Genomic DNA, 56,071 nt, shown 5'->3' on the forward strand with positions numbered 1-56,071 from the left:
GGCATCGATGTTTTCCTTCTGGACTTGGGCATGGGTGGCTTGCAACGCGAGCACGCGCTGCAAGTCCTCGAGCGCGGCGATGGCGCGTCGTGTGTTCTCGGTTTGGCGGTCGAGCTTTTCGTCCGAGAGCGCCTTCTGTGCTTTCGACACTTCAGCGTGCGCCTCGAGCACCTGTGCGCGCTCAATGCCCACGAACGCTACGGCCGACATCAGCAACAGCGCCCACAGCCACGACGGCACCACGTCAAGGATCTTCATTTCGCGATCACTCCACCGGCCTGCTGATATGCCCGGCGCAGCCGCTCGAGCGAATGCTCGGGCTGTCCGTACCCCGCGCCCGGCAAGCTCGCCCACAGGTTGCGCACCTTCGCCACCGCCTCATCGAAGCGGCCGGCGTCGATGACCCCACGCGGTGAACGCAGGAATGCGGTCCCATTCCATGAGCTGCGCTTCTCGCGTCAAGCCATAGAAGCCGAACGCGAACATATCGCCCGGGTGGCGCTTGAGGATGTGGTACGCCACAGGTGCGCCCCAGCGGTCGAACTCGATGCCCTTGCGGATGTCGTCGCGATGTTCGAGGCCCACGGGCGTGGCGAGACGGTCTGCCTCGACCATCATCAAGCGCGTATTCCAGCGCGTGCCAGGACGCGGCAGCCACAGCGGCAAGCCCAAAGCGTCGCCGTTGAGCATCGCGCCGCCGAGAGCTTGCAGCGTGAGGCCGAGGAGGTTCTGAGTGCGCGCAGCGTCGCACTCGGTGGTCTCGGCCCACGAGCGGAACTTAGCCTCTACGACGTTGCCCCACTCGCGGCCCTGCTCGCGCGTCCAGCCGAGCAAGCGATAGTCAGGTGTCGCACTGAGGCGGAGCACCGATCCGACGATGTTGTCGCGCATCGTCTGCATGCCGCCGGCCATGAGGCCGTTGTTGCGGCCGAGGTCGCGCGAGCGCGCAGTCAGCGTGTCGAGGTCCGGCAGCAGATCCGCATCGGCGCTGCCGGCGATGGGATTCCAACCATGCAGGGCCATGTCGTTGATCGACGCGGCTTCATGCGCGTTCATTCCGGCGCCTGCGGGGCCGCTGGCGCCAAGCGCGGAAATGCGCGGGCCAGCGGGCATGAGACGACGATTTCGGCGGCTCATCTTCAAACGATGTAGATGGGACCGCGCACCGCCCCACCGGAGGCACCAGCGCCTCGCGCCTCGAGTTCTTCGCTCAGCGCAGCGAGTTCCTTGCGTATCTCGGCGACGTTTTGCTGGTACTGAACGGAGCGCCCGTTATGGGTCGCAGATGTGGGCGAAGCGAGTCGGTCCTGCAGCGACGCCATCAGGCGCGTGCGCATCGCTTGGAGTTCTGAAATTGTGAGGTGGCGGTAAATGCCCATGCAGCGATGAAAACAGTTCATCGCGGACATTTCCGCTGGACCAAGTCACAAACTTTAGGCCTACCCTCCTCCTAGCCTTGAATAAACTGGGCCGGGAACGCGCGACAAGCCTTCACGGGACAGACAAGCGGAATTTGCGGCCTCCCAGAAACCGCCCTCTAGGGGCCAAGTCGCAGCGACTTAAAGCGAAGGCGACGGCATAGTTCGCGCAGAACGAACTTGTTTTGCGGGGAGACCCACTTTTCTCATCACATATCCCAAGACAGGGTCCACGTCGATTTGCTTGTAGAGGTTTAAGTATTCGGCACCGTAAGTACCGTTGCTGTCCTCTGTTGCGACGATAACAACGCTATCCGAAGATTTACGTCCGTCCGCAAAACCGATTTCCCAAGGGCACCAACGCGAACGCTCAGAATTTGGTGTAGCTAAATAGATCAACCAGTCGCGTTCTTGGATTTCTTTTTGTATTCTCTCAACCGTGGCCCGAGTGGGGCGCTCGATCATCACGCCTAATTCCCAATCAATAAACACATCCCAACCCGCTTGAGCCAATTCGATCTGCAGGCCTTTGGCAAGCTCTTTATCCAAATGACTATGGCATAGGAAGGCCGTACTCTTACGCTTGGCAATAGCTGCACTATAATTTTCCACAACTACTGCGCCTCTTCGTGCGGCCCTTTGCAACGAGTCAATTCTGATCGCCATGTTTTTTCTCTTTCTTTTTGCGCTTGCGCATCCGTTCTTCCGATTACGATTTACCCGCAGCTTTTGCAGCCTTCTCAATCCACGCCCCCATATTTTCGCGACCGGAGTCAGAGTTCCAACGGTAATGGGGGTAACCATCAACGGTAAGGCCACAATAATTGGTAGTGTTTCCCAAAAAATCGCCAATCTTACTAATGTCTATCGTTAGCAAGCCATTTCCGCGCGCAATGCTGGATTCGATCTCGTATTTTACCCAGCGACTTTTATCGGTATTAGCTCCGACGAGCACAACTGTCACGCTTGTTCCGCTCATTTGATCGTCAATCCACCTTTTGATTGCAGCATCTCCTTGACGCGCCACGCTTTCAAAATCAGCTTTATCGATAAAACCCGATTTGACATCCGCAGAAATTACATTGCTATTTCGAACGTTCATCGCCCGAACAACATCGTCATACTTGAAACTAAAGAATACTTTTCTAGCCATTTTTACTCCAAATATAAAAATTCACCATCACTTAAAAAATACTGCAGCGGTTTGTATACCAGACTCTATTTATTTAACTGTGAAATGATCCGTACAACCTTGGCAACGATTTCAGTCCTTGGCGTTTTTGCTTCACCCAGCTCTTTAATAAGAGGGGGAAGCCAAGGCAAATCGCCGTAATACTTTTTTGGTGCGGCCTGGATGGTATTCCAGATCGAACGTGCAGCGTACTCTGTAAGCCCAATTGGAATTGGAACGAGTCCATGCTCAACGGCAATTTCAAACTCCCTAATTACTCCGTTAGCTTCCACGATTTCGCGATCTTTGTCTAATTTATTTCCAAAAACGAATATCGCAACTCCTGCCAAGCCAATCATGCGATGCCGATATTGCTCCCAAAGGATCGGGAGATCGGCAGGGTTGGCGGTGAACTGGGGAAATGGGCGCATCACTAACTGATCTTCGGAATGCTTCCCAGGATTTGAGTAAATCGCTTCAAGCGCACCATTAATCACAGCACTCCCGATGCCCCAGCCAAATCCGTTTACAACTCTGAGATTCGATCGAATCAACTCCAAAGCTAGCGAGTGAACGAATCGCTGAGCATCATTTCGATCCCATGGCTCAAAGGCATCTGCGCTGCCGGAGATAAAAACAGTTTTCTTCCGAAATCTGCTTTCGATTTCCTCAAGGATCTGTGGAATCTGTGGGTAGTCGTCGATCAACAAGGTTTGAATACCAAACCTTTTCAAGTCAGCAACTCGCAATTCCTGCTTGCGAGTTCGATAAGCAGCGACATCGACCTTTTCTCCCTTTCTTTTCGGCGACTCCTTTTTAAGGAAGGAGTAGTGTGTCTTTTGTCCACCCTCACCTCCAACATGCAATCGACTCAGAACGTAGTCCAAATTGGGATCAGAAAAACTAAATCCGATAAATAGAAATGTTTTTGATGCTAGGTCGCCGCTCAGGGCCGTGATAAATCTTTCGTGAGTATGATGATATCTCTCATACTGCTGCTTGTATAAGATTGCTTTTTTGGGAAATGTCACGTCGCCGTGCATCTTATAAACCACTGCGTCCCGTTTTGGCGTGACATGGTTGAGTTGATCGGGACTGTGTTTGACATCAGCGATCTTGTACGCCTTCTTCAAAGAGTCTTCGATCAAGCTGTCGTAGTTGGTCGTCCAGTAGGTTCTTATGGGCAAACGGGCCAGAATTTCGTGCGACGGAGAGGACTCTGCTTGTTCGGAAAATTCTTCCAAAATCTTTCGCGACACACCGTCGCTTCCGCCACGCTCATTAACATGGAATTGTGCCAACGAGATCAGGTCGTGCTCCATTTCAACCCTGAGACCTATTTCTGCAGCGATATCTCTAAGCAGTTCAGGCCAGTCAACATATCCGCATGATTTAGACATTCCCGCCCCGGCGAATAAGGCCACGTTATTTTCTTCTAGGTCTTTAACGAAAACCTTAATAAAGGCTTCGATTTCGCGACTGAATTTCATGCGACTTGTTGCGTTCACGCGTGTTAGAAAATGTTGATTCAGTCTTCTAACGGTAACGCTGCCGCTTGTCTATCCCATAACCTAGGTAAATCCATTCGTTCTTGGCGCCTCGGAAAGTAGTAATCGCTACTAGGCCGCTCCAGTTACTCGCGCCCGTTAAGGATGGACGTGCTCCCAAGTGCACGCAGGCGGGCAACCGGCGCTTCCTTGCCGACTGCGAAGCGTGGCTGGGCCGGGCCGTCACGGTGCTGCGCGACGAGAAATACGGTGCGTCAACGGTCGAGGTCTTCAGACGCGAGCGCTTCATGAAGGGCCCACGCGGCGCGCCCTGCTCGCGCCTGCTGAAGCGCAAGCTGCTCGACGCCTGGAAGCAGCCGGGCGACGTGATGGTGTTCGGGTATACGGCCGAGGAAACTGACCGTTTGGAGGACTTCCGCGAGCGCTTCCCCGACCGCCCAGTCATTGCGCCGCTCATCGACCGCGGGCTGAGCAAGAGCGACTGCAAGGCCATGGTCGAGCGTGCCGGACTGGTACTGCCGCTCATGTACCGCCTCGGCTATGACAACGCCAACTGCATCGGATGTGTCAAAGGCGGCGAGGGCTACTGGCGCGCCATCGCGCAGGACTTCCCCGAGGAGTTCGAGGAACTGTGCCAGGTCCAGGATGAGATCGGCGAAGGCGCGTACCTGTTCCGCGACCGCAAGACTGGCATCCGCTATTCGCTGCGTGACCTGCCGCCCGGACCCGTCCGCCGCAATGAGGCCATCCCCTCATGTTCATTTTTCTGCGACATCGCAGAGCAGGAGTACTCCGCTTGAACCTCCTCTACACCTCCGTCGACTGCAGGCGGCTTGATGGCAGCACGACCACGCGCAAAGGCACGCCGCGAATGGCCTGCCGGGCTCACCGAATCCCGGCCTGGCTACTTCGTGTGGATGAACCCGCTCACCAAAAGGACCATCAAGATCGGTCGAGTCCCGCTCGCCGACGCTCGCATGCAGGCCATGGAAGCGAATCTGTGGGCTGCCGGTCAGATGGGCAAGGCTCGATTGATTGATCGAATCCAGCAAAAGGACAAAACGGTCAGCGAATGGATGGACGAGTGGTACGCCGGCTTGCATCTGGCGGACAACACCATGCGTAGCTACGGCTCGATCTGCAAGGCGATCAAACTCGAGATAGGCGGCCATGCCCTAGGACGCCTTTCGGTGCAGGACACAGCGAAGGCGTTGGACACCATCCGGGAGACACGGGGGGCGCGTACAGCGCAAAGTGCCCGTTCAGTGATGACGACAGCCTTCAACAAAGCGATCAGCAGGGGCCACATGACCACCAACCCCGCAATCGTGACTGAACCCCAGAAGGTCGTCGTAACCCGGGAGCGATTCACTCTGGCCGCTTTCTTGCAGGTGTGGGAGGCGTTGGTCGAGGCCCCGAGTTGGCTCCGACATGCGACCCTGCTCGCCATGATGACCGGGCTGCGCCGAGATGACGTTGCCGATCTGAAGTTTTCCGATGTCAGGGAAGACTACCTCTTCGTTGCACCCAAGAAAAACAAAGGCAAGGTCAAGATCGCGATCCCGCTGGACTTGCGCTCGGACGTGATGGGAATGACCCTGCGCGATGCCATCGCCCAATTCAGACGGACGGGCGTCGTAAGCCAGTTCATGGTTCACCAGACCGAACCCTACGGAAACAGCCCGCCAGGTCGAAAGATCTGGCGCGACACGATCACGCGGCGCTTCTCGGACTACGTAGTCAAAGCACTGGGCGAAAAGGACGATCTGCCCACGTTCCACGAGATCAGGAGCCTGTGCAAACGAGCGTACATGGATCAAGGCGGCGTCGACACGAAAGCGCTGCTTGGCCACACCACCGAGGAGACGGCGAACCTCTATGCCAACAACCGCGGAGCCGAGTTTCAGAAGGTCAAGATTGGGTGAGTTCCGACCGAATTCCTACCGATTTCCTACCGCGCCCAGCATGCATGCGGGTTTGCGGGCCGCAGCAAATGCTGCCGGTGCAGATGAAAATAATCGAAGGGTTTCTCAATTGGGGCAAGAAGGTCGGTGGAACGGCATTTTCGTCCCACGGGGAAAGAGCACCTCCAGCGCTCGACGGGACCCGCGACCGCCCTCGCGATCTGCGTCGCCGCAGTAGGATGGAACGATGCCCCTGCATCGCCCCCTGCACATCGCCGCCCTGTTCTGCACCGCCACCCTTCTGGCGGCCTGTGCGACCCCAGCCGATCGCGGCGCAGCAACCGCACGGCATGCCATGGCCGCCACGGATCGCGAAGGCGGTGGAGCTGCGCTGGCGTCCAGGGCCCCGGTCGCAGACCTCTCGCCGGCCCAGGCGCTGGCCCCTGGGGCGCAGGGTGCCCGGGTACGCTGGAGCGGCGGAATCAGCGCTATCGAGTCGCGTGAAGGCGCTCGCCAGTGCTTCACCCTGCTGCATGCCACTTTCGATGCACAAGGCGTGCTGCAGTGGCCGCGCGATGCGCAGAATTTCGTCGCCTGCGGCCCGGGGCGTTATGACCGGGAGTTGGTGGCCCAGTTCACGCTGGTGAGCCTCGAAGGCCGTGTGAGCGGGCAACAGATGCTTATGGACAAGCCGGTTCCCGTGATGGAGATCGATGCGCTGTATCGACACTCCGACTGCGTACAGGGCAGCGAGAAGAGTCCCGAGTGCTACGCGGGCTATCTGCGACCTCAAAGTCCTTAGCACCCTGCCGCGAGGCATCCGCAAGCTGCGCAGAGATTGATCGCGTCCAGGTGCGCGCAGCGGACGCCAAAAGACTACAAGCGCACGGGTTGCCGGCCTTCAGTCCGGGCCGCGTCGAACGGCGCGCGCTGGATATGCTGAGGCCGCGCGCTCCAGCCAACGACGTACAGAGCGCGAAACAACTCTATGGAGGTCAGGTGAGGAAAAACCCTTTGGTACTGCTTGTGGTCGGCGTGATCCTTCTGATTGCAGGTGCGATGCTTACCTTCGGGGGCACGGCGCCAGCGGCTGATGCCGCGACGGTCGCGAAATGCCAGGAGCGCATGAAAGATCAGGGCGCGGAGATGCTCGGGCGATGCAAGGAGTCGGCATTCGCCACGGCCATGACGGCGACCGATGCCAATGCCGCGGCCCGTGCCATCAGCGCGAGCAACAACAGCGAGATCGGAGGCAATGCCCTCGGCATGTTCCTGCTGGGCCTGGGCCTCGCCTTGGCGGTGGCGGGCGGTCTGGCATGGAGAAAGCGAGCAGCGACGGCATAGACGCGCCCGGAGGGCCTTGTGCGGATCGCCACCCGATCGAGAGAAGACCCTGCGCATTGCTTGAAGCCATTCCCGAAGGTTGACGCATCCATGATGCGGTGCAACAATCGTGAAATCTTCATTTCGGAGCCCCGTGCGTGGACAGTGCCAGTTGGATCAGTGACAAGACGCGTGCCTCGGCAGGCGTGACACTCCAGGCTCTCTAGCGCAGGCTTCCCGCGCTGTGGCCGCCGTGCACGCAGCGTGACCCCCTTGCCCTCGCGGCAAGCGGTTCTCTTCTCCCGATACCCGCCCCTCTCGTCACTGGCTTTTTCAGTCAGCTTGCGTGCGTCCGTGCGCGAGGCCCTTCAACGCGAAGGAGCCTTGTCATGCGTCATCTAGAAACTCGTCAGCAGCCGTTGCAACAGCAGCAGGCGCAGCCTCGGCCGCAGCACAGCGGCGGCACGCCTGCGAGTGCCACCGCGCCTCGCATCGACGACACGCTCGACCAGGCCGCCGCGCTCTGGACCACCCGCCGCATCCGCAGCTGCCTGGTGCTGCTCGATCCATCCGCTCGCCCGGCGCACCGCTGAAGCGCGCGCGCACCCCGCCCCATTCACGCACGCAGACAAAGGAGGCCCCCATGGACCCAGCCCCTCATTTGCGCCCCTGCGCGCCCCGTCCATTGGTCCGATCAATTGCCAGCCAGAGAGAGCGCAGCGTGCCGTGCTGCGAAGGAACAGTCACGCCTGATTGACCGAGGCGTGCGCTTTTCTTTCCTTCACGGCCCGCGCTGCCGCCGTGAAGGAGAGAAAAAATGAAAAACGTCCTGAAGTCCTTTTTCGAGAGCTTCCTGCGCAGCCGCCACATGCTGCATCACTTCGAGCGCTGGCAGACGCTGCTGGGCTCGAAACCCGCCGCCGCCGGCTCGGCCAGCATGCCGGCCGACATCGCCAAGGCTCTGAGCGCCGCCTCGCGCACCGACGCCGGCGAAATGCTGGTCAAGCTCCACAGTTCGCCGCGCGGCCTCAGTGAAGGCCATGCGCAGGTGCTGCGCAAGCGCCTGGGCAGCAACGAGGTCCGCCACGAGCAGCCGCTGCCCTGGTGGCAGCACCTGTGGCAGTGCTACCGCAATCCGTTCAACCTGCTGTTGACGGTGCTGGCGCTGATCTCCTACGCCACCGACGACATGAAGGCCGCGCTCGTCATCGGCAGCATGGTGCTGCTGTCGACGGTGCTGCGCTTCCTGCAGGAATCGCGCTCCAACAAGGCGGCCGAGCGCCTCAAGGCGATGGTGAGCAACACCGCGACGGTGCTGCGGCCCGCGCCGGGCCAGAAGGCAGGATCGCCCGGCGACGAAGGCTTCGATGCCACGCACGCCGGCACGCTGCGCGTCGAGGTGCCGATGCGCGACCTGGTGCCGGGCGACGTGATTGCGCTGTCGGCCGGCGACATGATCCCGGCCGACTGCCGTCTGCTCACCACCAAGGACCTGTTCATCAGCCAGTCGGCACTCACGGGCGAGGCCATGCCGGTCGAGAAGTTCGTCGCCGACCGCGGCGCACACGACGCCGGCGTGCTCGAACGCGAGAACCTGCTCTTCATGGGCACCAACGTGATCAGCGGTACCGCCACCGCGTTGATCGTGCATACGGGCGACCGCACCTTCTTCGGCGCCCTCGCGCAGCGCGTGACCGCCACCGACCGCGGCACCAGTGCCTTCCAGGCCGGCATCAACCGCGTGAGCTGGGTGCTGATCCGCTTCATGCTGGTGATGGCGCCGCTGGTGCTGGTGATCAACGGCGCGGCCAAGGGCGACTGGTGGGAGGCGGCGCTGTTCGCGCTGTCGATCGCGGTCGGCCTCACGCCCGAGATGCTGCCGATGATCGTGACCGCCACGCTGGCCAAGGGCGCGGTCGTGATGTCGCGCCAGAAGGTGATCGTCAAAAGGCTCGAGGCCATCCACAACTTCGGCGCAATGGACGTGCTGTGCACCGACAAGACCGGCACGCTGACGCAGGACCGCATCGTGCTCGAGCGCCACACCAATGCCTGGGGCGAAGGCTCGGACCACGTGCTGCAGCTCGCCTATCTCAACAGCTTTCACCAGACGGGCTTGAAGAACCTGCTCGACAAGGCCGTGCTGAGCCATGCAGAGATGCAGCTCGAGACGCGCCTTCAGACCGGCTACCGCAAGATCGACGAGGTGCCCTTCGACTTCTCGCGCCGCCGCATGTCGGTGGTGGTGGCCAACGGCGGCAGCGAGCACCTGCTGGTCTGCAAGGGTGCACTGGAAGAGATCCTGTCGGTGTGCACGTCGGTGGAACGCGGCGCCGAGGTGCTGGCGCTCGATGAAGAGGTGCTCGCGCGCATCCATCGCGTGGCGTCGGAACTCAACGCGCAGGGCCTGCGCGTGGTGGCGGTGGCAAGCCGCGCGCTGAAGCTCGAGGCGCAGAAGCCGGCATACGGCGTGGCCGACGAGTCGGGCCTCACGCTGCTGGGCTATGTGGCGTTCCTCGACCCGCCGAAGGAATCGACCGCGCCCGCGCTGCGCGCGCTGGCCGAGCATGGCGTGGCGGTGAAGGTGCTGACGGGCGACAACGAGCTGGTGACGCGCAAGGTCTGCGGCGACGTGGGCATCGAAGCCGGCCGCATGGTGCTCGGCCGCGAGATCGAGGACATGAGCGACGCCGACCTGCGCGTGCTGGTCGAACGGCACCAGGTGTTCGCCAAGCTCACGCCGGCGCACAAGGAGCGCATCGTGCACGCGCTGCACGCCAACGGGCATGTGGTCGGCTTCATGGGCGACGGCATCAACGACGCACCGGCGCTGCGTGCCGCGGACATCGGCATTTCGGTGGACGGCGCGGTGGACGTGGCGAAGGAATCGGCCGACATCATCCTGCTGGAGAAGAGCCTGATGGTGCTGGAGCAAGGCGTGATCGAGGGGCGCCGCACTTTCGCGAACATGCTCAAGTACATCAAGATCACGGCAAGCTCGAACTTCGGCAACGTGTTCTCGGTGCTGGTGGCCAGCGCGTTCCTGCCCTTCCTGCCGATGCTGCCGCTGCACCTGCTGGTGCAGAACCTGCTGTACGACGTGTCGCAGATCGCGATCCCGTTCGACAACGTGGACGACGAGTTCCTGAAGAACCCGCAGCGTTGGAACCCGGCCGACCTGGGCCGCTTCATGGTGTTCTTCGGGCCGCTGAGTTCGGTGTTCGACATCCTGACGTTCACCGTGCTGTGGTTCGTGTTCGCCGCCAACTCGGTGGATCACCAGACGCTGTTCCAGTCGGGCTGGTTCGTCGAGGGCCTGCTGTCTCAGACGCTGATCGTGCACCTGATCCGCACCCGCAAGATCCCGTTCCTGCAAAGCCGCGCGTCGTGGCCGCTGCTGGCAATGGGCGCGGCCATTGCCGCGGTGGGCATCTGGCTGCCGATGGGGCCGCTGGCGCACTACTTCAAGCTGCAGGCGCTTCCGCTTGCGTACTTCCCGTGGCTGGTGGCGATGCTGATCGGCTATGCGGTGCTGACGCAGACGGTGAAGGGGTGGTATGGACGGCGGTATGGGTGGCAGTGACTCTTGTCGAGTCTCGAGGGGCATTGTTCGGGGTGCGTGCACAGGCCACCGGGTACTCCCCTCCGCGAATGTCCCCCGGGGCTGCGCCCCTCCTCCTTTATTTCGCTGCGGGGAGCACCCGGCGCCCTGCGCACGACGAGCGCCGCTCTTGTGCCGGCTGATCAACAAGTGCTCTGAACGATCACGACGGCGGGGTGCCTTGCGCAGCGAAATAAAGGGGGAGGCCGCAGGCCGGAGGACATTTGCGGAGCAAGGTACCCCGTCGGCGTGAGCGCGCCCACCTGAAATCAAATGCGCCTCGCGCTCTTTGACACGCATATGACACCCTGGCCCAGCAAACTGCCGGCCTGGATCAGAGGAAAGCTGTTGCCCCATCGACCATCGGCATCAGAACAAACAACAAGGAGAACTCTTGATGCAAGCCATTCAAAACATCAACCTGAACTCGCTGCTCGACACCTTCATCAGCGTCGCGGCCGCCTTCATCCTCGGCTCGGTGATCGGCCTGGAGCGCCAGATACGCCAGCGCACGGCCGGCCTGCGCACCAACACGCTGGTGGCCGTGGGAGCGGCGGTGTTCGTCGACATGGCCTATCGGCTCGACGGCAGCGGCGGCGCGGTGCGGGTGGTGGCTTATGTGGTGTCGGGCATCGGCTTTCTGGGTGCCGGCGCGATCATGAAGGAAGGCGCCAACGTCACGGGGCTCAACACGGCAGCAACGCTGTGGGGGTCGGCGGCGGTCGGCGCCTGCGCGGGCGCGGACCTGCTGGGCGAAGCGCTGATCGCGGCGCTGTTCGTGCTGGCCAGCAACACGCTGCTGCGGCCGGTGGTGAACCGCATCAACCGGCAGCCGATCAGCGAGGGTGCGAGCGAAGCGACCTATGTAGTGCGCGTGATCTGCACGCGCGCGGCGCGGCCCGAGGTGATGGACCAGCTGCTGCTGCTGCTCGAAGCCGCGAACTATCCGGTGCGCGATGTCGACCAGCACCCTTTCGGGCCGGCCGACACCGAGATCGGCGCGACGCTTTATGCGACGGCGGTCGAGCCCGCGGAGCTCGACCGTGTCATCGAGGATCTCGAAGCCCTCGACGGCGTGCAGCAAGCCTTCTGGAATGCCGCCGCCGAAGAGTGACCGGCAAGCGCCGGCTCAGACGCCGAGGATCGAAACCGCCTTGGTGTTCAAGTAGGCCTCGAGCGCTTCCGGGCCGCCTTCCGAACCGTAGCCCGAATCCTTCACGCCGCCGAACGGCATTTCCGGCGACGGGGTGGCGGGCTGGTTGATCCACAGCATGCCCAGCTCGAGCTTCTGGCTCAGCAGGTGCGCGCTCTTGATGGACTTGGTGAAGGCGTAGCCGGCCAGGCCGAACGGCAGGCGGTTCGATTCGGCGATCGCTTCCTCGAGCGTGTCGAAACCGCGGATGGCGGCGATGGGGCCGAAGGGTTCGTTGTTGAACACGTCGGCGTCCAGCGGCACGTCGGTCAGCACGGTCGGCGCGAAGAAGTTGCCGGTGTCGCCCACGCGTTCGCCGCCAGCGGCCACGGTGGCGCCCTTCTTGCGGGCATCTTCCAGCACATGGGCCATGGCGGTGAGGCGCCGGGCGTTGGCCAGAGGGCCGATGGTCGTGCCTTCCGCCAGGCCGTCGCCGAGCTTCAGGCCTTCGGTGTACTTGACCAGCGTGCGGGCGAACTCTTCGCGCAGGCTGTTGTGCACCAGGAAGCGGGTCGGCGAGATGCAGACCTGGCCGGCATTGCGGAACTTGGCGGCACCGGCGGCCTTGACGGCCAGCGCCACGTCGGCGTCCTCGGCCACGATCACCGGGGCGTGGCCGCCCAGTTCCATGGTCACGCGCTTCATGTGCGCACCGGCCAGCGCGGCCAGCTGCTTGCCGACCGGGGTCGAGCCGGTGAAGGTGACCTTGCGGATGATCGGATGGGCGATCAGGTAGTTCGAGATTTCGGCGGGGTTGCCGAACACCAGGCCCACCACGCCGGGCGGGATGCCGGCATCGACGAAGGCCTGCAGCAGCGCGGCGGGCGACGCCGGGGTTTCCTCGGGAGCCTTGACCAGGAACGAGCAGCCGGTGGCCAGCGCGGCACCGAGCTTGCGCACGATCTGGTTGATCGGGAAGTTCCACGGCGTGAACGCGGCGACGGGGCCCAGCGGCTCCTTCAGCACGAGCTGCTGCGCGGCCAGGTTGCGCGACGGCACGATGCGGCCATACACGCGGCGGCCTTCGTCGGCGAACCATTCGATGATGTCGGCGGCGGCCAGGGTTTCGCCCTTGGCTTCGACCAGCGGCTTGCCCTGCTCCTGGGTGAGAAGCTTGGCGATTTCAGGGGCGCGTTCGCGGATCAGGCCGGCGGCCCGGCGCATGACGGCGGCGCGCTCGTTCGCGGGCGTGTTGCGCCAGGCCTCGAAGCCGCGCTGCGCGGCGGCCAGGGCGCGGTCGAGGTCGGCGATGCCGGCATGCGCCACCTTGCCGATGGCCTTGCCGGTGGCGGGATTCAGCACGTCGAGTGTCTTGCCGTCGGCGGCGTCGACCCATTGGCCGTCGATCAGCAGGCGGGTGTCGGTGTAGGTAGCGGTCATGACGAACTTTTCCTTCGGGGACTGGATGATGAAAAGGGGAAATCGGGTCTGTGCGACGCGGCACCCCGAAGGGTGCGCTGGCGACGACGGCAGCCACGGCCGCCGGAACGCGTAGATTAACCCGAGTTCACAAAGCCCGCCCGCGCCCGGCGAACAGCCCCGTTACAACACCAGCAGCGCGCGGAAGTCGTTGACGTTGGTGTGCGATGGCCCGGTGATCAGCAGGTCGCCGATGGCGCCGAAGTAGGTGTAGGCGTCGTTGCGGTCCATGTGGTCCGACAGCTTCATGCCCTTGGCGGCCGCGCGTGCCAGCGTGTCGGGCGTGACGAAGGTGCCGGCGTTGTCTTCCATGCCGTCGATGCCGTCGGTGTCGCCCGCCAGCGCCCAGACGCCCGGCTGGCCCATGAGCGCGCCGGCCAGGCCCATGCAGAACTCGCCGCCGCGCCCACCCCGGCCCTTGGCCTGGCCGGGCTTGCGGGGCCGGATCGTCACCGTGGTCTCGCCACCCGACAGGATGACGCAGGGCCTGGCGAAGGGCTCGCCGCGAAGCGCCACCGCGCGCGCAAGCGCGGCATGCACCTTGCCGACCTCGCGAGACTCGCCTTCCACTTCGTCGCTGAGGATGTGCGCCTCGAGGCCGGCGGCGCGCACCACCCGAGCGGCCGCTTCGAGCGACTGCTGGGGCGTGGCGATCACATGCGTCTGGTGGCCCTCGAACACCGGATCGTCCGGCTTGGGCGTTTCGAGCGCACCGCTTTCGAGCTGCGCGCGCACCGGCGCGGGCACGTCGATGGCGTAGCGCTCGAGGATGGCGAGTGCGTCGGCACAGGTGGTGGCGTCGGGCACCGTCGGTCCGCTGGCGATGATGGCCGGGTCGTCGCCGGGCACGTCGCTGATGGTGAGGGTGACGACACGTGCCGGCGCGCAGGCCGCGGCCAGCCGGCCGCCCTTGATGCGGGAGAGGTGCTTGCGCACGCAGTTCATCTCGCCGATGCTCGCGCCGCTTTCGAGCAGTTGCGTGTTGATGCGCTGCTTGTCGGCCAGCGTCAGGCCTTCGGCCGGCAGCACCAGCAGCGACGAGCCGCCACCCGAGATCAGGCACAGCACCAGGTCGTCGGCCGTGAGGCCCTTGGTGAGCGCGAGGATGCGCTCGGCTGCCCGCAGGCCGGCCTCGTCAGGCACCGGGTGCGCGGCCTCGACCAGTTCGATGCGCTGCGGCAGGCCCTCGGGCCGCGGCGGGATATGGTCGTAGCGCGTGACGACCAGCCCCGACAGCGGCGCGTCGGCCGGCCACAGGGCTTCGAGCGCCTGCACCATCGAGCCGCCCGCCTTGCCGCAGCCCAGCACCAGCGTGCGGCCCTTGGGCGGCGGCGGCAGATGGGGGCCGAGCGTGGACAACGGCAGCGCGCGGTCCACCGCCACGCGGTAGAGATGTTCGAGAAAGGCGCGCGGGTCTTTGCGTGGATCGGGGGCGGGGGCCAAGGACGGATTCGAAGCGGTCATTGCGGTTTGTCTCCAGACCGGCAATTGTGCTGCGGACCACGCCCCGCCCCTGCCGGTCAGTTTTTTCGGGATGCCTAGTTGGTCGTCTTCGCGCCGGCCTGGAACCACCGGCTGATGAGCGCGCGTTCCTCATCGGTGATGCCGGTCGCGTTGTTCATCGGCATGATCTTGGTCACCACCACCTGCTGGTAGATGGCCTGCGCGTGCGCGGCCACCTGCTCGGGGGAGTCGACCCGCACGTTCTTCATCTGCACGGCAGGGCCGTGGCACATGAAGCAGCGCTGCTCCAGCACCTTCTGCACGTCGGAGAAAGGCACGGCGGGCGCCGCGGCGGAGACGACCGGCGCAGCCACCGGCTCGGGCTTCATCCAGACGATGGTCAGGCCCAGCACCACGATGCCGACCATGGCGTACGGCAGCGGGTTGCCCGCATTGCCCAGCTTGAAGCGGTGACGCACCACGAAGAACTGGCGAATCGCCGCGCCGCCCAGCATGATGAGCAGCAGCACGATCCAGTTGTACTTGTGCGTGTAGGTGAAGCTGTAGTGGTTGCTCAGCATCGCGAACAGCACCGGCAGCGTGAAGTAGGTGTTGTGCACGCTGCGCTGCTTGCCGCGCTGGCCGTGCACCGGGTCCACCGGCTTGCCTTCGCGCAGTGCCGCCACGTTCTTGCGCTGGCCGGGAATGATCCAGAAGAACACGTTGCCGCTCATGGTCGTCGCCATCATGGCGCCCACCAGCAGGAAGGCCGCGCGGCCCGCAAACCAGTGGCACGCCAGCCAGGTCGCGAAGGCGATGAAGATGGCGATCAGCACGCCGACGATGGTGTCGCCGTGCTTGCGGCGCCCGAAGATCTGGCAGATGCCGTCGTAGACCATCCAGAACACGACGAAGAAGGCCAGCGCCACGGCAATGGCGGCGCCGGGCTGCCAGTCCATCTTCGACTTGTCGATGAGATAGGTGCTCGCGTTCCACAGGTACGACATGGTGAACAGCGAGAAACCCGTGATCCAGGTCGAATAGCTCTCCCAGTACGACCAGTGCAGGTGGTCCGGCAGCTTCTTGGGCGCCAGCGCGTATTTCTGCATGTTGTAGAAGCCGCCGCCGTGCACCGCCCACTGTTCACCGCCCACGCCCTTGTCGAGCGATTCCTGGTCTTGCGGCTTCTCGAGGCTGTTGTCCAGCATCACGAAGTAGAAGGAGGCGCCGATCCAGGCGATGGCGGTGATGACGTGGACCCAGCGCAGCAGCAGGTTGGCCCAGTCGAGGTAGTAGCTTTCCATGTGCTCTCTCTCAACCCTGTGCGCGCGTGGGGACGCCGCAAAGGGGTTTCAGCCTGCTCACCACCGCGGGCGCTGTAAGCAGAGAAAGTGCCGCGAACGCAGGCTCCATGGAATGGGCCTCGCTCCGCTGCGGCTTGTTGTCGACCGAAAGTGTATACAGTTTTGGCAAAGGGCGGGATGCTTTTTTTGGGGCGCCACCGCCGGGAAAACCCTGTTCAGTCCAGCGATTGCAACAACTGTGCCGCCACCGCCACGGCGATCACCTCGGGCTCCTTGCCGGTGATGCCGGGCACGCCGATGGGGCAGGTGATGCGGGCCAGCTCCTGCGCCGTGAAGCCGCGCGCTTCGAGCCGGTGGCTGAAGGTGGCCCACTTGGTCTTGCTGCCGATCAGGCCGATGTAAGGCAGGTCGTCGCGCTCGCGCAGGCGCTTGAGGCAGGCGATGACGATGTCTAGGTCTTCGGCATGGCTGAAGCTCATGATCAGCACGCGGCTGCCCGGCGCGAGCGCTGCCACGGCGTCCTGCACCGGCTCGGAATGCTCGGTGTCGATCTGCGCGGGGAGTTCGTCCGGGAACACGCCATCGCGGCTGTCGATCCAGCGCACCGAAAACGGCAGTGCGGCCAGCAGGCGCGCCAGGGCGGCGCCGACGTGCCCGCCGCCGAACAGCGCCACGGGCTTGAGCTGCGCGACCAGTTCGCGCTGCAGCACGGGCGCATCGGCCGCGGTGATTCGCTGGTATGACAGGAACATCACGCCGCCGCAGCACTGCCCCAGGCTGGGACCCAGGGGGTAGCGCTGGATGCCTTCGAACGGCGCGCGCAGGCCCGCGAGCAACTCGCGCGCTTCTTTCGTGGCCTGGAATTCAAGCTGGCCGCCGCCGATGGTGGCCGTGAGCCCGTCGGCCCACACCGCCATCCAGGTGCCGGCCTCGCGCGGCGCCGAGCCCTGCGTGGACTCGACGCGCACCAGCACGCCGTCTTCCTGGCGAAGACGCGCCAGCAATTGGTCGACCGCACCGCTCATGTTGATGGATACCTCCGGTTGCCCGGCCCGTGGAGAGTCACGGTATAAACCCGGCGATGAATCGCCAGCTTACGCCCCGACGCCTCGCGCTCGCAGCCTCCCTTCTTTCGGCCCTCTGGCTCGCCGGCTGCGGCTCCACCGGGTCGGTGCCCGGCCAGTTGAGCGGCGCCAGCGGCGACGTGGGTTCCGGCCCCGTGCCGCGCGCATCGAACGCGGCCAGCGCGCGCGACTACCGCCGCGACGCCGCCCGCCACATCTACGACGCCAACCGCTCGCGCATCTACAAGGGCCAGCTGCCGCCGGTGCTCTATGCGGTGGGCACGCTGGAAGTGAACCTCGACACGGGCGGCAAGGTGCGTTCGATGCGCTGGCTGCGCGCGCCCAAGCACGCGCCGGAGGTGATCGCCGAGATCGAGCGCACGGTGCTCAAGGCCTCGCCCTTCCCGCCAGCCACCCGCCTGGGCACCGTCACATGGACGGACACCTGGCTGTGGGACGAAAGCGGCCGCTTTCAACTCGACACCCTGACGGAAGGCCAGCAGCAAGGGGATTGACGATCCGTCGGATCGGGGAAAACGCCGGACATTCGCGTGGGGGCCGCCGCGCACGGCCGCCCGAAGCGGCCGGCCCGCCCCCGGTAGGGGGTAGGAGAAGCGACACGAAGTGCGCGGAGCCTGGGGGCGAGCATCAGGAGCCGCGGTACGTGGAGTAGCTCCACGGGCTCACGAGCAGGGGCACGTGGTAGTGCTGGTCGGTGTGCGCCACGCCGAAGTCCAGCGACACCTTGTTCAGGAAATTGGGCTCCGGCAGCTTGACGCCGCGGGCCTTGAAGTAGCCCGCCACGTCGAACACCAGCCGGTAGGTGCCGGCCTTCAACGAGTTGTTGTCGTACAGCGGCCCGTCGCTGCGGCCGTCCGAATTCAGCGTGAAGCGCTTGACCAGCGTGGTGGCGTCGCCGTCGGTGGTGTACAGCGCCACCTCCATGCCCGCGGCGGGGCCGCCATGCATCGTGTCCAGTACGTGAGTGCTCAGGCCCATGGGGCGCTCCTTGAAAGTCCGAAGGTTGGATCGGTGGGTGCGGGATATTCCGGTGGACAAAAGTGTATACAGTTCGCGGCTTTGGGTCTATCATGAAAAACATGGAGTCCTCCACCACCCGTTCGATCGTCGATGCGCTCACCAAGGCCATCGTCGAGCACCGGCTTCAGCCCGGCACCAAGCTGGCCGAGCAGAAGCTGGCCGATCACTTCGGCGTGTCGCGCACGCTGGTGCGGCAGGCCCTGTTCCAGCTGTCGCAGAACAAGCTCATCCGCCTGGAGCCCGCGCGGGGCGCCTTCGTGGCCGCGCCCGCCGTCGACGAAGCCAAGCAGGTGTTCGCCGTGCGCCGCATGCTCGAGGCCGAGATGACGCGCGAGTTCGTGCGCACCGTCACGCCCGCCAAGATCAAGGCGCTGAAGGAGCATGTGGCGCTCGAGAAATCCGCGGTATCGGGCGAAGACATCTCCGGGCGCACCGAGCTGCTCGGCGACTTCCACGTGCGCATGGCCGAGCTCATGGGCAACCAGGTGCTGGCGCAGATCCTCGGCGAGCTGATCTCGCGCTGCGCCCTCATCACGCTGATGTACCAGAGCACCAGCGCGGCCGAGCACTCCAACGACGAGCACGCCGACATCGTGAAGGCACTGGCCGCGCGCGATGAGGAACGCGCCGTGCGCCTCATGACCGAACACCTCGAGCACGTCGAGGCCAATTTGACCTTCGACCGCAAGGTCCCGACCAACGACATCTCGCTGGCGCTGTCCTGAAAAGCCTATGACCGTCTACGACTCCACCCTGCCCTACCCCCGCGACCTCGTCGGCTACGGCCGCAACCCGCCCCATGCGCAGTGGCCCGGCGGCGCGCGCGTCGCGGTGCAGTTCGTGCTGAACTACGAAGAAGGCGGCGAGAACGCCACGCTGCACGGCGACGCGGGCTCCGAGCAGTTCCTCTCCGAGATGTTCAACCCGGCGAGCTTTCCCGACCGGCACATCAGCATGGAGGGCATCTACGAATACGGCTCGCGCGCCGGCGTCTGGCGCATCCTGCGCGAGTTCGAGAAACGCGGCCTGCCGCTCACCGTGTTCGGCGTGGGCATGGCGCTCGAGCGCTACCCGGAGCTGACGGCCGCCTTCAAGGAACTGGGCCATGAAATTGCCTGCCACGGCTGGCGCTGGATCCACTACCAGAACCTCGACGAAGCCACCGAGCGCGAACACATGCGCCTGGGCATGGAAGCCATCGAGAAGCTCACCGGCGAACGCGCCCTGGGCTGGTACACCGGCCGCGACAGCCCGCGCACGCGCCGCCTCGTGGCCGACTACGGCGGCTTCGAGTACGACAGCGACTACTACGGCGACGACCTGCCCTTCTGGATGAAAGTGCGCAAGACCGACGGCACGGTGGTGCCGCAGCTCATCGTGCCCTACACGCTCGACTGCAACGACATGCGCTTCGCGCTGCCGCAGGGCTACTCGCATGCCGATCCGTTCTTCCAGTACATGAAGGACACCTTCGACGCGCTCTACGCCGAGGGCGACCCCGCCGGCGACAACAGCCCGAAGATGATGAGCATCGGCATGCACTGCCGCCTGCTCGGTCGGCCCGGGCGCATCACCGCGCTTCAGCGCTTCCTGGACCACATCGCACGGCACGACAAGGTGTGGGTCTGCCGCCGCGTCGACATCGCGCGCCACTGGAAGCAGGCGCACCCCTTCGAAGCAGGAGCCGCATCGTGAGCCTCACCATCGCCCAACTCAATGCCGCGGTGCCGGCCGCAGCTGTCGCGCTGCTCGACGGCATCTACGAGCATTCGCCCTGGATCGCGCAGCGCGCGCTGGCCGCCCGCCCGTTCCGCTCGCTCGCGCACCTCAAGCATGCGCTGGTGCGCGCGCTGGCCGAATCGTCGGCCGACGAACAGATCGGCCTGATCCGCGCCCACCCGGAGCTGGCGGGCAAGGCCATGGTCAGCAAGACGCTGACGGCCGAGTCGACCAACGAGCAGAGCAAGGCCGGCCTGACCGACTGCACGCCCGAGGAGTTCGCGAAGATCCAGCAGCTCAACGCCGACTACAACGCCAAGTTCGGCTTCCCGTTCATCCTGGCCGTGCGCGGACCGCGCGGCACCGGGCTGCCCAAGCGCGAGATCATCGAGACCTTCGAGCGCCGGCTGCACAACCACCCGTCGTTCGAACTGGGCGAGGCGCTGCGCAACATCCACCGCATCGCCGAGATCCGCCTGAACGACAAGTTCGCCGCCGACGTCACGCTCGGCAACGACGTGTGGGACTGGCAGGAGCAGCTCTCGGTGCACACCGACCCCGGCTACGCCGAGAAGGGCCAGCTCACCGTCACCTACCTGACCGACGCGCACCGCGCCTGCGCCGCGCAGATCAGCGCGCTGATGCGCGACGTGGGTTTCGATTCGGTGCACATCGATGCCGTGGGCAACGTGGTGGGCCGCTATGAAGGTACGACGCCCGACGCAAAGACGCTGCTCACCGGCTCGCACTACGACACCGTGCGCAACGGCGGCAAGTACGACGGCCGCCTCGGCATCTTCGTGCCGATCGCCTGCGTGCGCGAACTCAAGCGGCAGAACAAGCGCCTGCCCTTCGCCTTCGAGGTGGTGGGCTTCGCCGAAGAGGAAGGCCAGCGCTACAAGGCGACCTTCCTGGGCTCGGGCGCGCTCATCGGCCACTTCGACCCGCGCTGGCTCGACCAGAAGGACGCCGACGGCGTCACCATGCGCGAAGCCATGCAGCACGCGGGCCTGAAGCAGGAAGACATCCCGAAGATCCAGCGCGACCCGGCGCGCTACCTCGGCTTCGTCGAGGTGCACATCGAACAGGGCCCGGTGCTCACCGAGCTCGACCTGCCGCTGGGCATCGTCACCTCCATCAACGGCAGCGTGCGCTACGTGGGCGAGGTCATCGGCATGGCCAGCCACGCCGGCACCACGCCCATGGACCGCCGCCGAGACGCCGCGGCCGCCGTGGCCGAGCTGATCCTCTACACCGAGCAGCGCGCCTCCAAAGATGGCGACTCGGTCGGCACAGTCGGCATGCTCGAAGTGCCGAGCGGCTCCATCAACGTGGTGCCGGGCCGCTGCAAGTTCAGCCTCGACCTGCGCGCGCCCAACAACGAACAGCGCGATGCATTGGCCACCGACGTGGTCAACGCCCTGAAAGACATCTGCGAGCGACGCGGCGTGCGCTTCGAGCTCGAAGAGACGATGCGCGCCGCCGCCGCCCCCAGCGCACCTGCGTGGCAGCAGCGTTGGGAAAAGGCGGTCGACGCACTCGGCATTCCGCTCTTTCGCATGCCCAGCGGCGCCGGCCACGACGCCATGAAGCTGCACGAGGTGATGCCGCAGGCCATGCTCTTCGTGCGCGGCATCAACTCGGGCATCAGCCACAACCCGCTCGAATCGAGCACCAACGACGACATCCAGCTCGCGGTGCAGGCCTTCCAGCTGCTACTGGACAACCTGGCCGCCGAACAAGCCCACTGATTCACAGAAGAACAACCATGACCGACTACGCAAAGCTCGACGCCTGGATCGACGCCCACTTCGACGAGGAAGTGAAGTTCCTGCAGCAACTGGTGCAGGTGCCCACCGACACGCCGCCGGGCAACAACGCGCCGCACGCCGAACGCACCGCCGAGCTGTTGAAGGACTTCGGCCTCGACGCCGAGAAGCACGCCGTGCCCGCGCAGGACGTGAAGGACTACGGCCTCGAATCGATCACCAACCTGATCGTGCGCCGCAAGTACGGCAACGACGGCCTGACGGTCGCGCTCAATGCCCACGGCGACGTGGTGCCCCCGGGCGAAGGCTGGACGCACGACCCGTACGGCGGCGAGATCGTCGACGGCAGCCTCTACGGCCGCGCCGCCGCCGTCAGCAAGAGCGATTTCGCGAGCTTCACCTTCGCGCTGCGCGCGCTCGAAGCCGTCGCCAGGCCCGCCAAGGGCAGCGTCGAGCTGCACTTCACCTACGACGAGGAATTCGGCGGCATCCTCGGCCCGGGCTGGCTGCTCGACAAGGGCCTGACCAAGCCCGACCTGATGATCGCGGCCGGCTTCAGCTACGAGGTGGTCACCGCCCACAACGGCTGCCTGCAGATGGAAGTGACGGTGCACGGCAAGATGGCCCACGCCGCCGTGCCGGCCACCGGCATCGACGCGCTGCAGGGCGCGGTGAAGATCCTCAACGCGCTGTATGCGCAGAACACGCTCTACCAGCAGGTCACGTCGAAGGTCGAGGGCATCACGCACCCGTACCTGAACGTGGGCCGCATCGAAGGCGGCACCAACACCAACGTCGTGCCCGGTAAGGTGGTGTTCAAGCTCGACCGCCGCATGATCCCCGAGGAGAACCCGGCCGAGGTCGAAGCCACCATCCGCAAGGTGATCGCCGATGCCGCGGCCGAGAGCGCCGGCATCACGGTCGAGATCAAGCGACTGCTGCTGGCCAACTCGATGAAGCCGCTGGCTGGCAACAAGCCGCTGGTCGACGCGATCCAGAAGCACGGCCAGGACGTGTTCGGCGAGCCGATCAAGGCCATGGGTACGCCGCTGTACACCGACGTGCGCCTGTACGTCGAGGCCGGCATTCCGGGCGTGATCTACGGGGCCGGGCCGCGCACCGTGCTCGAGTCGCACGCCAAGCGCAGCGACGAGCGCGTGGTGCTCGAAGACCTGCGCCGCGCCACCAAGGTGATCGCACGCACGCTCAGCGACCTGCTGGCCTGAGCGCTCCGGGCGCGCGGCCTGCCTGCTCAGGCCGGCCTGGCGCCCGACATGGGGGAGATCACCGCGGCCGCCCTGGTCCGGGCCTCGGCCCACGCCGTCATGTTGGGCAGGGGCGCTGGCCGCGCCAGGTGGTAGCCCTGCACCAGCGTGCAGCCCAGCGTGCGCAGGACATCAAGTTCTTCCTGCGTTTCCACGCCCTCGGCCACGACCTGGATGTTCAGCGAGCGGCCCAGCTGCACGATGGAATCGACCAGCACCACGTTGCCCGGCGACGCCGCCAGCCCCAGGATGAAGCTGCGGTCGATCTTGACCTGCCGCACGTATTCGCTGCGCAGCGACGCCAGCGATGAATAGCCCACGCCGAAGTCGTCCACCACGATCGCCACGCCGGCGGCCGACAGGGCGCTGAGGCGGCTGCGCGTCGCGTGGGTGTCGAGCGCCACCTCTTCGGTGATCTCGATCTGCAGCCGGGTCGGCGCGATGCCGCGGGTCTTCAGCATGCCGAGCACGATGTCGTCGACCGCGAGCTGCGCCATCTCGCGCGGCGACACGTTGATGGCGATCGGCACGTTCGCCAGCACCGAGCCCGAGGCCTCGAGCTGGCGCATCGCCCGGCAGACCTCGTCGACCAGGTGGCGCAGCAGCGGCTCCGCGACGCCGGTGTTGGCGGCGGCGAAGATCACTTCTTCCGGCGCGATGTGGCCGTGGCGCGGATGGTGCCAGCGCATCAGCGCCTCCAGGCTGTGGATGTGCTTGCCGTCGCAGCCCATGATCGGCTGGTACCACACGCCGATGGCGCGCGCTTCGATGGCGTTGAGCAGGTCGCGCTCCACGTCCCTGCGCGTGCCCAGCCGCAGGTTGAGGGGGGCGTCGAAGAACTGATAGCGGTTGCGCCCGGTGCGCTTGGCCTCGTAGAGCGCCTCGTCGGCAAAGCTGATCATGTCGGCGATTTCGGCGTCGCCCGACACCGAGATGCCGATGCTCACGCCCAGGTGGCCGCCGTAGTGCGCGGTGGCGAACGATATCGAGCGGATCAGCGCCTGCGCAATGGCCGCGGGCGCCTGGCGGGTGCCCTGGAGGCTGTAGAGCACCGCGAACTCGTCGCCGCCCCAGCGGCTCAGCACCGCGCGCAGGTCGGTGAGCTCGCGCTGCAGCCAGCCGGCCACGTCCTGCAGCACGCGGTCGCCGACCTTGTGGCCGAAGGCGTCGTTGACCGCCTTGAAGCCGTCCAGGTCGAGCAGCAACAGGCAGTGCTGCTGGCCGCGGGACGAGACGATGTGCAGCGTCGCCGCCTCGGTGAAGCCTTCGCGGTTGAGCAGCCCGGTCAGCGAGTCGTGCGAGGCGCGGAACGAGAGCTGCTGCGTCGCGTCCATCGACAGCGCGTGCACCTGGCGCAGCTGCTCCGCCATCGCGGTGGCCTCGTTGCGCAGCCGGCTGCCCTCGCGGAAGGTGCGCTCGCTGTGCACCGCGCTGCGCACCAGCGCCCCGAGGTACAGCAGCACCATCGCGGCCAGGCTCAAGTTGTCGAAGCCGCCCCAGTACACCAGGCACCCCGCCACCGACAGCAACGCCGGCGTGATGAAGCTGATCGGCACGAACGCGAAGGCCGTGCCGTAGGTCACGGAGCCCGCGCAGATGCCGCACACCACCGTCAGATAGAACACCGCCTGCGGCGATGAGTAGCCGTTGCACAGCAGCGGAATGAGCGCCCAGACCAGGCCCGAGACCCCGGCCAGCACCGCGGCCAGCCGCAGGTGCCATTCGACAGGCCGCCCCTTGGGCGAGGTTGCCACGCTGCCGTCCAGCAGCACGCCGCGCGACGGCGCGAACGGCCAGCGGCTGACATAGCTGCGCAGCCCGTTCACCGCGAGCGACAACATCAGCCAGCACAGCCCCTCGAACGCGCGGCCCGAATTGAGCGCCACCAGGGTCGCGGTGAAGCTCAGCACGATGTTGATCGGAATCGCGGCGAGCACGCTGCGGCGCACCATCACCAGCTGGTCGGCCCGCACCATGCGCGAGAGCAACTCAGCATCTACGGAAGCGGTGAGCGTGGGGAGAGGCGCGCTGAGATTCATGGAAGGGGTCGAGTTTATAGAGCGCGAACGACCGTGCGGCCAGCGAAGGCCTTGTTCTCGCGAATTTGGGGTGCGGGAACAACGAACTTTCGTTTCTCTTTCATCCGGGCGTCATGGCTGGCTCCGAGACTCCGTAGCCCTTTTGGGTCCACGTGTTTTACACGCCTGTCATCTTTTCAGAACGCCATGTCCTACCGTTTTTCGATTGCTCCCCCCTTCCGGCGCACGCTCTTTTCCACCCTCGCCATTGGCACGCTGATGCTGGCCGGCTGCGGCGGCGGCTCCGATGCCCCGGGTTTCGTGCCGCTGCCGACGGCCACCGCGCCGGCTCCGGCGCCCGCCCCTGCCCCTGCCCCTGCACCGGCCCCAGCCCCGGCAGCCGGACCCACGGGCCGCTGGACCATCGGCGACCTGCACATCCACACGATGCAGTCGGACGACGCACAGCAGGTCAACAAGCTCGACCAGGTGCTCGCCCAGGCCTTCGACCGCTTCGGGCTCGACTGGGCTGCGCTGTCCGACCACCTGCGCATGTCTTCCTACGACAACGACGGCAACAAGCTGGCGACGGCGATCCCGTTCTCGGAGGGCATGGCCAAGTACCAGGTGCCGCGCATCAAGGCATTGCAGGCCGCAGGCAAGTACGCGGACAAGACGATCTTCGCGTCCTTCGAGTGGGACATGCCCTCGCACGACCACGGCAACGTCGGGCTGCTGACGGACAACCCGATGTCGGCCACGGCACTGAAGGCCGCGAACCAGTTCGAGTACCTCTTCACCAACCGCCCCGACTCGGCCTTCGCGCCGGAAGACGTGGCGGCCTGGGGTCCGAAGGCCGGCACCGGCTACAACACCCACGCGGAGACGCTGGCCGCCATCTCGTGGCTGAAGAGCAACTACCCCGACACCAGCTACCTGCAGATCAACCATCCGTCGCGCAATCCCGGCAAATACACGATCGCGCAGCTGCGTGAAATGAACGACCTCGCGCCGAACATCGTGTTCTCGCTCGAAGGCATGGTCGGCAACCAGATGGAGCCCGACCGCGGCGGCTACACCAGCGACTACATTCCGGCCAATCTGCCATCGCGCGTCTACGGCGGTGTCGACTACCTCGTCGCCAAGCTCGGCGGCACCTGGGACGCGCTGCTGTCCGAAGGCCGCCACATCTGGAACGTGGCGGACTCCGACTACCACTTCACCATCTCCCAGGGCCAGTACAGCAGCGGCTACGCACCGGGCGAATACGCCAAGAACCACCTGTGGGGCGACATCAAGGACCCGAAGTCGCTGCTCGCGGCCATGCGCTCGGGCAAGCTCTTCGCGGTGAACGGCGACCTCATCAACGCACTCGACTTCAAGGTGCAAAGCGCCAAGGGCGCGGGCGAGATGGGCTCCGAAGTGGCGGCCAAGGCCGGCGAAGATTTGAAGATCACCATCCGCTTCAAGAGCCCCGAGCGCAACAACTTCGAATACCAGCTCGGCAGCGGCGTCTTCGCCAACGTGAAGCCGGCGGTCGACCACATCGACCTGATCGCCGGCGACGTGACCGGGCTCGAGAAGCCGGGCACGCCGGGCTACTCGCGCGACACCAACACGTCGACCCGCGTGCTCAAGCGCTTCACCCGCAACGACTGGAAGCTGGACGCAGACGGCTATTTCGCCGTGACCTACACCGTGAAGGCCGGCAACAATCAGTACTTCCGCCTGCGCGGCACCAACCTGGGCACCGACGTGCCGGGCGAGACGGCCGCAGGCGAACCGCTGCCCGACGCCAAGGTGGTGGTGACCGACAACGTCGCGCGCTTCAATGCCATCAATGCGCGCAACTACGCGGATCTGTGGTTCTACTCGAACCCGGTGTTCGTGAAGGTGGCGGCGCAGTAGGCGCTCGACGACGCGGCGCCACTGGCGCCGCCTTCGGTTCTCCCCTCCCGGGATAACCCTCTGACCCTCCCAAAGTCTTCTTGCCTACATTACTTGTATGCAAGAAAAGGCATTGCTTGCATGCAAAACCTCGACAAGACAGACAGGAGACTCCATGCCTCGTTTCGCCAAATCGCTTTTCGGTCAGGTGGTTATCGCGCTGGTTCTTGGCGTGCTCGCGGGGCTCCTTGCCCCGGAGTACGCCGTCAAGCTCAAGCCGCTGGGTGACGGGTTCATCAAGCTGATCAAGATGATCATCCCGGTGCTGGTGTTCTGCGTGGTGGTGCATGGCATTGCCGGCGCGGGAGACCTCAAGCGCGTGGGCCGGGTGGGCGTGAAGTCGCTCATCTACTTCGAAGTGCTGACCACCATCGCGCTGGCGATGGGCCTGGTGCTGGCTTTCGTGTTCCAGCCCGGCGCCGGCATGAACGTCGACCCGTCGAAACTCGACCCGGCCGCCATGAGCGCCTACGCCTCGAACGCCGACAAGCTCACGAGCGGCGGCACGGTCGAGTTCCTGATGAAGCTCATTCCGACCACGGTGGTCAACGCCTTCGCCACCGGCGACGTGCTGCAGGTGCTGCTGTTCGCGGTGCTATTCGGATGCGCGCTCACGCTGCTGGGCGATCGCGGCAAGCCGGTGGCGGTGGTGGTTGATGCGCTCTCGCTGGTGCTGTTCAAGATCATGGGAATCATCATCAAGCTGGCGCCGCTGGGCGTGCTGGGTGCCATCGCGTTCACGGTAGGACAGTACGGCATCGGCTCGCTCAAGCAGCTCGGCATGCTGGTGGCTCTTTTCTACGGCGCGGTGCTGGTCTTCGTGTTCGTGGTGCTCGGGCTGGTGATGCGCATGTCTGGCTTCAGCCTGATCAAGCTGCTGCGCTACCTGCGCGAAGAGCTCACCATCGTGTTCGCCACCACCTCTTCGGACAGCGTGCTGCCGCAGGTCATGGCCAAGCTGCGCCGCATGGGCATCCGTGATTCGACGGTCGGGCTGGTGATTCCCACCGGCTATTCGTTCAACCTCGATGCCTTCTCGATCTACATCACGCTGGCCGCGGTGTTCATCGCGCAGGCCACCAACACGCCGATTTCGATGGCCGACCTGATGACGATCCTGGCAATTGCGCTGGTCACGTCGAAGGGCGCGCACGGCGTGCCGGGCTCGGCCATCGTGGTGCTGGCCGCCACGCTGCATGCGATTCCGGCCATTCCCGCCATCGGGCTGGTGCTGGTGCTGTCGGTGGACTGGTTCATGGGCATTGCCCGCGCGCTGGGCAACCTGATCGGCAACTGCGTGGCAACGGTGGCCATCGCGGCCTGGGAAGGCGACATTGACCGCGAACGCGCGCACGCGGTGCTTGACGGCAACTACGCCCCCGAAGCCCTGGATGGCGAGCCTCTGGCAGCGGCCGCGCCCGTGGCAAACGCAGGCACCGCCACCACCACCCCCGCACACTGAGTGAGCCACATGCCCACCGACGTCAGCCCCACCGCCATCGCCGAGCGCGTGGTCGAGGCCATCCTCGCGCAGAAGCTTGCGCCGGGCGAGCGGCTGGGCGAGCAGGCGCTGGCCGAGAACTTCTCGGTGAGCCGCACCATGGTGCGCGAGGCGCTGATGCAGCTGCAGGCGCGCGGCTTCGTTGAGGTGCAGTCGCGCCGCGGCTGGTATGTCGTGGAGCCTTCGGCCGAAGAGGCGCGCGACGCCTTCTCGGCACGCCGCATCGTCGAGGCCGGCATCCTGGCCGCGAGCGAGGGCCGCCCATTGGGCAAGGTGATCCGGAAACTGCGCGACCACATCGCCGACGAGCAGCGCGCCATCGAAGGCGCCGACGCCGCCACCCGCGCCTTCCTGCTGGCCGACTTCCACGTGTGCCTGGCCGAGCAGATGGGGCATCAGTTGCTGGTCGACGTGCTGCGCGACCTCACGGCGCGTACCACCCTTGCGGCCACGCTCTACCAGTCGAAGCACGAGGCTGGGCAGTCGTGCGCGGAGCACGGCGCGATCGTCGCCGCGCTCGAAGCGGGCGATACGGACAAGGCGCGCCGCTTGATGCTCGACCACATCGGCAATGTCGAGCGCGCGCTGGAAGTCGACGCTGCGGCGGAGCCGGACGCGACGAGCAGGCTGAAGGCTACGCTGGCCCCCGTAGCATTGCCCCGCGCCAGGCGCTGAAGCTGTGTACTAGTACCGGCGACCGCTATCGGTTCGATAGCAGCGATCCCCAGCGGCGCAGCGACTCCCGGCAGTTTCCCCTATGAATCCGCTTAGCCAATACGAGGGCGCGCCCGCTGACACAGGTGCGGGTTCCGGCTCGGCTACAGTCCGAGACACTTATGAACTCACCCCAACTCCAGCGCGGCGTGTTCCTCGCCCTTCTCGCCGCTGTCACCGCTGCCTTCATCTGGGTGCTGCTGCCGTTCTTCGGCGCGGTGCTCTGGGGCGTGGCACTGGCGATCTTGTTCACGCCGCTGTTCCGCTGGCTGCTCAGGAAGATGCCAGGCAAGCTCAACGCCGCCGCCTTGCTGACGCTGGCCATCTGCCTGTTCATCGTGATTCTTCCCCTGGCCATGGTCGGCGTGTCGCTGGTGCAGGAAGTGGCGCTGGTCACGCAGAACATCCGCTCGGGGCAGATTAACTTCGCGGCCTACTTCCAGCAGATCCTGGACGCCTCGCCGCAGTGGCTGCTGAACCTGGTCGAACGCTTCAACCTCGGCGACATGGCGGCGTGGCAGGCGCGCATCTCGGCCGCCGCCGGCCAGGCGAGCCAGATCATCGCGAGCCAGGCGCTGGCCATCGGCCAGAACACCTTCGACTTCGTGGTCAGCTTCTTCGTCATGCTGTACCTGCTGTACTTCCTGCTGCGCGACGGCGCGGCACTGTCCAAGCGCATGCGCGACGCCGTGCCGCTGGCCAAGCCGCACACGCACTACCTGCTGAACAAGTTCACCACCGTCATCCGCGCGACCGTCAAGGGCAACGTGGCCGTGGCCATCGCGCAGGGCACGCTCGGCGGGCTGGCCTTCTGGTTCCTCGGCGTGCAGGGCGCGCTGCTGTGGGCGGTGCTGATGGCCTTCCTGTCGCTGCTGCCGGCGGTGGGCGCCGCGCTGATCTGGGGCCCGGTGGCCATCTACTTCCTGGCCACGGGGCATTTCTGGCAGGGCGGCGTGCTGATCTTCGTGGGCGTGTTCGTGATCGGCCTGGTCGACAACATCCTGCGCCCGCTGCTGGTGGGCAAGGACACGCAGATGCCCGACTACATCGTGTTGATGTCGACCATCGGCGGCATGGCGCTCTTCGGCATCAACGGCTTCGTGATCGGGCCGGTGATCGCGGCGCTGTTCATGGCGGCGTGGAGCCTGTTCGCGGACTCGGGGCATGTGGGAACGGGGCACGACGAGCCGGCCGAAGGCACGCAGGCCGTCCAAACCACCCAAGACACCGAACACAAGAAGCGGAGCTGAGGCGCGGGCTCACCCGCTCCATGCCGCGCCGCGCGCATTTCGCGCACGCTGTGCGGCATTCCGTCGCATGGCACTGGGCACCGCGCGGGGCCTGAGAGATCGTCGGGGCCTCAACTTCCGACGAGGCCCCTCATGCAACTTCCCGCCCTCCTGTCCCGCCCGATCGTGCGCGCACTTTGCGCCGCCGCCATCCTCGCGCCCGCCGGCGCACTGGCCGCCGACCTCAGCCTGAGCGTCGCCGACGGCCCGGCGGCCGACGCCACGCTCTACGTCGCGCTGTACAGCGACGCCGCCGGCTACGCCGACAGCAAGCCGGTGGCTTCGCAGACCACGCCGATGCGCGAGGGCAAGGCCCGGCTCGTGTTCCCGGGCCTCGCCCCGGGGCGCTACGCGCTGCGCGCATTTGCCGACGAGAACGGCAACGGCAAGCTCGACACCAACCTCATGGGCATGCCGACGGAACGATACGGCTTCTCGAACGACGCCAAGGGCAACCGCGCGGCACCCGACTTCGAGGCGGCAGCGATCCGCGTCGACGCCGACCTGCAGACCGCCATTCATCTGCGCTGAGGTGCCCGCCATGGAACGACGCGAACTCCTGCGCCTGCTGGCATCGGCCGGCGCCCTGCCCCTCCTCGCGCCATTGGCGCGCGCCGCCGGCACCGACAGCTGGCAAGCCCAGTTCGAGGCCGCCGGGGCGCCCTGGAAGGTCGGCTTTGCCACGCCCCCGGACGACCTGCCGCTCACCCGCGCCACGGTGCGCGGGCGCTTTCCCGATGCGGTTGCGGGCACGCTGTTTCGCATCGGCCCGGCCGGCCACGACATGGGCGGCGAGCGCTATCACCACTGGTTCGACGGCGACGGCATGGTGCATCGTTTCGTGATCGATGGGACCGACGTGCGCCACCAGGGCCGCTACGTTGCCACGCCCAAGCGCGTCGCCGAGGCGCGGGCCGGCCGTCGCCTGTACGAGGCCTTCGGCACCATGCCGCCGGGCGGGGAGCCGCCGACGTCGCCCGACAGCATCAACGTCGCCAACACCAGCGTGCTGCCGCTGCAGGGCGAAGTGCTGGCGCTGTGGGAGGGCGGCTCGGCCACGCGCATCGACGCGCGCACGCTGGACACGCTGGGCGTGAAGACCTGGCGCGCCGACCTCGCGGGCATGCCGTTCTCGGCGCATCCCAAGGTGGACCCGGACGGCACGGTGTGGAACTTCGGCGTCAGCTCCGGCCAGGGCCTGCTGGCGCTGTACGAGATCGCGCCCGAAGGCTCGCTCCGCCGCGCTGCCGTGGTGCCGGTCGCCGACATGCCGATGGTCCACGACTTCGCGGTGACCGAGCGGCATCTCGTGTTCCTGTTGCCGCCGCTGGTGTACGACGGCAAGCGCAAGGATGCCGGCGCGACCTTTCTCGATGCCCACGTCTGGCGCCCCGAACTGGGCATGCGCGCGCTGGTCGTCGACAAGCAGGACTGGGAACGGCGGCAGATGCTCGAGCTGCCGGCCGGCTTCCTCTTCCACGTGGGCAATGCCTGGGAGGAAGACACGCCGCGCGGCACGCTGATCCACGTCGACTACGTGCGCTCGGACAACGCCGACTCGGTGTTCACCACCAACCGCGAGGTGATGCGCGCGCGCCGCGTGCGAGGCCCCGATCCGCACCTGACCGTGGCCACCCTGAACCTGGGCACCGGCAAGGCCACGCAGGCGGCGCTGGCGCAGGAGGCCGAGTTCCCACGCATCGACCCGCGCCGCGTCGGCCTGCGCCACCGCCAGGTGGTGCACGCCACGCAGATCCGGCCCGATCTGCCGGGCTTCGGCGCAGTCGCACGCACCAACGTCGAGACCGGCCGCAGCCAGCGCTTCAACTACGGCGCGCAAGCCATGGTGGAAGAACATGTCTTCGTACCGGATGGCTCGAAGCCGGGCTGGGTGCTGGGCACGGTGCTCGACTTCGGTCGGCGCAAGACGGTGCTGTCGTGCTTCGCGGCCGATCACCTGGCGGCGGGTCCGGTGGCGCAGGCGACGCTGCCTTATGCGCTTCCGCTGGGCCTTCACGGGGTCTTCTTGCAGGCTTGAAGAGGGCACAACTGTTCAGGGCTCGCTCGCGCCGACGGGGGACATTCGCGCAGGGGAGTACCCGGTGGCCTGTGCACACGCCCCGGATAACCTCTCACCCCGCCCACCAGCCTTCGTCAAAACGCCCCTGGAGGAAGGCCACGAAGCCCGACACCTTGCCCGGCACCAGCTTCGGCGAAGGAAACACGGCATGTATCTCCTGCTCGGGCAAGGCATGGTCGCCGAGCACCTCGCGCACCTTGCCGGTGGCCAGCGACTCGCTCGCCACATAGCGCGGCATCAGCGCGATGCCGAGCCCGTCTCTCGCGGCAGCCAGCACGGCCGACAGGTTGTTCGAGCGAAAGCGCCCCGACACCGGCACCGTGACCGGCTCGCCCCTGGGCGTGTGCATGCGCCAGAACTCGTCCCCCACCACGCTGCTGTAGATCAGCGCCACATGCCCACTCAGGTCCTGTGCACGCTTCGGCGTGCCATGCTTCTTCAGGTAGGCCGGTGACGCGACCATGACCCAGGGGTTGGCGCCGAGGTAGCGCGCACCCAGCGACGAGTCGGCCAGCTTGCCCATGCGGATGGCCACGTCGATGCCCTGCGCGATCAGGTCCACGTAGCGGTCCTCGAAGCTCAGGTCGAGCTGCACCTGCGGATGGCGGCGCATGTATTCGAGCGCCAGCGGCACCACCACCCGCCGCCCGAAGGCCACCGAAGTGCCCACCCGCAGAAGCCCCTGAGCCTGGTTCTGCCGCAGCTGCACGATGCTCTCGGCCTCCTCCGCCTCGCGCACGATGGTCTTGCACTTCTCGTAATACAGCGCACCGGGCTCGGTGAGGCTCACGCCGCGCGTGTTGCGGTTCAGCAGCCGCACCTTCAGCCGCGCCTCGGTGGCCGCGACCTGCTTGGTCACGGTGGGCTGCGTCGTGTTGAACTCGCGCGCCGCCTTCGAGAAGCTGCCGGTCTCGACCACGCGCACGAACATTTCCATTGCCAGCAATCTGTCCATGGCCGGATGGTAGCCACTTATTCCATGGCGGAATAGGTTTTATGGCCCCCAGCCGTCTTCTTCGAATGCGCCCCGCTTCCTACAGTGGGACCACCTCAAGGAGACATGCAAATGGCAAAGATGACAGCGGTCCAGGCCGCGGTTCTGGTGATGGAAAAGGAAGGCGTGACGCAGGCCTTCGGCGTGCCGGGCGCGGCAATCAACCCGCTGTACTCGGCACTGCGCCAGCGCGGCAGCATCGCGCACATCCTGGCGCGCCACGTGGAGGGCGCCTCGCACATGGCCGAGGGCTACACCCGCGCGGTGGCCGGCAACATTGGCGTGTGCATCGGCACTTCGGGCCCGGCGGGCACCGACATGATCACGGGCCTGTACTCGGCCTGGGCCGACTCCATTCCCATTCTTTGCATCACCGGCCAGGCGCCGCGCGCGCGGCTCTACAAGGAAGACTTCCAGGCGGTGGACATCGAGTCGATCTCCAAGCCAGTCACCAAGTGGTCGGTCACGGTGCGCGAGCCCGGCCAGGTGCCGCAGGTTTTCCAGCAGGCCTTCCACCTGATGCGCTCGGGCCGCCCCGGGCCGGTGCTGATCGACCTGCCGTTCGACGTGCAGATGGCGCAGATCGAATTCGACATCGACGCCTACCAGCCGCTCACACCGTACAAGCCCGCCGCCACGCGCGCGCAGATCGAGAAGGCCATCGGCATGCTGAACGCGGCCGAGCGCCCGCTGATCGTGGCCGGCGGCGGCGTCATCAATGCCGATGCGGCCGACCTGCTGGTGCGCTTTGCAGAGGCCACCGGCGTGCCGGTGATTCCCACGCTGATGGCATGGGGCGCCATCGCCGACGACCATCCGCTGATGGCCGGCATGTGCGGCCTGCAGACCAGCCACCGCTACGGCAACGCGACCATGCTCGCCAGCGACTTCGTGCTGGGCATCGGCAACCGCTGGGCCAACCGGCACACCGGCTCGGTCGACGTCTACACCAGGGGCCGCACCTTCGTGCACGTGGACATCGAGCCCACGCAGATCGGCCGTGTGTTCACGCCCGACTTCGGCATCGTGTCGGACGCCAAGACGGCGCTCGAGCTGTTCGTGCAGGTGGCCGAGGAGATGAAGGCCGCGGGCAAGCTGCCGAGCCGCGTCACCTGGGCCGGCGAATGCCGCGAGCGCAAGAGGACGATGCTGCGCAAGACCAATTTCGACGACGTGCCGATGAAGCCGCAGCGCGTGTACCAGTGCATGAACAACCACCTGGACCGCGACACCTGCTACGTGAGCACCATCGGCCTGTCGCAGATCGCGGCCGCGCAGTTCCTGCACGTGTACAACCCGCGCCACTGGATCAACTGCGGCCAGGCCGGTCCGCTGGGCTGGACCATTCCCGCCGCGCTGGGCGTGCGCGCCGCCGACCCCACGCGCAAGATCGTCGCGCTCTCGGGCGACTACGACTTCCAGTTCATGATCGAAGAGCTGGCCGTGGGGGCGCAATTCAAGCTGCCCTACCTGCACATCGTGGTCAACAACTCCTACCTCGGGCTGATCCGCCAGGCGCAGCGCGGCTTCGAGATGGACTACTGCGTGCAGCTCGCGTTCGACAACATCAACGCATCAGCCGACAGCGGCATCGAGCGCGGCTACGGCGTGGACCACATGAAGGTGGTCGAGGGCCTGGGATGCAAGGCGATCCGCGTGCGCAAACAGGAAGAGATGGCACCCGCCATCGAGCGCGCCGAAGCGCTCATGGCGGAGTTCAAGGTGCCCGTGGTGATCGAGGTGATGCTGGAGCGCGTGACCAACATCGCGATGGGCACCGAGATCGACGCCATCAACGAATTCGAACCACTGGCCGAGACCACGGCCGACGCACCCACGGCCCTTGCCGTGGCAATGCTGGATTGAGGAGACCTTGCACATGCCCAAATTCGCAGCCAACCTCACGATGCTCTTCACCGAGCTGCCCTTCATGCAACGCTTCGAGGCCGCCGCCAAGGCGGGCTTCAAGGGCGTGGAGTACCTGTTCCCCTATGCCTTCGAGAAGAAGGAGCTGGCCGCTGCCTTGCGCGCCAACGGCCTGCAGCAGGTGCTGCACAACCTGCCGGCCGGCGACTGGGACAAGGGCGAGCGCGGCATCGCCTGCCATCCGGAGCGCACCGGCGAGTTTGCCGAAGGCATCGCGATGGCCATCGACTACGCGAGCGCACTCGGCTGCCCGCAGGTCAACTGCCTGATCGGCAAGGTGCCGCCGGGCGCCGACATCAACGCCGTCAACCGCACGGTGATCGACAACCTGCGCCTGGCCGCGCGCGAGCTGGAGGCCGCGGGCCTGCGCCTGCTGATCGAGCCGATCAACAGCTTCGACATTCCGGGCTTCTTCCTCACGCGCACCGACCAGGCGCTGGCGCTGATCGAGGCGGTCGGCTCGTCCAACCTGCGGGTGCAGTACGACATCTATCACGCGCAGCGCATGGAGGGCGAGCTTGGCAACACGCTCTCGAAGCACCTGGCGCAGATCGGCCACATCCAGCTGGCCGACAACCCCGGGCGCGGCGAGCCGGGTACGGGCGAGATCAACTACCCGTGGCTGTTCCGGCACATCGATTCGCTCGGCTACGACGGCTGGATCGGCTGCGAATACAAGCCGCGCACCGACACCGTCAACGGCCTCGGCTGGCGCGAGTCACTCACGCAACAGCAATAAGCACCGGACAGACAAGGAAACAAAGACATGGCAACCCAACAAAAAATCGGATTCATCGGCCTCGGCATCATGGGCGCGCCCATGGCGGGCCACCTGCTCGACGCCGGCCACCAGCTGTTCGTGAACACGCACGGCAACACGCCGGAGCCTTTCGTGTCGAAGGCCACCATCTGCGCCTCGGGCGCCGAGGTGGCGCGGCAGGCCGACATCATCTTCATCATGGTTCCGGACACGCCCGACGTGGAGAAGGTGCTGTTCGGCGAACCCGGCAAGGAAGGCGTGGCCGCCGGCCTGAAGGACTCGCACGGCAAGATCGTGGTGGACTGCAGCTCCATCGACCCGATCGCGACGAAAGACTTCGCGCGCCGCATCACGTCGCTGGGCGCCGGCTACATCGACGCGCCGGTCTCCGGCGGCGAAGTGGGCGCCAAGGCCGCGAGCCTCACCATCATGTGCGGCGGCGACGAAGGCACCTTCGGCCGCGTGAAGCCGCTGCTCGACAGGATGGGCAAGAACGTGACGCTGGTGGGCGGCGCGGGAGACGGCCAGGTCTGCAAGGTGGCCAACCAGATCATCGTGGCGCTGAACATCGCAGCCGTGAGCGAAGCGCTGGTGTTCGCCTCGAAGGCCGGCGCGGATCCCGCCAAGGTGCGGCAGGCGCTGATGGGCGGCTTTGCCAGCTCGCGCATTCTCGAAGTGCACGGCGAGCGGATGATCAAGCGCACCTTCGCGCCGGGGTTCCGCATCTCGCTGCACCAGAAGGACCTGAACCTGGCGATGCAGAGCGCGCGCACGCTGGGCGTGTCGCTGCCGCAGACGGCCAATGCGGCGCAGCTCATGAACGCATGCGCGGCGCTGGGCTATGGCCAGCTGGACCACTCGGCGCTGGTCAAGGCGCTTGAAGCGCTTGCCCAGCACGCCGTTTCGCCGGACTGAGGGCTGCCGGGATCCCAGGGGGTCGTTCGGGGTATGTGCACAGGACACCGGGTACTCCCCTCCGCGAATGTCCCCCGCCTTCGGCTCCTCCTTTATTTCGCTGCGGGGAGCACCCGGCGCCCTGTGCACAACGAGCGCTGCTCTTGCGCTGGCTGATCAACAAGTGCTCTGAACGATCACGACGGCGGGGTGCCTTGCGCAGCGAAATAAAGGGGGAGGCCGCAGGCCGGAGGACATTCGCGGAGCAAGGTACCCCGTCGGCGTGAGCGCGCCCCGAATACCCCCGCAGTGCCTGAAAAGAGATCAGGTCTTCACCGCGTCGAGAGACTCTTTCAGATTGCGCCGGCGCCACGCCCAGGTCTTCACGGCCTGCGGCAGGATGCCGAGGCATGACGCGTAGTAGGTCACCTTGAAGCCCCAGAAGCGCGGCCCGATGGGCGTATCGCGGAACAGGTCGCCCGCCAGGATGGACAGCAACGCCTCCTGCATGCGCCAGATGTTGCGCGGCGCCATGAACAGCCGGCGGATGGCCGGCGAGGTGATGCGGTAGATGAACCACGAGAACATCTTCGGCCCGCGCTTCATGACCTTCTCGTAGTGGCGGAAGGCGCGTTCGGCTTCCCTCGCCTCGCCCTTGAGCCAGTGGTCGGCCGCGGTGGCGGCCTCGAAGCCGCTGTTCATCGCCAGGTACACGCCCGACGAGAACATCGGATCGACGAAGGCATAGGCGTCGCCGACCATCATGAAGCGGTCGCCGCGGCAGAACTTCGAATCGTAGGCGTAGTTGCCGGTGGAGGTGGCGCCTTCCATCAGCGTGGCGTTCTTCAGCCGCGCCGCCAGCTTGGGCGCCAGCGCGATGGTCTCCATCAGGAACTCCTCGAGCGAACCCTTGCGGCGCTTGAAGTAGGCCGGCGACGCCACCGCGCCCACGCTCACCGTGCCGTCCTTCAGCGGGATGTACCAGAACCAGCCATGGTCGAACCAGAACAGCGAGATGTTGCCCTCGAAGCGGCCGGGCCGGCGCTCGGCGTTGGCAAAGTGCCCGTAGAGCGCGGCGCTCGCATGCTTTCGGTTGCGCTGCTTGGCGTCGAACTGGTTCGACAGCAGTGTGTCGCGCCCGCTCGCATCGATCACGAAGCGCGGGCGCCAGCTGGTCTCGGCGCCGTCGTCGGCCTTGACCTTCACCAGCGGCCGGTTGTCGGGCGTGCCCTTGCCCGCGTCCATGTCCACGCCCGTGACACGCTGCCCCTCGAAGGTGCGCGCGCCCCGTTTGCCGGCATGGCGGAACAGCAGCTCGTCGAATTCCGAACGGCGCACGTGCACGGCGTAGGGAAAACTCTTGTCCATCGCCTGTCCGAAGTCGAAATGGCTGCTGTGGTCGTGCCAGGGCGAGACGAACTCGGCGCCGTGCTTGCGCAGGCCGATGGCCTCGACCTCGGTGCGCACCCCCAGGCGGTCGAACAGCGGCATGTTCATCGGCAGCAGCGACTCGCCGATGTGGAAGCGCGGGTGCTGGGCTTTCTCGATCAGCACCACGTCGTGGCCCTTGTCGGCCAGCAGGGCCGCCACGGTCGAACCCGAAGGGCCGCCGCCGATGACGACGACGTCCGGGTCGGTGCTTGTGAAAGGTCCGGGTGTCATACGCTCTTGTCCCTCGTTGTGGTTGTGCTGCTGGTTAACGCTAATTAACAGTTGCGCAGTTTAGCGAAGCGACCGCCCCGCCTTATCCGCAGGAAGATATGGATCCAGGCGTTTTCGGCATTCCCCCTGTAAGAACAAGCCGCCCTTTTGCGGTAGCCTCGTTGCCCGTCAGAAACAAGGAGACTTTCATGGCTGCACCCCTTTCCCCTGCAGAAGAAGCACTTCGCGAGGCAGCGCGCGAGTACCACCGCTCACCCGTCAAGGGCAAGATCTCGATCACCCCGACCAAGCCCCTGCTGAACCAGCGCGACCTGTCGCTGGCGTATTCGCCGGGCGTGGCCTATCCCTGTCTCGACATCGCGGCCGACCCGTCGCTGGCGGCCGAATTTACAGCCCGTGGCAACCTGGTGGGTGTCATCACCAACGGCACGGCCGTGCTGGGCCTGGGCAACATCGGCCCGCTGGCGTCCAAGCCGGTGATGGAAGGCAAGGGCTGCCTGTTCAAGAAATTCGCCGGCATCGACGTGTTCGACATCGAGCTGGCCGAGAACGACCCCGACAAGCTGGTCGACATCATCGCGGCGCTGGAGCCCACGCTGGGCGGCATCAACCTGGAAGACATCAAGGCGCCCGAGTGCTTCTACATCGAGAAGAAGCTGCGCGAGCGCATGAACATCCCGGTGTTCCATGACGACCAGCACGGCACGGCCATCATCTCGGCCGCGGCCCTCCTCAACGGCCTGGAACTGGTCGGCAAGAAGATCGAGGAAGTGAAGATCGCGGTCTCCGGCGCCGGCGCCGCCGCCATCGCCTGCCTCGACGTGATGGTCGGCCTGGGCGCCAAGCCCGCCAACATCTACGCCTGCGACTCCAAGGGCCTGATCTACATGGGCCGCGCGGGCGGTTTCGACGAATCCAAGGCACGCTACGCCCAGAAAGACACCGGCGCCCGCACCCTTGCCGACGTGGTGAAGGACGCCGATGTGTTCCTGGGCTGCTCGGCCCCGGGCGTGATGACGGCAGAGATGGTCAAGACCATGGGCACGCAACCCATCATCCTGGCGCTGGCCAACCCCGAGCCTGAAATTCGCCCCGAACTGGCCAAGGCCGTGCGGCCGGACTGCATCATCGCCACCGGCCGTTCGGACTACCCGAACCAGGTCAACAACGTGCTGTGCTTCCCCTACATCTTCCGCGGCGCGCTCGATTGCGGCGCCAGCAAGATCACGGAAGAAATGAAGCTGGCCTGCGTGCGCGAGATCGCCGACCTCACCAAGGCCGACATCAGCGAGGAGGTGGCCACCGCCTACGCCGGCCAGGAGCTGGCCTTCGGCCCCGACTACATCATTCCCAAGCCCTTCGACTCGCGCCTGATCCTGCGCATCGCGCCGGCGGTGGCCAAGGCGGCCGCGGCTTCGGGCGTGGCCTCGCGACCGATCGAGGACATGGAGGCCTACCGCCAGCACCTGACGCGCTTCGTCTACCAGACCGGCATGTTCATGCGCCCGGTCTTCAGCGCCGCCAAGATCGCCGCCGCCAAGCGCGTGGCGTACGCCGAGGGCGAGGACGAGCGCGTGCTGCGCGCCGCCCAACTGGCCGTCGACGAAGGCCTGGCACAGCCGATCCTGGTCGGCCGCCCCGCCGTGATCGAGGCGCGCATCAAGAAGGCCGGCCTGCACATCCGAGTCGGCACGGACGTGGAAGTCGTCGACCCCGAGGACGATCCGCGCTTTCGCATCTACTGGGAGAGCTTCCACAAGCTCATGGGCCGCCGCGGCGTCACGCCCGAGGCCGCCAAGACCATGGTGCGCCGCTCCAACACCATCATCGCCGCGCTGATGCTGCACCTGGGTGACGCCGACGCCATGATCTGCGGCCTCGTCGGGCGCTTCGACGTGCATCTGGAGCACATCCGCAACCTGATCGGCCTGAAGCGCGGCGCGCCCGGCTTCGCGACGCTGAACGCGCTCACGCTGGAAAAGCGCACCGTCTTCATCACCGACACCAACGTGAACGAAGACCCGAGCGCCGAGCTGCTGGCCAGCATCGCCATGATGGCCGCCGAGGAAGTGCGCCGCTTCGGCCTACCGCCGAAGGTGGCCTTCCTCTCGCACTCGAACTACGGCACCTCCAGCCGCGGCTCGGCGCGCAAGATGCGGCTGGCGCGCGACCTGTTCGCGCAGATGGCGCCCGACATCGAGTGCGACGGCGAGATGCACGGCGACTCGGCACTGTCGGAAGAAATCCGCCGCACCGCCCTGCCCGAGACCACGCTCACCGGCGAAGCCAACCTGCTGGTGTGCCCGAACCTGGACTCGGCGCACATCCTCTACAACGTGCTGAAGATGACGGGCGCCAACGGCATCACGGTCGGCCCGATCCTGCTGGGCGCGGCGGGTTCGGCGCATGTGCTGACGCCCACGTCGACCGTGCGGCGCATCGTCAACATGACGGCGCTGGCAGTGGCGAACGCGACGACCGCACTGAAGTAAGACGGTTTTCACACCCTTGAAAACGCCCCGCTGCGGCACTTGCAGCGGGGCGTTTTTCTTGGCCCCGATCGGGCGTGGGCGACCCATGTTGGCTCGCATTCGGTGCAAGCGCCCCCTGAAATCGAAGGGATTTCCCGTCGAAGGTGCATATTCCAGGGGCTACGCACCACTCTGATCCACGGGGAGGGTTCGCACCAATCACGTGCGGGCACCGTTTTTGCTTGACCCGGCAACACCTTGCATTCACCTTTCACGGAACGATCCCGCATGAACAAGCGCCACCTGCTCCAGTCCTTCCTCGCCGCCTCGGCGCTCAGCTTCGGCCTTGCTCCAACCTTCGCGCAGACCTCGACGCCGATCAAGTTCCAGCTCGACTGGCGCTTCGAAGGGCCGGCCGCGTTGTTCCTGCATCCCGCCGCCAAGGGCTACTTCAAGGCCGCCGGCCTCGACGTGACCATCGACGCGGGCAACGGCTCGGGCGGCACCGTCACGCGCGTGGCCTCGGGCGCGTACGACATGGGCTTCGCCGACCTCGCGGCGTTGATGGAGTTCCACGCCAACAACCCCGACAGCCCCAACAAGCCGGTCGCGGTGATGATGGTCTACAACAACACGCCGGCCTCGGTCATGGCGCTCAAGAAGAGCGGCATCACCAAGCCGGGCGACCTCACCGGCAAGAAGCTGGGCGCGCCGGTGTTCGACGCGGGCCGCCGCGCGTTCCCCATCTTCGCCAAGGCCAACAACATCGGCGCCGTCAACTGGACCGCGATGGACCCGACGCTGCGCGAGACCATGCTGATGCGCGGCGACATCGACGCCATCACCGGCTTCACCTTCACCTCGCTGCTCAACCTCGAGGCGCGCGGCGCCAAGGCGGCCGACGTGGTGATCCTGCCCTACCCCGACTACGGCGTGAAGCTGTACGGCAACGTCATCATCGCCTCGCCCAAGCTCATCAAGGAGAACCCGGCGGCGGTGAAGAAATTCCTCTCGGCCTTTGCCAAGGGCGCGAAGGAAGTCATCGCCAACCCGGCCGTGGCCATCGAGTCGGTGAAGGCGCGCGACGGCATCATCGACAGCAAGCTCGAAACCCGCCGGCTGCAGCTGGCGATCGACACCGTCATCAACAGCGCCGATGCGCGCGCCGAGGGCTTCGGCGCGGTGAACTCGGGCCGCATGTCGCTCATGGCCTCGCAGGTGTCCGACGCCTTCGCCACCAAGACGCGCGTGAACCCCGACGCCGTGTGGACCTCGGCCATGCTGCCGCCGGCGGCCGAACTCAACGTCCTGACGAAGAAGTGATGGCGGACGCATCGCTCGCAACAAATACGGCCGCCCCCTTCGTCGACTTCCAGGACGTCTGGCTCGCCTACAACGAGGAGCTGCTTCGCGCCAACCACTTCGCGGTCGAGGCCATCGACCTGAAGGTCAGGCGCGGCGAGTTCATCGCCATCGTCGGCCCCTCGGGCTGCGGCAAGTCGACCTTCATGAAGCTCACCACCGGGCTGAAGATGCCGTCGATGGGCAAGATCCGCATCGACGGCCAGCCCGTGACCGGGCCGCTCAAGATCTCGGGCATGGCCTTCCAGGCGCCGTCGCTGCTGCCGTGGCGCACCACCGTCGACAACGTGCTGCTGCCGCTGGAGATCGTCGAACCCTACCGCTCCAACTTCAAGTCGAAACGCAAGGAATACGAGGAGCGTGCCCGCCGGCTGCTGCAGAAGGTGGGCCTCGGCGGCTATGAAGACAAGTTCCCGTGGCAGCTCTCGGGCGGCATGCAGCAGCGCGCGAGCATCTGCCGCGCGCTCATCCACGAGCCCAAGATGCTGCTGCTCGACGAGCCCTTCGGCGCGCTCGACGCTTTCACGCGCGAAGAGCTGTGGTGCATCCTGCGCGACCTGTGGACCGAGCAGCAGTTCAACGTGATCCTGGTCACGCACGACCTGCGCGAATCGGTGTTCCTGGCCGACACGGTGTACGTGATGAGCAAGAGCCCGGGGCGCTTCGTGGTCAAGCGAGAGATCGAGCTGCCGCGCCCGCGCGAACTGGAGCTGACCTACACCAAGGAGTTCACCGACATCGTGCTGGAGCTGCGCGGGCACATCGGCGCCATCCGCAACACCGGCATCAGCGCGGCGCAGACCGCCGCCGCCGTGTCCCACTGAGCCGCGCATCACCATGAAGAACACCAAGCAAATCGAACGCTGGTCGCCGTGGCTGCTGCTCGTGGCGGTGCTCCTGCTGTGGCAGGTCATCTGCGCGGGCTTCGAGGTCTCCGACTTCATCTTCCCGAGCCCCCTGCGCATCTGGAACCAGTTCTGGGAGTTCAAGGAAATCATCGCGGGCCACGCGTGGCGCACCTTCTGGGTCACGATGGCGGGCTTCGGCCTGGCGATCGTGGTGGGCGTGCTGATGGGCTTCGTCATCGGCAGCTCGCGCATCGCGTATGCGGCGATCTACCCGCTCATGACGGCATTCAACGCACTGCCCAAGGCGGCCTTCGTGCCGATCCTGGTGGTGTGGTTCGGCATCGGCGTGGGCCCGGCGATCCTCACGGCCTTCCTGATCAGCTTCTTCCCGATCATGGTCAACATCGCGACCGGCCTCGCGACGCTGGAGCCCGAACTCGAAGACGTGCTGCGCGTGCTCGGCGCCAAGCGCTGGGACGTACTCATGAAGATCGGCCTGCCGCGCTCCATGCCCTACTTCTTCGGCTCGCTGAAGGTCGCGATCACGCTGGCCTTCGTCGGCACCACGGTGAGCGAGATGACGGCGGCCAACGAAGGCATCGGCTACCTGCTGATCTCCGCCGGCTCCGCCATGCAGATGGGCCTGGCTTTCGCGGGCCTGATGGTGGTGGGTGCGATGGCGATGCTGATGTACGAACTCTTCAGCGTGATCGAGAAGCACACCACGGGGTGGGCGCACCGCGGCTCGCAGAACCAGTAGGCTGCAGCCCGCGAAGCTGGCAGGTCGGTTGCCGGCCCCGGCCCCCCACTCACCCCAGCAACAGCGAAGCCTCGTCCCGCCAGTAGTTCACCGCCGCGAGCCAGCCCTCCCACACGCAGCCGTTGCAGCCCCGCCCGCAGCAGGTGGTGGGCTCGGGCGGCGGTGGGCGCAGGACGACGCCTTGCGCGTCGAGCAGCGCCTGCACGCACACGATCAGCGCTTGCGCTTCGGCGAGGTTGGTGGGTTCCGGCAGCCGGTCGATGGGGTTCATGGCATCAAGGTCCTCAGGCCGCCAGGTTCAGTTCGAGCCGCATCCTTGCACCTCCCGATTCGCTCGAGCCGATCGTGAGCTGGCCGCCGTGCAGCCGCGCGACCTCGGCCACCAGGTGCAGGCCGAGCCCCGCGCCGCGCCCGCGCGGCACCAGCCGGTGGAACGGCGCCACCACGCGCTCGCGGTCGGCCTCCGGAATGCCCGGCCCGGAGTCGAGCACCTCGAAGCCTGAGGGCTCCCACAGCCGCACCTGGATGTCGCAGCCCTGCCCGCCGTGCTCGATGGCGTTCTGGATCAGGTTGGTGAGCGCGCGTTCGAGCGAGGGCGCGTCGCCGCGCACCAGCAGCGCCCGGGGCGCATCGACCGACAGCGTGCAGCGGTTCATGATCGCCAGCGGCGCGATGTCGGCCGCCACGCGCTCGCACAGCGGCTTCAGATCGACCTGCGCGTCGTGCGAGGCGATGCGGTCCAGCCGCTGCAAATCGAGCAGTTGCTCGGCCAGCGTGGCCAGCCGCGCGGAGGCCTGCCTGAGCTTCACCTTGAGCGGATCGTGGGGCAGCCGCTCCAGGTGGATCTGCAGGGTGGTGATGGGCGTGCGCAGCTCGTGCGCGGCATCGGCCAGGAAGCGCTCCTGCCGGTCGTAGCCTTCGTTGAGCCGGTCGAAGGCCCGGTTCACGGCGTTGACCAGCGGGCGGATCTCGCTTGCCACGTTGGCCAGCGGCAGCCGCGTGGTGCGCTCGTGCACGTCGATGCTCTCCGCATGCTCGGCGGTGGCCACCACGCCCTTGAGCCCGCGCTTGACCACGAAGGGCGTGGCCAGGATCACGCCAAGGCAGGTCACCAGCGCCATCGGCGCCACCAGAAAGAGAAACACCAGGCCCGTGCCCTTGAGCGTGGTCTTGACGGTGAGCGGCGCGCCGGTCTGGGCCACCACGTTGACGGGGCCCGTCGCGTCGGTTTCCACGCGTTCGAAGCGGGCCTTGGGCTGGGTGTTGTCCTTCGACGGGTCGATGGTCAGGCGCTCCATGCCGTCGAGCGTGGTCGCCAGGCCGGCGTACTTCGCGGGTACATCGCCGTGGCGCACTTCGGAGCCCGCGGCGTCGCGCGCGATGAACCAGAACGAAGAGTCGGCCTCGTCCAGGCGCCGGATTTCGGGGGTCGGCGCAACGGCGAGCCGACCTTCGGCGTCGCGCGTGAGCGCGCGCTGGATCACCGCGATGGTCTCCTGCCCGGTCTCGTCGACGATGCGGCCGGCCACCCACGCCAGGCCGATGAAGCCGCCCAGCACCAGCGAACCCACCACCACCTGCAGCAGGATCAGGCTCCAGATCAGCCGCCAGCGCAGCGAGAGCAGGCTCAGGCTCATCCGATGTTCGGCGGCGTAGCCGCGCAGATCAGGTAGCCCACGCCGCGTATCGCATGGATCTCGACCTGCGCGCCGGCCTTGTCGAGCTTGGAGCGCAGCCGCGACACGTGGGTGTCGAGCGCGTTCGACTGGATCTCGTCCTTGTCGCCGTAGACGCGGTCCTGCATGGTCTCGCGCAGCACGGTGCGGCCGCGGTGCTCGAGCAGCGTCTCGAGCACCAGCAGTTCGCGGCGCGGCAGCGTGAGGTTCAGGTCACCGACGTGGGCCTGCCGCATGTGGTGGTCGAAGCTCAGCTGCCCCAGCGTCATGGTGAAGTTGGCGCGCACCGCGGGGCGCCTGGCCAGCGCGCGCACGCGGGCCATCAGCTCGTCCATCGAAAAGGGCTTGGCCAGGTAGTCGTCGGCGCCGCCATCGAGGCTCAGCACCCGCTCGGCGACATCGGTCATGGCCGTGAGCACCAGCACGGCGGTGGAAATCTCGTTGTGCCGCAGGAAGCGCACCAGCGACAGTCCGTCGCCGTCGGGCAGGCCCCGGTCGAGCACGATCACGTCGTGCGGCGCGCTCAGCACCGCTTCCTCGGCCTCGCGCAGCGAGCCCGCCACGTCGACCACCGCCTGGTTCTGCCGCAGGGCCGAGGCCAGGGCTTGCGCGAGGTCGACTTCGTCTTCGACGAGCAGGATTCTCATGAGGGATGCGGCAGGGGCTGGATGCGGGAAAAGAGGCGGGCCATTCTAGGAGAGGGCTTTTGACGCGACGCAATGTTCACGCAATGCAGCGGCATAAGCTGGGGCGCTCCATGACCTCCCGCCCGGCGACTTCCTCCCCTCTGCCTTCGCGGCCCTGGTACCTGGCGTTGGGCCATCGGATCGCCACGCTCTGGCTGGTGAAGATGATCGGCACCACCGTCGGCATCTCGGGCTTCTTCGTCGTGTACTTCTGGGTGATGCACCACCCGCCTTCGGCGCCGACGGTGATGCCGCTCACGCGCCTCGACCACTGGGTGGGCGTGAGCGGCGACGCGATGGTGCTCTACGGCTCGCTGTGGTTCTACATCTCGCTGGCGCCAGCCTTCGCGAAGGACAAGGCGCAACTCCAAGCCTGCGCGCGTGACGCCGCCATCATGGCGGCCATCGGCCTCATGGTGTTCTGGTTCTTTCCCACGACAGTGCCGGTGTTCCCGGTCGACTGGTCGCAATATCCGGCGCTGCAGTTCCTGAAAGCCACAGACGTGGGCGGCAATGCGTTCCCGTCGCTGCATGTCGCGTTCGCGGTGTTCACCGCGGTGCTGCTGCGGCGTCAGCTGCGCAGCGTGCAGGCACCGGCGTGGGTGCAGGCACTGAACATGCTGTGGGCGCTTGGCATCGTCTACTCGACGCTGGCGACGCGGCAGCATGTGCTGCTCGACGTGCTGGGCGGCACGTTGCTTGCTGCCGTCGTGTGCCGGGCAGGCAGCCCGCGCGGCGAGCTGGTGCCGGCCGGGGCCTGAAGGCTTACCAGAAGATCCAGAGGGCCAGGCCGCCGAAGATGGCCCACTTCACGAGGTAGTACACCCGCTTGTCCCATGCCTTCAGGCGCTTGCCGACCACGCGGATCTGGTAGATGTACTTGAATGCGCGGTTGATGCCGCCGGTCTTGTCGCCCGCGTCGTTGGGCGAACTGGCCGCGGCAAGCAGGTTCTTGGCGAACCAGCGGTTCACCGCACTGGCCCAGCGGTACTTCAACGGGCGCTCGATGTCGCAGAACAGGATCACGCGATCGTGGTCGGTCGTGTTCTCGGCGTAGTGGATGAAGGTCTCGTCGAACACCACCGCCTCGCCGTCGCGCCAGTGGTAGCGCTGGCCGTCCACGTCGATGTAGCAGCCCTCGACGCCCGGCGTCCACAGGCCCAGGTGGTAGCGCAGCGAGCCCGCGAACGGATCGCGGTGGCGCACCAGGCGGCTGCCCGGGGGCAGCTCCGCGAACATCGCGGCCTTGATGGTGCCGATGCCCTTGAGCAGCTCGGTCGTGCGCGGGCACAACACGGCGGCCGAGGGATGCGCCTCGTCGTACCACTTGAGGTAGAAGCGCTTCCAGCCGCTCTTGAAGAACGAGTTGAAGCCCACGTCGTTGAACTGGCTCGAGGCCTTGATGCTGCCGCCGTTGCGCATGGCCAGGGCTTCCTCGCGGATGACTTCCCAGTTCTCCTCGAGGATGCGCATCTCGGGGAACTGCGCGGGCGACAGGTACGGCGTACCGGGTACCTTCGAGAAAAGGTACATGAAGACGTTCAGCGGGGCGAGGAAGGTCGAGTGATCAGAGAGCTGTCTGAAGAAACGATGCCGTACCTGGCCGCGGAAATGAACGTAGAGCGCGCTGAGCGCGAAGATGGCAAGAATGACCCACTTCATTGGAAAGTGTCCTGTAAACGGCGCCGCGTAGTGTAAATCGTCGCCCCGAAACGGACCTGACTCGGGCCGATTGCCCTTTGGGCCGCCCCGGGGGCGGTGTCAGCTGCAGAGCATGGGCTGCGGCGCCTCGGCCATCGCCAGCGGCAGCCGCACCGTCGCCAGCAGGCCGCCTTCGGCGGTTTCGCCGAGCGTCACCTCGCCGCCGTGCCGGTCGACCACCGACTTCACGATGGCCAGGCCCAGCCCGCTGCCGCTCTGGGTCTGGTCGGGGTTGCGGAAGAAGCGGTCGAACACCCGCTCGCGCAGCGCCGCCGGAATGCCCGGTCCCTGGTCGGACACCGTCAGCAGCGCATGCGGGCCCTCGTGCGCCACGTGGACCATCACCGTGCCGCCCGCGGGGCTGTACTTGATGGCGTTGTTGACGAGGTTGTCGATCATCGAGACCAGGCTCTCGCGTTCGCCCAGCACCGGCACGTTGTCTTCGCACACCAGCTCCAGCTCGATGCCCCGGGCGCTGGCCAGGCCCTCGATCATGGCGAGGCGGTCCTGCACCAGCGCGTCGAGCGACAGCATCACCGGCAGCGCGTTGTCCGGGACCGCATCGCTGCGCATGAGCTGCAGCAGCTGCCCCACCAGCCGGGCCGCGCGGTCGTTGCTGCGCAACAGGTTGCCCATGAGCTCGCGCTGGCCCTCGTCGGTGCTCTGCTCCTTCAGGGCCTCGACGTTCACGCGCATGGCGGCCAGCGGCGTTCGCAGTTCGTGCGCCGCATCGGCGATCAGGCTGCGCTCGCGCGAGGTGCTGTCGCGCACCCGCTGCAGCAGGCTGTTGATGCTCTGCACCAGCGGCTGCAGCTCCTTGTGCGGCGGCGTGTACGACAGCGGCGTGAGGTCGGCGGGACCCCGCTCGGCGGTTTCCTTGCTCACCTGGCGCCAGGGCCTCAGCGCAAGCCGCACCGACAGCCACGCCGGGAACACCAGGAACGGCAGGCTGATGACCAGCGGCAGCAGGTAGTAGCCCCGGTACATCACGGTCACGGTCAGGCGCCACACGCTGGGTTCGGCCAGCATGACGCGGGTGTCCGTGGTGGGCGACACCAGCGTGCGCGCGCGCCATTCGCGGTTGCCGGCCTTCACTGTCTCGATGCGGTTCGGCACCGAGTTGAGGATCACGGGCACCGCCGCGGTCGACCTGTAGATCAGCCTGTCGCCCTGCCACACCTGCATGACCGGGGCGGAATCGGACGCGGCGTCGCCGTCGCCCACCGTCTCGAGCAGCGCCGCGTCGAAGGCTGCCAGCGTTTCCTGCTGCTTGTCGGGATGGTCGGCCGTGTTCTGCGAGATCGCCAGCACGGTCTGGAAGATCTTGTCGTACTTCAGCAGTTCCGGGTCTTCGTACGAGTCGTACAGCAGCAGCGCGACGGCCATGGTCCATAGCAAGGCCACCACGCCCATCTGCGCCAGCAGCAGGCGCCGCATGAGGGAAGGTTGTTTCCAGTTCTTCCAGCGCTGCGCCAGCGCCTGCATCATTTCGTCGTGCTCCGCACCAGCGATTGCACGTCGATCACGTAGCCGATGCCGCGCACCGTGCGGATGTAGCCCTGGCCGATCTTGCGGCGCAGGTTGGAGATATGCACCTCGAGCGAGTTGCTGCCGTTGGCCTGTCCGCCGGGCAGCACCTGCTCTTCCATCACGCGGCGCGTGACCACGCGGCCGGTGCGCTTGAGCAGCAGCGCCAGCAGGTCGAACTCGCAGCGCGACAGCTCGACCGGCTCGCCGTCGACGAGCACGCCCCGCGTGGGTTCGTGCAGCGCCAGCCCGCGCATGCGGATGGTCTCGTCGTTGAAGCCGTAGCTGCGGCGCGCGAGCGCACGCACCCGCGACAGCAGCTCGGCCAGCGCAAAAGGCTTGACCAGGTAGTCGTCGGCACCGTCGTCCAGGCTGCGCAGCCGGTCGTTGAGCGCGTCGCGCGCGCTCAGCACCAGCACCGGCAATATCTGGCGGTCGCGGCGCAGGCGGAACAGCAGGTCGAGCCCATCGCCGTCCGGCAGGCCGAGGTCGAGCAACACCATGTCGAATGTGCCGCCGTCGAGGGTGCGCAGGGCGTCGTCGAGTCTGCGGACCCACACCACATCCATGCCTTGATTGGCCAGCGCGATGCGCACGCCGTTGCCCAGATCAAGGTCGTCCTCAACAAGCAAAAGATTCATGGGCCTCCATGCGAACGAACCCCGCCCGGTGGCGGGAACGAGGCCGAAGTATCAGACAAGCGGCTGCGGGGTGCTTCAGGAAATCTTCATGAACGCCCAAGCGGGCCTTCAGGTACGAAAACCACACTCGAGCGACCCCTTGCAAACGGAACATCGACGTGAATTCATCACCTGTCCCACCGAACCGCTTCCAACCCCAGCGCCGCGGCCTTCTGCGCGCCCTGGCCCTCACCGGCGCCGCCGGGCTCGCGGCCTGCGGAGGAGGCAGCGGCGCGCGCGCGGGGAGCGCCGCGGCAACAGGTACGGGCTCGGCGAGCGGCACCGGTCCGGTTCGCGTCATCGACCTCCGCGTGAAGGTCTCGGCCTCGCCGCAGGTTTCGCTGCAGGTGCGCGACTGGCAGCGCGCCGGCACCACCGGTCCCACCATCGTGCTGCTGGCCGGGCTGGGCGGCAATGCGCGCTGCTTCGACAGCCTCGCGCCCGCGCTGGCCGCCCGCTCGCGCGTGGTGGCGATCAGCCGGCGCGGCTATGGCCTGTCCGACAAGCCTCTGCCGGTGAAGAGCGCCACCCAGCACTACGAGGTGGAGACCCTCGGCAGCGACCTGAAAGCCGTGCTCGACGACCTGGGCCTGCTGCGCGTGGTGCTTGGCGGCCATTCGATCGCCGGCAACGAGCTCACCCACTTCGCCGGCCGCCACCCCGAGCGCCTGCGCGGGCTCATCTACCTCGACACCACCTTCGACTACACGAAGGACGGTGAACGCGGCGGCGAAGAACTGCCGATGAACAGCAGGCTCGACGAGCCCCGGGCGACGGCCGCGGACCACTGCTCGTTGCAGGCCGCCATCGCCTTCAACCGGCGCAAGACCAAAAACTGGTGGCCAGTCCTGGAGGCCAACCTGCGCGACGCCGTCGAGGTGGGCACCGACGGCAGCGTGCGCATGAACACGCCCGACGACGTGGAGACCGCCATGGACACCGCCGCGCACAACTTCTCGCCCGACTACAAGGCCGTGCGCGTGCCGTCGCTGGTGGTCACGGCCCTGCCGGCCGACAACCGCGACCTGTTCCCGTGGCTCGAACAGCCGTTGGACGCCAGGACTGAAAAGGACGCAGCCGACATGCTGCGCATCTTCCGGCGCGCACGCATCGCGGACTCCAACCGCCTGGTGGAAGCGCTCGACACGCCCAATCGCCTGACCCTCGACAACAGCAACCACACCGACTTCTTCATGGAGCGCGAAGCCGAAGTGCTGCGCGCGATCCAGTTCATGACATGGGCGTGAGCCCGACGGTGCAATCCTCCAGGCCCACAATGAAATCAAAGAAACCCGGCAACGCCGGCATCGCCGCCGCGTTCGACGTCATCGGCGGCAAATGGAAGGCCGTGATCCTGCGCGAACTCGACGCGCAGTCCTTCCGATTCGGCGAACTCAAGCGGCAGCTGCCCGGCATCAGCGAGAAGATGCTGATCCAGCAGCTGCGCGAGCTCGAAGCCGACGGCATCGTCCACCGCGAGGTGTTCCATGAAGTGCCGCCGCGCGTGGAATACTCCGCGACCAAGCTGGGCGCATCGCTCAACGAGGCACTCGGCCCGCTGGCGGATTGGGGCGACCGCAACGCCAAGCGCGTGCAGACCGCGCGCGCCAAGGCGCAGGCGGCCAGGCAGCCGTAGCCTCGTGAACCGGAATCCCGAATGTCGTTGCTGAAAATTTCGTCGGCGGTGCTGCTCGCCACCTCTGTGTCGTGGGGCCTGGCGCAAGCGCAGCCGGCGTGTGCGCCGTCGCCCGTCTACGCCGGGCCGCCCATGCGTTCAGCGCCCGATGCGGTCTGGCAGAAAGACTTCAGGCGCTCCATCGACGGGGAGCTTCCCGCCGGGCTGCAGGCCTCGCTCGGCAATGCGCTCGACAAGATGCTGCAGCACGTGCCCGCCGCCAGCGCGGCGGTCGCGATTCCGGGCGAAGGCACCTGGTCGGCCACGCGCGGGCTGGCGCGCAAGGAGCCGCCGCAACCCGTGGCACCCGAGCAGCCCTTCCAAGTGGCGAGCACCGCCAAGACGCTCACGGCCGCAGTCGTGCTGCAGCTGGTGGAAGAGCGCAAGCTCGCGCTCGGCGACACCATCGACAGGTGGTTTCCCGATGCACCCAACGCAGGGCTCATCACCATCGAGCAGCTGCTGCGCCACACCAGCGGCATCGTGAGCTTCAACGCGCTGCCCACGTTCGGCACGGCCTATCGGACGCCGGCGGAGATCATCGCGCTCGGCACTGCGCAGAAGCCGCAGTTCTGCCCCGGGACCAACTGGAGCTACACCAACACCGGCTACGCGATGCTCGGCGTGATCATCGAGAAGGTCGAAGGCGCGCCGCTGGCGGACGTGCTCGCGAAGCGGCTCATCCGGCCGCTGTCGCTCACGCACACGGTCATGCGCAGGCCGGGCGTCGAGCTGCCCGTGGCCACCGGGCACGCGGCCGGCCGGCCGGTCGATGCCCCCGACCAGTACGCCACGCCCTATGCGGCCGGCGCGCTGGCCTCCACGGGCGGCGACCTGGTGCGCTTCTGGCACGCGCTGCTGGCCGGCCAAGTGCTGCCCGAGGCCTCGGTGCACCGCATGTTCACCGCGATGCCCGCCATGCTCGGGCCCTACGCGGGGAGCAATTCGTTCTACGGCATGGGCGTGCAGCTCTACGACGTGCCCGACGGCCCCGGCCTGATGCTGGGCCACAGCGGCGGCATCGAGGGCTTCACCAGCGTCGTGGCCTATGTGCCGGCCGACGACGTGTACATCGCCGTGTCGTTCAACGAGAAAAGCGTGCCGGCCGAGGCGGGCCTGTGGGCGCTGCTGCGCGCCTTGCGGGCGTACCGCGTGCTGAACTGAGCGCGAACGGATGCCGCGCTGGCTCAGTCGGCCCAGCCGGTCTCGATCTCGGTCTTCACCTCGGTCATGAGCTTGTGCACCGGGCACTTGCCCGCCACGCGCAGCAGTTCGTCGCGCTGCGCCTCGCTCAGGTCGCCGCTCACGCGCAGGCCGGACTTCAGGCGGTAGACGCCCTTGCGCTCCTCGCTGTCGTCGCGGTCGACCACCACCTCGATGTCTTCCACCGGAATGCCCTTGCGGCGCGCGTAGATCAGCACGGTGAGCGCCTTGCAGGCCGCGAGCGACGCGTCGTACAGGTCGTGCGGCTCGGGGCCGGCGTCGCTGCCTCCGCCGGCCGGCGAGGCATCGACCGGGATCTCGTGGTTGCGGATCTTCAGGATGTGGCGCGTGCCGGTGGTGCCGTCGCGGCGGATCGAGATGGTCATGCGGATGTCCTTGGTGGGAGGTTGCTGTTCAGGATGCAAGCGGCTTCACGTACAGGATGGTCGTGAAGCCGCTGTGCCATTCGAGATCGGGGTAGCGGTCGGCTTCGCGGTAGCCGAGCGCGAGGTAGAAGCCCTGGCTCTGCGTGTTGAAGGTGTCGGTCTCCAGCCGCGCGAGCGTCACACCGCTGGCGCGCATGCCGTCTTCCGCGAAGGCCATCAACGCGCGTGCGATACCGCGGCGCTGCTGCGCGGCCGGCACGTGCAGCGCATGCACGAAGTCATGCTCCCAATGGACCATGCCGACCACCTCGCCTTCGATCTCGGCAACGAAGAAGGCCGGACCCATCTCGTCGATGTAGCCCACGGGCTCGCCACTCTCGCGGTAGGTGCGCAACGCCTCCGGGCTGAGTTGCGGCAGCCAGGTGCTCGCGAAGGTGTCGTCGAGGATGGCCTTGACGGCGTCGAAGTCGTCCAGCCGCCAGGGGCGGATGGTGATGCCGGGAATGTCGCGGTCCGTGCTCATCGTTGTGTCCAGCGGTCTGTTCAGCGGTCCACGGCCAGCGTCAGGGTTTCCTTGATTTCCTCCATCACCACGTAGCTGTGCGACTCGGCCGCCACCGGCAGCTTCTTGAGGATGTCGCCCAGCAGGTGGCGGTATTCGCTCATGCCGCTGAGCCGCGCCTTCACCAGGTAGTCGAAGCTGCCCGACACCAGGTGGCATTCGAGCACCTCGGGCATGTGCAGCAGCTCCTGCTTGACCTTGTCGAACACGTCGCCTGACTTGGCCGACAGCTTGATCTCGACGAACACCAGCAGCGTCTTGCCCAGTGCCTCGGGGGACACCCGCGCGTGATAGCCGGTGATGACGCCGTCGCGCTCCATGCGCTTCACCCGCTCCGCGCAGGGCGACGCCGACAGGCCGATGTGCTCGGCCAGTTCGGTCATGGAAATGCGGCCCTGGCGCTGCAAGGCATCGAGGATCCGGCGGTCGATTCGGTCGAGTTCGGGCATTTCACTTCGCAGGCGGCCTTGGGTGATTTCCAGCAGCGGATTTCACTGCCGAATCTCAAAAAACAATGGAATCCACTGGATTGTGCATCTTAAATTCCTTTCATTCCATTCGAATCGGCGGATACACCATGAAAGTCATTGTTCTCGGCGGCGGCGTGATCGGTACCACCACGGCCTACTACCTCGCCCGCTCCGGCGCGGAGGTCACCCTGCTCGACCGGCAGGACGGTCCGGCCGAGGAAACCAGCTTCGGCAACGCCGGCCAGGTGTCGCCCGGCTACTCCACGCCGTGGGCAGCGCCGGGCATTCCGCTGAAGGCCATCAAGTGGATGTTCAAGAAGCATGCGCCGCTGTCGATCCGCCCCGACGGCACGATGTTCCAGCTGCGCTGGATGGCCGCCATGCTGCGCAACTGCTCGCCCGAGACGTACGCCGTGAACAAGGAGCGCATGATGCGCGTGGCCGAATACAGCCGCGGCTGCCTGCAGCAGCTGCGTGCCGACACCGGCCTGCAGTACGAGCAGCGCACCGGCGGCACCCTGCAGCTGTTCCGTACGCAGGCCCAGCTCGACGCGGTGCAGCGCGACATCGCGGTGCTCGAAGAGTGCGGCGTGCCATACGAACTGCTCGACCGCGATTCGCTGGCGAGCGTGGAGCCCGCGCTGGCCGGCGCACGCGACCGCCTCACCGGCGGCCTGCGCCTGCCCAACGACGAAACCGGCGACTGCCACCTCTTCACCCGCGGCCTCGCGGAAATCGCGCGCGGCCTGGGCGTGGACTTCCGCTTCGGCCAGACCATCGCCGGCCTGGAAACCGACGGCAGCCGAATCACCGGCGTGCGCACCACCACCGGCAAGATCCTCACCGCCGACCGCTACGTGATGGCCTTCGGCAGCTATTCGCGCGCGGCCATCGCCTCGCTGGGCCTGGACATCCCGGTCTACCCGGTCAAGGGCTATTCGCTGACCGTGCCGCTGCTGGACGAATCGCTGGCCCCGCAATCGACGGTGCTCGACGAGACCTACAAGGTGGCCGTCACCCGCTTCGACAACCGCATCCGCGTGGGCGGCATGGCCGAGCTGGGCGGCTTCGACCTGCGCCTGAACCCGGCGCGCCGCGCCACGCTCGAAAAGGTGGTGACCGACCTGTTCCCCGGCGG

General features: G+C 66.2%; 53 protein-coding genes and 1 pseudogene (2 of these 54 cut by a window edge). 30 read left to right on the forward strand and 24 right to left on the reverse strand.

Features of this window, described 5'->3' with window-relative positions; all coding sequences use genetic code 11:
- The 7 genes and pseudogenes from QRN67_RS22320 to QRN67_RS22350 form a co-directional block, all read right to left on the reverse strand.
- A protein-coding gene (locus QRN67_RS22320; RefSeq protein WP_285413656.1) for a hypothetical protein crosses the window boundary here: on the reverse strand, positions 1-258 show its 5' portion. 288 nt of this gene lie to the left of the window's left edge; only the first 258 of its 546 coding nucleotides appear in the window; it begins with the start codon at positions 256-258; its stop codon lies off the left edge, out of view.
- Positions 255-404: pseudogene (locus QRN67_RS22325) on the reverse strand (lysozyme); the annotation flags it as partial. The gene QRN67_RS22320 and the pseudogene QRN67_RS22325, both read right to left, overlap by 4 nt.
- Entirely contained in the window at positions 379-1,056 is a 678-nt protein-coding gene (locus QRN67_RS22330) for a phage portal protein (RefSeq protein WP_285413657.1), read from the reverse strand. The pseudogene QRN67_RS22325 and the gene QRN67_RS22330, both read right to left, overlap by 26 nt.
- Positions 1,057-1,139: 83 nt before the next feature.
- Positions 1,140-1,379, reverse strand: coding sequence for a hypothetical protein (locus QRN67_RS22335; RefSeq protein ID WP_285413658.1), 240 nt, complete (start codon positions 1,377-1,379; stop codon positions 1,140-1,142).
- Between the two features lie 180 nt (positions 1,380-1,559).
- Entirely contained in the window at positions 1,560-2,084 is a 525-nt protein-coding gene (locus tag QRN67_RS22340) for a toll/interleukin-1 receptor domain-containing protein (protein ID WP_285413659.1), read from the reverse strand.
- A 43-nt stretch (positions 2,085-2,127) separates the two neighbouring features.
- Positions 2,128-2,571, reverse strand: a complete 444-nt coding sequence (locus tag QRN67_RS22345) for a TIR domain-containing protein (RefSeq protein ID WP_285413660.1) — start codon at positions 2,569-2,571, stop codon at positions 2,128-2,130.
- A 65-nt stretch (positions 2,572-2,636) separates the two neighbouring features.
- On the reverse strand, positions 2,637-4,079 hold the full coding sequence (locus QRN67_RS22350) for an SIR2 family protein (RefSeq protein ID WP_285413661.1): 1,443 nt from the start codon (positions 4,077-4,079) through the stop codon (positions 2,637-2,639).
- Positions 4,080-4,324: 245 nt separating this feature from the next.
- Between QRN67_RS22350 and QRN67_RS22355 the strand changes: the two genes are divergently transcribed.
- The 7 genes from QRN67_RS22355 (at position 4,325) to QRN67_RS22385 (ending at position 12,039) form a co-directional block, all read left to right on the forward strand.
- A complete protein-coding gene (locus tag QRN67_RS22355; protein ID WP_285413662.1) occupies positions 4,325-4,897 on the forward strand; it encodes a hypothetical protein in 573 nt (190 codons plus the stop codon).
- Positions 4,898-4,933: 36 nt separating this feature from the next.
- Positions 4,934-6,022 carry a tyrosine-type recombinase/integrase gene (locus tag QRN67_RS22360; protein ID WP_285413663.1) on the forward strand — a complete coding sequence of 363 codons (1,089 nt, stop codon included), beginning with the start codon at positions 4,934-4,936 and terminating at the stop codon, positions 6,020-6,022.
- A 226-nt stretch (positions 6,023-6,248) separates the two neighbouring features.
- A complete protein-coding gene (locus QRN67_RS22365; protein WP_285413664.1) occupies positions 6,249-6,803 on the forward strand; it encodes a hypothetical protein in 555 nt (184 codons plus the stop codon).
- A gap of 50 nt (positions 6,804-6,853) precedes the next feature.
- Positions 6,854-7,345: a hypothetical protein gene (locus tag QRN67_RS22370; protein ID WP_285413666.1), complete on the forward strand. Its 492-nt coding sequence runs from the start codon at positions 6,854-6,856 to the stop codon at positions 7,343-7,345.
- Positions 7,346-7,713: 368 nt separating this feature from the next.
- The gene (locus tag QRN67_RS22375) at positions 7,714-7,917 is read left to right on the forward strand and encodes a hypothetical protein (RefSeq protein ID WP_285413667.1); all 204 of its coding nucleotides are present in this window, start codon (positions 7,714-7,716) and stop codon (positions 7,915-7,917) included.
- 224 nt (positions 7,918-8,141) lie between these two features.
- Positions 8,142-10,907 (forward strand): magnesium-translocating P-type ATPase, encoded by a 2,766-nt coding sequence (gene mgtA, locus QRN67_RS22380; RefSeq protein WP_285413668.1) that lies wholly within the window; start codon positions 8,142-8,144, stop codon positions 10,905-10,907.
- Positions 10,908-11,322: 415 nt separating this feature from the next.
- Complete coding sequence (locus QRN67_RS22385; RefSeq protein ID WP_081269346.1) at positions 11,323-12,039, forward strand: MgtC/SapB family protein; 717 nt, start codon at positions 11,323-11,325, stop codon at positions 12,037-12,039.
- Between the two features lie 15 nt (positions 12,040-12,054).
- On the opposite strand, the gene QRN67_RS22390 is transcribed toward QRN67_RS22385, so the two are convergent.
- The 4 genes from QRN67_RS22390 to xdhC all read right to left on the reverse strand — a co-directional run bounded on the left by QRN67_RS22390 (position 12,055) and on the right by xdhC (position 17,308).
- Entirely contained in the window at positions 12,055-13,497 is a 1,443-nt protein-coding gene (locus tag QRN67_RS22390; protein ID WP_081269345.1) for an NAD-dependent succinate-semialdehyde dehydrogenase, read from the reverse strand.
- 162 nt (positions 13,498-13,659) lie between these two features.
- Entirely contained in the window at positions 13,660-15,000 is a 1,341-nt protein-coding gene (locus QRN67_RS22395; protein ID WP_285413670.1) for a glycerate kinase type-2 family protein, read from the reverse strand.
- A 74-nt stretch (positions 15,001-15,074) separates the two neighbouring features.
- A complete protein-coding gene (locus QRN67_RS22400; protein WP_081269343.1) occupies positions 15,075-16,283 on the reverse strand; it encodes a urate hydroxylase PuuD in 1,209 nt (402 codons plus the stop codon).
- A 215-nt stretch (positions 16,284-16,498) separates the two neighbouring features.
- Positions 16,499-17,308, reverse strand: a complete 810-nt coding sequence (xdhC, locus tag QRN67_RS22405; protein WP_081269342.1) for a xanthine dehydrogenase accessory protein XdhC — start codon at positions 17,306-17,308, stop codon at positions 16,499-16,501.
- Between the two features lie 56 nt (positions 17,309-17,364).
- On the opposite strand from xdhC, the gene QRN67_RS22410 reads away from it, so the two are divergent.
- The gene (locus QRN67_RS22410; RefSeq protein ID WP_081269341.1) at positions 17,365-17,862 is read left to right on the forward strand and encodes a hypothetical protein; all 498 of its coding nucleotides are present in this window, start codon (positions 17,365-17,367) and stop codon (positions 17,860-17,862) included.
- A 133-nt stretch (positions 17,863-17,995) separates the two neighbouring features.
- Here the strand turns inward: QRN67_RS22410 and uraH are convergent, their stop codons facing one another.
- A complete protein-coding gene (uraH, locus tag QRN67_RS22415) occupies positions 17,996-18,346 on the reverse strand; it encodes a hydroxyisourate hydrolase (RefSeq protein WP_285413672.1) in 351 nt (116 codons plus the stop codon).
- Positions 18,347-18,438: 92 nt separating this feature from the next.
- Between uraH and QRN67_RS22420 the strand changes: the two genes are divergently transcribed.
- From QRN67_RS22420 to QRN67_RS22435, 4 genes are read left to right on the forward strand one after another with little or no spacing between them, the layout of a single operon-like run.
- Positions 18,439-19,113: a GntR family transcriptional regulator gene (locus QRN67_RS22420; RefSeq protein WP_081269340.1), complete on the forward strand. Its 675-nt coding sequence runs from the start codon at positions 18,439-18,441 to the stop codon at positions 19,111-19,113.
- A gap of 7 nt (positions 19,114-19,120) precedes the next feature.
- A complete protein-coding gene (puuE, locus tag QRN67_RS22425) occupies positions 19,121-20,083 on the forward strand; it encodes an allantoinase PuuE (RefSeq protein WP_106938108.1) in 963 nt (320 codons plus the stop codon).
- Positions 20,080-21,858, forward strand: coding sequence for a 2-oxo-4-hydroxy-4-carboxy-5-ureidoimidazoline decarboxylase (uraD, locus tag QRN67_RS22430; protein ID WP_285413673.1), 1,779 nt, complete (start codon positions 20,080-20,082; stop codon positions 21,856-21,858). The genes puuE and uraD overlap by 4 nt, the downstream gene beginning before the upstream one ends.
- 17 nt (positions 21,859-21,875) lie before the next feature.
- The gene (locus QRN67_RS22435) at positions 21,876-23,102 is read left to right on the forward strand and encodes a M20 family metallopeptidase (protein WP_081269337.1); all 1,227 of its coding nucleotides are present in this window, start codon (positions 21,876-21,878) and stop codon (positions 23,100-23,102) included.
- 26 nt (positions 23,103-23,128) lie between these two features.
- Here QRN67_RS22435 and QRN67_RS22440 read toward each other — a convergent pair whose 3' ends face one another.
- Positions 23,129-25,180 carry a putative bifunctional diguanylate cyclase/phosphodiesterase gene (locus QRN67_RS22440; RefSeq protein WP_081269336.1) on the reverse strand — a complete coding sequence of 684 codons (2,052 nt, stop codon included), beginning with the start codon at positions 25,178-25,180 and terminating at the stop codon, positions 23,129-23,131.
- A gap of 186 nt (positions 25,181-25,366) precedes the next feature.
- Between QRN67_RS22440 and QRN67_RS22445 the strand changes: the two genes are divergently transcribed.
- The 6 genes from QRN67_RS22445 (at position 25,367) to QRN67_RS22470 (ending at position 32,648) form a co-directional block, all read left to right on the forward strand.
- On the forward strand, positions 25,367-27,067 hold the full coding sequence (locus QRN67_RS22445) for a CehA/McbA family metallohydrolase domain-containing protein (protein ID WP_285413674.1): 1,701 nt from the start codon (positions 25,367-25,369) through the stop codon (positions 27,065-27,067).
- Between the two features lie 154 nt (positions 27,068-27,221).
- Positions 27,222-28,568, forward strand: coding sequence for a C4-dicarboxylate transporter DctA (locus QRN67_RS22450; RefSeq protein WP_081269334.1), 1,347 nt, complete (start codon positions 27,222-27,224; stop codon positions 28,566-28,568).
- Positions 28,569-28,577: 9 nt separating this feature from the next.
- Positions 28,578-29,282 carry a GntR family transcriptional regulator gene (locus tag QRN67_RS22455; protein ID WP_081269333.1) on the forward strand — a complete coding sequence of 235 codons (705 nt, stop codon included), beginning with the start codon at positions 28,578-28,580 and terminating at the stop codon, positions 29,280-29,282.
- Between the two features lie 161 nt (positions 29,283-29,443).
- Positions 29,444-30,571: an AI-2E family transporter gene (locus QRN67_RS22460; RefSeq protein WP_081269332.1), complete on the forward strand. Its 1,128-nt coding sequence runs from the start codon at positions 29,444-29,446 to the stop codon at positions 30,569-30,571.
- A gap of 132 nt (positions 30,572-30,703) precedes the next feature.
- Entirely contained in the window at positions 30,704-31,141 is a 438-nt protein-coding gene (locus QRN67_RS22465) for a DUF2141 domain-containing protein (RefSeq protein WP_081269331.1), read from the forward strand.
- A 10-nt stretch (positions 31,142-31,151) separates the two neighbouring features.
- Positions 31,152-32,648, forward strand: coding sequence for a carotenoid oxygenase family protein (locus QRN67_RS22470; RefSeq protein ID WP_081269330.1), 1,497 nt, complete (start codon positions 31,152-31,154; stop codon positions 32,646-32,648).
- A 94-nt stretch (positions 32,649-32,742) separates the two neighbouring features.
- Here QRN67_RS22470 and QRN67_RS22475 read toward each other — a convergent pair whose 3' ends face one another.
- A complete protein-coding gene (locus tag QRN67_RS22475) occupies positions 32,743-33,645 on the reverse strand; it encodes a LysR family transcriptional regulator (protein WP_081269329.1) in 903 nt (300 codons plus the stop codon).
- Between the two features lie 111 nt (positions 33,646-33,756).
- Here QRN67_RS22475 and gcl point away from each other — a divergent pair, with 111 nt between their 5' ends.
- From gcl to QRN67_RS22490, 3 genes are read left to right on the forward strand one after another with little or no spacing between them, the layout of a single operon-like run.
- A complete protein-coding gene (gcl, locus tag QRN67_RS22480; RefSeq protein WP_285413675.1) occupies positions 33,757-35,550 on the forward strand; it encodes a glyoxylate carboligase in 1,794 nt (597 codons plus the stop codon).
- 13 nt (positions 35,551-35,563) lie between these two features.
- Positions 35,564-36,349: a hydroxypyruvate isomerase gene (gene hyi, locus QRN67_RS22485; RefSeq protein ID WP_285413676.1), complete on the forward strand. Its 786-nt coding sequence runs from the start codon at positions 35,564-35,566 to the stop codon at positions 36,347-36,349.
- 27 nt (positions 36,350-36,376) lie between these two features.
- Positions 36,377-37,285, forward strand: coding sequence for a 2-hydroxy-3-oxopropionate reductase (locus QRN67_RS22490; protein WP_285413677.1), 909 nt, complete (start codon positions 36,377-36,379; stop codon positions 37,283-37,285).
- Positions 37,286-37,588: 303 nt separating this feature from the next.
- Here QRN67_RS22490 and QRN67_RS22495 read toward each other — a convergent pair whose 3' ends face one another.
- Positions 37,589-38,926 carry an NAD(P)/FAD-dependent oxidoreductase gene (locus tag QRN67_RS22495; protein WP_081269325.1) on the reverse strand — a complete coding sequence of 446 codons (1,338 nt, stop codon included), beginning with the start codon at positions 38,924-38,926 and terminating at the stop codon, positions 37,589-37,591.
- A gap of 188 nt (positions 38,927-39,114) precedes the next feature.
- Between QRN67_RS22495 and QRN67_RS22500 the strand changes: the two genes are divergently transcribed.
- The 4 genes from QRN67_RS22500 (at position 39,115) to QRN67_RS22515 (ending at position 44,367) form a co-directional block, all read left to right on the forward strand.
- Complete coding sequence (locus tag QRN67_RS22500) at positions 39,115-41,418, forward strand: NADP-dependent malic enzyme (RefSeq protein ID WP_106938095.1); 2,304 nt, start codon at positions 39,115-39,117, stop codon at positions 41,416-41,418.
- A gap of 267 nt (positions 41,419-41,685) precedes the next feature.
- The gene (locus QRN67_RS22505) at positions 41,686-42,720 is read left to right on the forward strand and encodes an ABC transporter substrate-binding protein (RefSeq protein ID WP_285413678.1); all 1,035 of its coding nucleotides are present in this window, start codon (positions 41,686-41,688) and stop codon (positions 42,718-42,720) included.
- Entirely contained in the window at positions 42,720-43,583 is an 864-nt protein-coding gene (locus tag QRN67_RS22510) for an ABC transporter ATP-binding protein (protein ID WP_081269322.1), read from the forward strand. Before QRN67_RS22505 ends, QRN67_RS22510 begins: the two co-directional genes overlap by 1 nt.
- Positions 43,584-43,596: 13 nt before the next feature.
- Positions 43,597-44,367 carry an ABC transporter permease gene (locus QRN67_RS22515; protein ID WP_081269321.1) on the forward strand — a complete coding sequence of 257 codons (771 nt, stop codon included), beginning with the start codon at positions 43,597-43,599 and terminating at the stop codon, positions 44,365-44,367.
- A gap of 49 nt (positions 44,368-44,416) precedes the next feature.
- Here the strand turns inward: QRN67_RS22515 and QRN67_RS22520 are convergent, their stop codons facing one another.
- The 3 genes from QRN67_RS22520 to QRN67_RS22530 are packed head-to-tail and all read right to left on the reverse strand — an operon-like array spanning position 44,417 to position 46,690.
- A complete protein-coding gene (locus QRN67_RS22520) occupies positions 44,417-44,638 on the reverse strand; it encodes an oxidoreductase-like domain-containing protein (protein WP_081269320.1) in 222 nt (73 codons plus the stop codon).
- A gap of 13 nt (positions 44,639-44,651) precedes the next feature.
- Complete coding sequence (locus QRN67_RS22525; protein ID WP_081269319.1) at positions 44,652-46,004, reverse strand: sensor histidine kinase; 1,353 nt, start codon at positions 46,002-46,004, stop codon at positions 44,652-44,654.
- Complete coding sequence (locus tag QRN67_RS22530) at positions 46,001-46,690, reverse strand: response regulator (RefSeq protein ID WP_106938093.1); 690 nt, start codon at positions 46,688-46,690, stop codon at positions 46,001-46,003. The genes QRN67_RS22525 and QRN67_RS22530 overlap by 4 nt, the downstream gene beginning before the upstream one ends.
- Positions 46,691-46,800: 110 nt before the next feature.
- Between QRN67_RS22530 and QRN67_RS22535 the strand changes: the two genes are divergently transcribed.
- Positions 46,801-47,490, forward strand: a complete 690-nt coding sequence (locus tag QRN67_RS22535; RefSeq protein ID WP_234383168.1) for a phosphatase PAP2 family protein — start codon at positions 46,801-46,803, stop codon at positions 47,488-47,490.
- A gap of 4 nt (positions 47,491-47,494) precedes the next feature.
- Here QRN67_RS22535 and lpxO read toward each other — a convergent pair whose 3' ends face one another.
- From lpxO to QRN67_RS22550, 3 genes are all read right to left on the reverse strand, one after another.
- Complete coding sequence (gene lpxO / locus QRN67_RS22540; RefSeq protein ID WP_081269317.1) at positions 47,495-48,391, reverse strand: lipid A hydroxylase LpxO; 897 nt, start codon at positions 48,389-48,391, stop codon at positions 47,495-47,497.
- 99 nt (positions 48,392-48,490) lie between these two features.
- Positions 48,491-49,918, reverse strand: a complete 1,428-nt coding sequence (locus QRN67_RS22545; protein WP_081269316.1) for a sensor histidine kinase — start codon at positions 49,916-49,918, stop codon at positions 48,491-48,493.
- The gene (locus QRN67_RS22550) at positions 49,915-50,598 is read right to left on the reverse strand and encodes a response regulator (protein WP_081269315.1); all 684 of its coding nucleotides are present in this window, start codon (positions 50,596-50,598) and stop codon (positions 49,915-49,917) included. The genes QRN67_RS22545 and QRN67_RS22550 overlap by 4 nt, the downstream gene beginning before the upstream one ends.
- Before the next feature lie 158 nt (positions 50,599-50,756).
- On the opposite strand from QRN67_RS22550, the gene QRN67_RS22555 reads away from it, so the two are divergent.
- From QRN67_RS22555 to QRN67_RS22565, 3 genes are read left to right on the forward strand one after another with little or no spacing between them, the layout of a single operon-like run.
- Positions 50,757-51,884, forward strand: a complete 1,128-nt coding sequence (locus tag QRN67_RS22555) for an alpha/beta fold hydrolase (RefSeq protein ID WP_285413679.1) — start codon at positions 50,757-50,759, stop codon at positions 51,882-51,884.
- Positions 51,885-51,913: 29 nt separating this feature from the next.
- Positions 51,914-52,273 carry a winged helix-turn-helix transcriptional regulator gene (locus tag QRN67_RS22560; protein ID WP_081269313.1) on the forward strand — a complete coding sequence of 120 codons (360 nt, stop codon included), beginning with the start codon at positions 51,914-51,916 and terminating at the stop codon, positions 52,271-52,273.
- A 21-nt stretch (positions 52,274-52,294) separates the two neighbouring features.
- Positions 52,295-53,476, forward strand: a complete 1,182-nt coding sequence (locus QRN67_RS22565; protein WP_106938092.1) for a serine hydrolase domain-containing protein — start codon at positions 52,295-52,297, stop codon at positions 53,474-53,476.
- A 23-nt stretch (positions 53,477-53,499) separates the two neighbouring features.
- On the opposite strand, the gene QRN67_RS22570 is transcribed toward QRN67_RS22565, so the two are convergent.
- From QRN67_RS22570 to QRN67_RS22580, 3 genes are read right to left on the reverse strand one after another with little or no spacing between them, the layout of a single operon-like run.
- Positions 53,500-53,901 carry an OsmC family protein gene (locus QRN67_RS22570; RefSeq protein ID WP_106938091.1) on the reverse strand — a complete coding sequence of 134 codons (402 nt, stop codon included), beginning with the start codon at positions 53,899-53,901 and terminating at the stop codon, positions 53,500-53,502.
- A 28-nt stretch (positions 53,902-53,929) separates the two neighbouring features.
- Complete coding sequence (locus QRN67_RS22575; protein ID WP_081269310.1) at positions 53,930-54,424, reverse strand: GNAT family N-acetyltransferase; 495 nt, start codon at positions 54,422-54,424, stop codon at positions 53,930-53,932.
- Between the two features lie 20 nt (positions 54,425-54,444).
- Positions 54,445-54,912 (reverse strand): Lrp/AsnC ligand binding domain-containing protein, encoded by a 468-nt coding sequence (locus QRN67_RS22580; protein ID WP_081269309.1) that lies wholly within the window; start codon positions 54,910-54,912, stop codon positions 54,445-54,447.
- Positions 54,913-55,040: 128 nt separating this feature from the next.
- On the opposite strand from QRN67_RS22580, the gene QRN67_RS22585 reads away from it, so the two are divergent.
- Positions 55,041-56,071, forward strand: the 5' portion of a protein-coding gene (locus tag QRN67_RS22585; RefSeq protein WP_285413680.1) for a D-amino acid dehydrogenase. It continues 271 nt past the right edge of the window; only the first 1,031 of its 1,302 coding nucleotides appear in the window; its start codon is at positions 55,041-55,043; its stop codon lies off the right edge, out of view.

The organism is Variovorax sp. efr-133-TYG-130 (genome assembly GCF_030208835.1).
Classification (GTDB): Bacteria; Pseudomonadota; Gammaproteobacteria; order Burkholderiales; family Burkholderiaceae_C; genus Variovorax.

Excerpts from the sequence above, each read along its gene's own strand:
- QRN67_RS22330 (WP_285413657.1), bottom strand. The coding sequence starts at position 1,056 with ATGAACGCGCATGAAGCCGCGTCGATCAACGACATGGCCCTGCATGGT.
- QRN67_RS22335 (WP_285413658.1), bottom strand. The coding sequence starts at position 1,379 with ATGGGCATTTACCGCCACCTCACAATTTCAGAACTCCAAGCGATGCGC.
- QRN67_RS22340 (WP_285413659.1), bottom strand. The coding sequence starts at position 2,084 with ATGGCGATCAGAATTGACTCGTTGCAAAGGGCCGCACGAAGAGGCGCA.
- QRN67_RS22345 (WP_285413660.1), bottom strand. The coding sequence starts at position 2,571 with ATGGCTAGAAAAGTATTCTTTAGTTTCAAGTATGACGATGTTGTTCGG.
- QRN67_RS22350 (WP_285413661.1), bottom strand. The coding sequence starts at position 4,079 with ATGAAATTCAGTCGCGAAATCGAAGCCTTTATTAAGGTTTTCGTTAAA.
- QRN67_RS22360 (WP_285413663.1), top strand. The coding sequence starts at position 4,934 with ATGGCAGCACGACCACGCGCAAAGGCACGCCGCGAATGGCCTGCCGGG.
- QRN67_RS22365 (WP_285413664.1), top strand. The coding sequence starts at position 6,249 with ATGCCCCTGCATCGCCCCCTGCACATCGCCGCCCTGTTCTGCACCGCC.
- QRN67_RS22375 (WP_285413667.1), top strand. The coding sequence starts at position 7,714 with ATGCGTCATCTAGAAACTCGTCAGCAGCCGTTGCAACAGCAGCAGGCG.
- mgtA (WP_285413668.1), top strand. The coding sequence starts at position 8,142 with ATGAAAAACGTCCTGAAGTCCTTTTTCGAGAGCTTCCTGCGCAGCCGC.
- QRN67_RS22385 (WP_081269346.1), top strand. The coding sequence starts at position 11,323 with ATGCAAGCCATTCAAAACATCAACCTGAACTCGCTGCTCGACACCTTC.
- QRN67_RS22390 (WP_081269345.1), bottom strand. The coding sequence starts at position 13,497 with ATGACCGCTACCTACACCGACACCCGCCTGCTGATCGACGGCCAATGG.
- QRN67_RS22395 (WP_285413670.1), bottom strand. The coding sequence starts at position 15,000 with ATGACCGCTTCGAATCCGTCCTTGGCCCCCGCCCCCGATCCACGCAAA.
- QRN67_RS22400 (WP_081269343.1), bottom strand. The coding sequence starts at position 16,283 with ATGGAAAGCTACTACCTCGACTGGGCCAACCTGCTGCTGCGCTGGGTC.
- xdhC (WP_081269342.1), bottom strand. The coding sequence starts at position 17,308 with ATGAGCGGTGCGGTCGACCAATTGCTGGCGCGTCTTCGCCAGGAAGAC.
- QRN67_RS22410 (WP_081269341.1), top strand. The coding sequence starts at position 17,365 with ATGAATCGCCAGCTTACGCCCCGACGCCTCGCGCTCGCAGCCTCCCTT.
- uraH (WP_285413672.1), bottom strand. The coding sequence starts at position 18,346 with ATGGGCCTGAGCACTCACGTACTGGACACGATGCATGGCGGCCCCGCC.
- QRN67_RS22420 (WP_081269340.1), top strand. The coding sequence starts at position 18,439 with ATGAAAAACATGGAGTCCTCCACCACCCGTTCGATCGTCGATGCGCTC.
- puuE (WP_106938108.1), top strand. The coding sequence starts at position 19,121 with ATGACCGTCTACGACTCCACCCTGCCCTACCCCCGCGACCTCGTCGGC.
- QRN67_RS22435 (WP_081269337.1), top strand. The coding sequence starts at position 21,876 with ATGACCGACTACGCAAAGCTCGACGCCTGGATCGACGCCCACTTCGAC.
- QRN67_RS22440 (WP_081269336.1), bottom strand. The coding sequence starts at position 25,180 with ATGAATCTCAGCGCGCCTCTCCCCACGCTCACCGCTTCCGTAGATGCT.
- QRN67_RS22445 (WP_285413674.1), top strand. The coding sequence starts at position 25,367 with ATGTCCTACCGTTTTTCGATTGCTCCCCCCTTCCGGCGCACGCTCTTT.
- QRN67_RS22450 (WP_081269334.1), top strand. The coding sequence starts at position 27,222 with ATGCCTCGTTTCGCCAAATCGCTTTTCGGTCAGGTGGTTATCGCGCTG.
- QRN67_RS22455 (WP_081269333.1), top strand. The coding sequence starts at position 28,578 with ATGCCCACCGACGTCAGCCCCACCGCCATCGCCGAGCGCGTGGTCGAG.
- QRN67_RS22460 (WP_081269332.1), top strand. The coding sequence starts at position 29,444 with ATGAACTCACCCCAACTCCAGCGCGGCGTGTTCCTCGCCCTTCTCGCC.
- QRN67_RS22465 (WP_081269331.1), top strand. The coding sequence starts at position 30,704 with ATGCAACTTCCCGCCCTCCTGTCCCGCCCGATCGTGCGCGCACTTTGC.
- QRN67_RS22470 (WP_081269330.1), top strand. The coding sequence starts at position 31,152 with ATGGAACGACGCGAACTCCTGCGCCTGCTGGCATCGGCCGGCGCCCTG.
- QRN67_RS22475 (WP_081269329.1), bottom strand. The coding sequence starts at position 33,645 with ATGGACAGATTGCTGGCAATGGAAATGTTCGTGCGCGTGGTCGAGACC.
- gcl (WP_285413675.1), top strand. The coding sequence starts at position 33,757 with ATGGCAAAGATGACAGCGGTCCAGGCCGCGGTTCTGGTGATGGAAAAG.
- hyi (WP_285413676.1), top strand. The coding sequence starts at position 35,564 with ATGCCCAAATTCGCAGCCAACCTCACGATGCTCTTCACCGAGCTGCCC.
- QRN67_RS22490 (WP_285413677.1), top strand. The coding sequence starts at position 36,377 with ATGGCAACCCAACAAAAAATCGGATTCATCGGCCTCGGCATCATGGGC.
- QRN67_RS22495 (WP_081269325.1), bottom strand. The coding sequence starts at position 38,926 with ATGACACCCGGACCTTTCACAAGCACCGACCCGGACGTCGTCGTCATC.
- QRN67_RS22500 (WP_106938095.1), top strand. The coding sequence starts at position 39,115 with ATGGCTGCACCCCTTTCCCCTGCAGAAGAAGCACTTCGCGAGGCAGCG.
- QRN67_RS22505 (WP_285413678.1), top strand. The coding sequence starts at position 41,686 with ATGAACAAGCGCCACCTGCTCCAGTCCTTCCTCGCCGCCTCGGCGCTC.
- QRN67_RS22510 (WP_081269322.1), top strand. The coding sequence starts at position 42,720 with ATGGCGGACGCATCGCTCGCAACAAATACGGCCGCCCCCTTCGTCGAC.
- QRN67_RS22515 (WP_081269321.1), top strand. The coding sequence starts at position 43,597 with ATGAAGAACACCAAGCAAATCGAACGCTGGTCGCCGTGGCTGCTGCTC.
- QRN67_RS22520 (WP_081269320.1), bottom strand. The coding sequence starts at position 44,638 with ATGAACCCCATCGACCGGCTGCCGGAACCCACCAACCTCGCCGAAGCG.
- QRN67_RS22525 (WP_081269319.1), bottom strand. The coding sequence starts at position 46,004 with ATGAGCCTGAGCCTGCTCTCGCTGCGCTGGCGGCTGATCTGGAGCCTG.
- QRN67_RS22530 (WP_106938093.1), bottom strand. The coding sequence starts at position 46,690 with ATGAGAATCCTGCTCGTCGAAGACGAAGTCGACCTCGCGCAAGCCCTG.
- QRN67_RS22535 (WP_234383168.1), top strand. The coding sequence starts at position 46,801 with ATGACCTCCCGCCCGGCGACTTCCTCCCCTCTGCCTTCGCGGCCCTGG.
- lpxO (WP_081269317.1), bottom strand. The coding sequence starts at position 48,391 with ATGAAGTGGGTCATTCTTGCCATCTTCGCGCTCAGCGCGCTCTACGTT.
- QRN67_RS22545 (WP_081269316.1), bottom strand. The coding sequence starts at position 49,918 with ATGATGCAGGCGCTGGCGCAGCGCTGGAAGAACTGGAAACAACCTTCC.
- QRN67_RS22550 (WP_081269315.1), bottom strand. The coding sequence starts at position 50,598 with ATGAATCTTTTGCTTGTTGAGGACGACCTTGATCTGGGCAACGGCGTG.
- QRN67_RS22560 (WP_081269313.1), top strand. The coding sequence starts at position 51,914 with ATGAAATCAAAGAAACCCGGCAACGCCGGCATCGCCGCCGCGTTCGAC.
- QRN67_RS22565 (WP_106938092.1), top strand. The coding sequence starts at position 52,295 with ATGTCGTTGCTGAAAATTTCGTCGGCGGTGCTGCTCGCCACCTCTGTG.
- QRN67_RS22570 (WP_106938091.1), bottom strand. The coding sequence starts at position 53,901 with ATGACCATCTCGATCCGCCGCGACGGCACCACCGGCACGCGCCACATC.
- QRN67_RS22575 (WP_081269310.1), bottom strand. The coding sequence starts at position 54,424 with ATGAGCACGGACCGCGACATTCCCGGCATCACCATCCGCCCCTGGCGG.
- QRN67_RS22580 (WP_081269309.1), bottom strand. The coding sequence starts at position 54,912 with ATGCCCGAACTCGACCGAATCGACCGCCGGATCCTCGATGCCTTGCAG.